This is a genomic window from Plantactinospora sp. DSM 117369 (assembly GCF_053764795.1).
On sequence record NZ_CM132446.1, the window covers coordinates 8,252,501 to 8,310,171 of the forward strand.

A 57,671-nucleotide genomic window follows, 5' to 3' on the forward strand; every position below is an offset into this window, starting at 1 on the left:
AGTTCAGTGACCGCACGGCGCCCGGCGCGCCGCCGTACGCCGATCAGCCCCCCGATCCTCGCGGTCGCGAGCCTCGGCGTGATGCGCGCGGTCAGAGGCGGCGGTTCGCCAGGCTGGGTAGCTCGGTGCGGATCTCGTGCAGCCGGTCGAGGTCGAGGTCGGTGACCACGATCCCGACCGTGTCGGGCGCCTGGCCGAGTACTGTCCCCCACGGATCGACCACCATGCTGCGACCGAAGCAGGTACGCCCCGGATCGTGGTCGCCGATCTGCCCGGCCGCCGCGACGTAGCACTGGTTCTCGATCGCCCGGGCGCGCAGCAGTACCTCCCAGTGGTCCCGACCTGTGTGCAGCATGAAAGCGGCGGGCACCACGAGCAGTTGCGCCCCTCCGGCGACCGCCAGTTGCCGGTACAGCTCCGGGAAGCGCAGGTCGTAGCAGATCGACAGGCCGACGCGTACCCCGTCGACGTCGACGGTGACCGGCTCGGAGCCGGCGGCGACGGTCTTGGATTCGAGGTAGGAGACCCGGCCGGGGATCTCCACGTCGTACAGGTGGATCTTGCGGTACGTCGCGGCGAGCGCACCGGAGCGGTCGAAGACCAGCGAGGTGTTGTAGGTGTGCTCCGGATCCGGACCCGTCTCGTGGAACGAGCCGGCGTGCAACCACATTCCGTGCTGCCGGGCCGCCTCGGCGAAGAATGCGGCGAACTCGCCGTCCACCGGTTCGGGAGCGGGCATTCCACGCGACGGGCCGAGGTAGTCGACGTACTCCGGAAGGACCGCCAAGTCCGCCCCGGCGGCCGCAGCCCGGCCGAGCAGCTCGCCGGCGGCGGTCAGGTTGGCCTTCCGGTCGTCGCGGGCGTTGAGCTGGCAGACGGCAACGCGCATGCGGAGAGCCTACGGGGGGACCCTCCCCGGTGACCAGGCTTACCCGGGTAGTCGGCGGACCGTCAGGCCGAGCGCTCCTCACGCTCGCGCCGGGCGCGGCGGCCGGTGAACTCGCGCGGCACGATCGTCGGGTTGACGTTCTCCAGCACGACACCCCGGGTGATCAGGACGCGGGCCGCGTTCGGGTTGCTGGGCACCTCGTACATCACGGAGAGCAGGACCTCTTCGAGGATGGCGCGCAGCCCCCGGGCACCGGTGCCACGGAGCATGGCCTGGTCGGCGATCGCCTCCAGCGCCGCCGGCTCGAACTCCAGCTCCACGCCGTCGAGCTCGAAGAGGCGTTGGTATTGCCGGACGAGCGCGTTGCGGGGCTCGGTGAGGATCCGGACCAGCGCCTCGCGGTTGAGGCTCCGGACGTTGGTAATCACCGGAAGCCGGCCGATGAACTCGGGGATCAGGCCGAACTTGAGCATGTCCTCCGGCATGACCCGGCCGAAGATGTCGTCGGTCGAGCGCTCGGAGACCGACCGGAGATGGGCGCCGAAGCCGAGGCCGCCCTGGCCGGTGCGGGCCTCGATGATCTGGTCCAGGCCGGCGAAGGCGCCACCGCAGATGAACAGCACGTTGGTGGTGTCGATCTGGATGAACTCCTGGTGCGGGTGCTTCCGGCCGCCCTGCGGTGGCACGTTCGCCACCGTGCCTTCCAGGATCTTGAGCAGCGCCTGCTGCACGCCCTCGCCGGAGACGTCCCGGGTGATCGACGGGTTCTCCGACTTACGGGCGATCTTGTCGACCTCGTCGATGTAGATGATCCCGGTCTCGGCCCGCTTGATGTCGTAGTCGGCGGCCTGGATCAGCTTGAGCAGGATGTTCTCGACGTCCTCGCCGACGTAGCCCGCCTCGGTCAACGCGGTCGCGTCGGCGATGGCGAACGGCACGTTCAGCATCCGGGCGAGGGTCTGGGCCAGGTGTGTCTTGCCACACCCGGTCGGACCGATCAGCAGGATGTTGGACTTCGACAGCTCCACCCCGTCGGCGGAGCCGGGTCCGCCGGCACCCTCCGCCTGGATCCGCTTGTAGTGGTTGTAGACCGCTACCGCGAGGGCCTTCTTGGCCTGGTCCTGACCGACGACGTACTGGTCGAGGAACTGGCAGATCTCCATCGGCTTGGGAAGCTCTTCCCACTTCACCTCGCCGGACTCGGCCAGCTCCTCCTCGATGATCTCGTTGCAGAGGTCTATGCACTCGTCACAGATGTAGACCCCAGGGCCTGCGATGAGCTTCTTGACCTGCTTCTGCGACTTGCCGCAGAAGGAGCACTTCAGTAGGTCGCCACCGTCACCGATCCGTGCCACCTACGTTCTCCCTGCGCTCATCGGCCAGCCTGTCTGAGCAGAGGCGCTGGCCTGCGGACGGTACGCCCCGTCGGTTGTGTTCGCCGGCCGGTCCGACCGGCCGTGGGCGGTGCAGAACCGACGTTACCCGCTGCACGGGGTTTCTCCGACCCCCAAAACGGGTGTGTCAGAGGCCGGCCACCGGGCAGCGGGTCGGCCGGCCTCTGACCCAGAATGATCAGCTCGAGGCGTTCGCCGCGAGCAGGCCCTTCTTTCGGCTGGTCAGGATGGTGTCGACCAGGCCGTATTCACGAGACTCCTCGGCAGTCATGAACTTGTCACGGTCGATATCACGACGGACTCGTTCAATCGGCTGGTTGGAGTGTCGGGAGAGCATCTCCTCGAGCTGGGTACGCATCCGGAGGATCTCCCGGGCCTGGATCTCGATGTCCGAGCCCTGCCCGTAGCCGCCCTCGGTGGCCGGCTGGTGGATGATGATCCGGGAGTTCGGCAGCGCCATGCGCTTCCCGGGCGTACCGGCGGCGAGCAGTACGGCCGCGGCGCTGGCCGCCTGCCCGAGGCAGACGGTCTGGATGTCCGGCCGGACGTACTGCATCGTGTCGTAGATCGCCGTCATGGCCGTGAACGAGCCACCGGGCGAGTTGATGTACATGATGATGTCGCGGTCCGGGTCGGTGCCCTCCAGCGTCAGCAGCTGGGCCATCACGTCGTTGGCCGACGCGTCGTCCACCTGGACGCCGAGGAAGATGATCCGGTCCTCAAAGAGCTTGTTGTAGGGGTTCGACTCCTTGACGCCGTACGAGGTGCGCTCGACGAAGGAGGGAAGGACGTACCGGTTGTGCACGGGCTGGAAGCCGCCACCGGCAAGCAGGGTCGGGTCAGTCATCTTTCCGCTCCTCAGCTCAGGGTCCCGGCGCCTTCCGGAACCTGCGCGGCTCCGGTGATCACCTTGTCGATGAAGCCGTAGTCCTTGGCCTCGGTGGCGGTGAACCAGCGGTCCCGGTCCGAGTCGGCCTCGATCTGGGCCTGCTCCTGGCCGGTGTGGAAGGCCACCCGCTCCTGGAACATCCGCTTGGTGTAGAGCATCTGCTCGGCCTGGATGGCGATGTCGGACGCCGTACCGCCCATGCCGCCGGACGGCTGGTGCATCATGATCCGCGCGTGCGGCAGGGCGTAGCGCTTACCCTTGGTGCCGGCGCAGAGCAGAAGCTGACCCATCGAGGCGGCCATGCCCATGGCGACCGTGGAGACGTCGTTGTCGATGAATTGCATGGTGTCGTAGATCGCCATGCCGGAGTAGACCGAGCCACCCGGCGAGTTGATCCACAGGTTGATGTCGCGGCTGGGGTCCTCCGCGGCAAGTAGCAGCAGCTGTGCGCAGATGCGGTTGGCGACCTGGTCGGTCACCTCGCTGCCAAGGAAGATGATCCGCTCCTTGAGCAGCCGGTTGTAGACCGAGTCGTCGAGGTTGCCACCAAGTGCGTCCGCACCGCGGGCTTCGGTCACCCGCAGGGGCATAGCTGAGAAGTCTGAACCAGTCATGGCAGCCCTTCGCTCTCCGTGCGTCTTACGCCCGACATTAACCGCTGACCGGGGTCGTAACGTCCCGGTCCGGGCACTGTTCGCTAACAGCGCAGTTGCCGACGGCGCGCTGACCGCCCGGGGCGTACCCGATGGGGTTCTGGCCGGTCGGGCCCGGAGCGTGGCGTCCGGGCCCGGCGGTCACGACCCCGCGCGGCTCAGTGCTCGTGGTCGTGGTCGTGCTGGTGGTCGTGCTCCTCGCCACTCGCGGCGCGCAGCTCTTCCATGCTGATCGGGTTCCCGGCCGAGTCGGTGATCTTGATCCGCTCCATCACCATGGCCAGGGCCTTGCCGCGCCGGACGTCGCCGTAGACCGCGCCGGCCGCGCCCGAGCGGACGAGCTGGTCGTAGTACTGCTGCGGGGCCATCCCGGCGCGCTGCGCCCGGTGCACGATCTCGTGCCCGAATTCGTCGTCGGAGACCTGCACCTGCTCGGCGTCAGCCAGGGTGTCCAGCAGAAGCTGGATCTTGACCCCCTCGGTGGCCGCGTCCTTCAGCTCGGCGTCGATCTGCTCCTCGGTCTTCTCCTCGGAGGTGAGATATTCCTCCAGGGAGGCGCCGATCCGCTCCAGCTGGTCGACCATGGCCTGCTTGCGGTGCTCGACCTCCTCGCGCACGACCCCCTCCGGGGCCGGTACGTCGGCGGCCGCCACCATCTGCTCCAGGGCGCGGTCCCGGGCAGCGTAGATCTGCTCGATCTTCTTCGACCGGCTGACCCGCTCGCGGATGTCGCCGCGCAGCTCGTCTAGGGTGTCAAACTCGCTGGCGAGCTGGGCAAAATCGTCGTCGAGCGGGGGGAGTTCCTTCTCCTTGACGGTGCGGACCGTCACGGAGACGTCGGCGTCCCGGCCGGCGAAGTCGCCGCCGACGAGCTGGGTCTGGAAGGTGGCCGCGGCACCGGCCGAGAGGCCGACCAGCACCTCGTCCAGCCCCGGCAGGAGCTGCTTGCTGCCGACCTCGTGTGAGATGTTGGTGGCCGAGCCGCCCGGCACCTCCTCGCCGTCGACGGTCGCCGCCAGGTCGATCTGCACGTAGTCGCCCTCCTGGGCGACCCGCTCGACCGTCTTGAGCGTGGCGAACCGCTCCCGCAGGCTGGCGACCTGGGCGTCGATCTCGCTCTCGTCGATCTGGAGCTCGTCGACGGTCACCTCGACGGTGGCGAGGTCGGGCAGCGTGATCTCGGGGCGGACGTCGACCTCGGCGGTGAACTTCAGCGCGTCACCGTCGTTGAACTCGGTAATCTCGACCTCGGGCCGGCCCAGCGTCTTCACGTCGTGCTCGCGGACCGCGGCGAGAATGTTCTCCGGAATGGCGTCCTGGACGGCCTCGTTGAGCACCGTGCCACGGCCGACCCGCTGGTCGATCACGGCCGCCGGCACCTTGCCGCGCCGGAAGCCCGGGACGTTGACCTGCGAGGCGATCTCCCGGTACGCCTTCTTGAGGCTCGGCTCGAGCTCGACGAACGGCACCTCGATGGCGAGCCGCACGCGCGTCGGGCTCAGAGTCTCGACGGTGCTCTTCACAGGCGTACTCCTTGACGGATCTCGATCTTTATTCTGGGCCGGTCTTCAGCCCATCGAGTGTAGGCGAGCCGGCGGAGGCGTCTGACGGCGCGGGGTGGCCAGGCTCACCCCGCAGCCGCGGGCGACAGTCGGGGTGGCGGGATTTGAACCCACGGCCCCTCGCTCCCAAAGCGAGTGCGCTACCAAGCTGCGCCACACCCCGTGGCGGTGAAGAGTGTATGCCGTCCGGTCAGGGCCGCGCCCGCCCGGTCTCCGCACCCGGGCGCCGTGTCGTCCCGAACCAGCTTGATCTTGGGGTACGTGCGGGGCCGGTGCTTCCGGTTTTGCACCTGCTGGGCTGGCGGGTGGAGGGGTGGTGGGTCCATGGCTGGCGGCGCCCGACGGTATGCCGGTATCCAGCGGGCGGGGCGACCCGTTAGGCTATCCGTCGCGTCCTGAGATGATCGGGGCGAACGCGGGCGTAGCTCAATGGCAGAGCTTCAGTCTTCCAAACTGACGGTGCGGGTTCGATTCCCGTCGCCCGCTCCAGTCCTTCCGGCCCAGGTCAGCGGCATGATCGCCTCGCCTGGGCCGTTTCGTTTCTAGCCCTTGTCGATCTTGCGTGCCATTCGCGTGCCAGTAGCGCGGGGCGTGCCGTCCGGGATGGCCTTTGGAGTCGCCTTCTTCGTCGCCTGCTTCTGGGTGGCCTTGGCGCCCTTGGTGGGCTTGGCCGGCGGGGTGGCGTTGGTGGTCTTGGTCGGCTTCTTGGGCTTGGGTTGTGCCTTGGCGATCCGGCGGTCCATGCCGGCGGCGATCTCCCGGTCACGCTCGCTGGTGGCGTGCTGGTAGATGAGCGCGGCCCGCATGCTGGCGTGGCCCATTCGGTGCATCAGCTCCCGGGTGCTGGCCCCGGTCGCCGCCGCCAGGTTGTTGCCGGTGTGCCGTAGGTCGTGGAAGTGGAAGCCCTCTGGCATGCCAGCCGTCCGCAGCGCCGCCGCCCAGTCGACCGCCCGCCGCCAGTTGCCGGAACGCAGCACCGCGCCCTTGTCCCCGGTGAACACCAGCGCGTCCGGCCCCTCCCCCACGTAGTCCCGCAGGTGCGCGGCGAGCGCGGATCGGGCCGCCGCCGGCAGCGACACCGTCCGGTTGCTGGCGCCGGACTTGGGTGCGCCGAACTCCATCCGGTTGCGCAGCGCGGCGAGCTTGCGCGGCACCCGGACCGTCCCGGTTGTCTCGTCGACATCGGAGCGGCGCAGCGCCGCCAGTTCGCCCCAGCGAAGGCCGGAGAACGCGGCGACGATCACCAGCGCGGAGAACCGGGCCGGCATCGCGTCGGCGAGCGCGAAGACCTGGGCGACGGTCGCCACCGGCCGCTCCGGCGTGTGATAGCGGTCATAGCCGGGGATGCGGCACGGGTTCTGCCGGATGATCTCGTCTTCCTTGACGGCGGTGTTGAGGATCGCTCGCAGTAGGGCGTACGCCTTCACCGCCTGCGGCTCGGAGGTGCCACCGGCGAGGAGCTTGCTACGCCAGCTCCGGATCGTCGCCGGCTTGACCGCGCCCAGGGCGAGGCCGCCGAGGTGCGGCCGGATGTGCAGCCGGAACAGGTCTTCGTAGTTCTCCCGGGTACGCGGCTGGAGCTTGCGCTCGGCGATCCACCGCTGTCCGTACGGGCCAAGTTCGACCTCACCGGCCTCAGGCGCGACCCAGTCGCCCTTGATGATCTCCGACTCGACGACGGTCAACCACTTGGCTGCCAGCCGTTCCGTCTCGAAGGTGTTCGGTGCCTTCCGCTCCAGACCGTCCGGCCCGATGTACCGAGCCTGGTACCGGCCCGACGGGAGCCGGCGCACGTTGCCGAAACGGCGCCGGCCGCTTTTGCTGCTCTTGCCTGCCATCAGGCGACCTCCCCCAGGTAGCGACGCAGGTCCGCCCGGGTCATCGGGACGACCCGGTTGCTCTCGATGTACGCGGTGACGGCCGACGCCTCGAAGCGCACCAGGCGACCGACCTTGACGAACGCGATCCGTCGCTCGGCGACCAGCCGGCGCACGAATCGCGGTGTTGCTCGGAGGCGAGCGGCGACCTCATCGGCGGTCAACAGCTCGTCATCCATCCGGTTCCTCCCTCGTGAGTCAGGCAGCAGGGGCGAGCGTCTGTGGCGTTGCCGAAAGACCGTGGGCCGCACGCTGGCGGGCCGCGTCGAGGTCTGTTCGCCAGCGAATCCGGGCCGAGACGGCGCGCAGGATCCGGTGTTCGAGCGGCAGCACGTCCGGGTCTTCGGGTCGGGCCAGCTCGAACCGGTACCGCTGCGGGTTGTCGGCCGTCGCCTGGTCCTGGCCGTGCTCGTCGTCGCCCTGGCCTTGGTCGGCCGGGTCGGTGTCGGCCATCCCTCCGGCGAGGATGGCGCGGATCCAGGCCCGGTTGTCGGCGCGGTGGTCGGCCAGGGTCTTGCCGGACCACTGCCGGGAGACCAGGACCCGCCGGCCGGTGAAGCCGAGCGTCGAGCGTTGGTGGACCTTGCCGGTGCACCGGCCGGGGGTCAAGCCTGCCTTGACCCCGTCAGGTTGCACGTCGTACAGCAGCCAGTTTGCGCACGTCGGCGAGCAGGGCAGGACGGAGAGTTCGGCGTGGAGTCGGTCGAAGTGCTCCTTCTGCGCCTCGGACCGGGGTCGGGCCTGGTCGGTCAGGTCCTTGGTGACGTACTTCGTCACGTAGCGGATCGACCGTTCCGCGTCGCGGGTGCCCTGCTCGATCCCGCGTGCGTCGATCCGGCCCAGCCGGGCCACGTATGCCGGCCGCGCGTCGGGTTCCTCCAGCTCGTCCAGGGCGTGCGACCAGGGCGTCAGTGGCTCGCGTGTCTTGGGGTCGACGTACGCCTGTTCCTCGACATCCCAGACCGGCGGTTTGTCGACGGTGTAGCGCGGTTCGTCGAAGGCGGGCCACCAGACCTGGTGGTAGGTCGCGGCGGCGATTTGCTTCAAGAGGCGTCGGGGCAGGGTGCCCCGGATCGCGAAGTGCGCGTGTGGCGCCAGGCGGCGTTGTAGCTCGACCGCTCCGGCGTACTGGACGTTCCAGCCGGCGGCCCGGCGGACGTTCTGCCACCACCGATCCAGGACCCGAGCGAAGTGGATCGAGTCCAGTGCCGCCCGCCGGTAGTCGTAACCGGCCGGATCGACCGGCGTGCCCAGGACGTCATCGTGCGGCCCGTGTCGCTGGCCGCACTCACACGGTGCGACGTAGGCGCCCCGGCGCAGGTGGGAGTGCACCGGCCCATGCGAGCCGAGCGTGAGTGTGACGAGCATCGACGGCCGGTAGGTCTTGCCCGCCCGTCCGGCATAGGCGCGGCCGACGGTGCGCGGGTCGACGGGAAGCCGGGGCAGGTCGGGTGAGTCCTGCCGCCGTTTCGTGGACCGCTTCCGGCGTGGCCGTTCGGTCCGCTCGCGTGGTGTGAGGTGCCCGCGTAGGTCCGTCGCGCCCAGGGCCTCATCGAGTTCGCTGATACCCGCGTCGAGGTCGGCCAGTTGCGCGGCCCGTTCGTCGGGGTGCATCGGCTGGTACTGGAGCGCTTCCCGCTCGAACTCCATGTGTGCCCGCACCCGGATCAGGGCGAGAACGTCCTCGCTCGGGTGCTCCGGGCGGATGGCGGGTTCGTCGGCGAGGTGCCAGCCTTCCCGGATCTGCTGAATCCGCAACCGCCGCCCACGCTCCGCACAGGGCTTGCACTTCGCCGCCAGGGTCGCCCCGCACGGCACCTCAACGACCTCGGTTACCCCGGTGTCCGTGTCGGTACGGCGTAGGGCGAGAGGACGGACGCATACGCCGTGCTGTTCGGCGAGTTGCCGCAGCGCGTCCTTGGCCAAGGGCTTGCGCATCCGGTCCGCCCGGGAGCCCGGCCGTGGTTCCTGCTGTGCAGCGGAGACAGCAGGAGTCCCCGAGGCGAGGCTGAGTTGAGTGACGGTCATTGGCCCACTCCTGCCGGAGTCCGCCCGTTGCGGGTCGTGAACGCCGCCGCCGGAACGGGGACGAGCGCGGGCCGGTCCGGCTCGCGAATCAGCCGCAAGAGTTCGGACGCGGTCCCGTTGGCGACACGCAGGACGGACCGGAGTTCGTCACGGGTGATCGGCCGGCCGGTCGCGGCCCGATGGTCGGCGGCGGCCTGCCGTGCGAGCTGTACCAGGTCGACGCCGGGCGCATGGCCCTCGTCCCGTTCGTCTTCTCGATCGTTGTTCTCGTCCTGGTCGCTGGCCTGGGCGGGTACGGGTCGGGGGCGATCTTCGTCCTCGGCGCTGACGGTGGATGGAACCGTCTCGGTGGCCGGGGACGGCTGCGAGGACGAGGCTGGGGCGGGTTTGGTGGTGAGGACGAGCTTGGACAGACCGAGGAACGCCAAGGCGGGGACGGCGGACAGCAACCACCCGGACAGGCCCGGCTTGGCCACCGCCAGTTGCGCCGACAGCGACAGGGCGACAGCGGCGATGAGGAGGAACATCGGGTAGCCGATTGAACCGCCCGTGCGACGCCGACGGCGGATGGTAAGGAGCGCGGCGAGGGGGATGAGTTCGGAGATCGCGGCGTTGGCCCAGCCGAACCAGTCCCCCGTACCGGTTGGCGAGTTCGCCATCGTCCAGTCGTGGACATGGGTAAACGACGCCGCCCCGGCCAGCCCGCCCACGACCAGGAGAATCGCGACCAGGACGAAGCCCTCTGCCCGTTCGCTACGACTCTTGCCGCTGGTCATTCCGACACCTCCGGCTGCTGGTCGCTGTCGCAGAGCCGCCGGTAGGTGCGGCCGAGGTCGCGGATATCGGTGTCGGTGAGGTAGGCGAACCGAACCCGGACTGGTTCCCGGACCCCGTCCAACGCGACGTAGCCGACGCCAGCCGCCGTCTCGGGGATCTGGTCACACAGCGCGCCCCGATCGCGGGCACCGTCGCCGAGGACCAGGTCGCATTGCTCGGGTTCGGTGAGCCGCAGCCCGATCCGGGTCGGGAACAGGTCCCGGAACGGCAGCACCTCCTTGCGCGGGTCCTGCAACGCCGCAACGACGTGGACCCCAACGGCCCGGCCCTGGCTGAGCAGGAGGGAGAGTGCGTCCTTGATGCGCTCCTTGACCTTCCGGTCGGAGATGTACGCCGTCAGTGACGCCAGCTCGTCGACGACGAGGACGATCAGCGGGTCGTCCGGGGTCGGGGTGTGCTGGCGGGCGACACCGCGCAGCCGGGCCGCCCGCAGCCGCATCCGTTTCACGGCCTCTTCCAGGACGCCGGCCATGCCGTCCGGGTCGTCGTAGGCGAACCGGGCGAACAACGGCAGCCCGGGCGCCAGCTCCATACCGCCCTTGGGATCGAACACCCACAACTCGACCAGCCCGGACCGGACCCCACCGGCCAGGGACGCGACCAGCGACCACAACACCGACCCCTTGCCGGAGTTCGTCGCCCCCGCAACCAGCACATGCGAGCCGGCCAGCCGCAGCCCATAGGCGTTTCCGTCCTCGCGCACCCCCAAGGGCAGGGCCGTGAAGTCCGGCACGTCGGGCACAGGCAGCGGCGCCACGGTGGCGGCGAGCGGATCACGACGTAGGAACCGCAGCACGACCCGATCAGGCCGCTTCGCGGTTCGGGCCTGGCCGTCACGGAGCCGGAACGCGTACGCCAGGCGTTGCGCCGTCCGCGCCCAGTCGTCCGGTAGCTGGCCGGGCAGCATCCGGACGGTGACCTCATCGACGTACCGGTCACACCGCACCTTGAGCAGCTGCGGCACGTACCGATCCCCGGCAAACGCCGTCGCGAGACCGCAGGTAGCCATGGTCGATGGCCAGCCACGCCGGTACACCCAGAGCCGCCGCCAGCGAGCTACCGCCGGATACCAACCGAACCGCAGCCACGATCGGGGATGCCACCGCCACCAGCCGACACAGGCAGCGGCGACGGCCAGGAGCACACCGGCCACGACCAGCCGGCCGTACCGGGCATGCACCCACAGCGCGGCGATCGCCGGACCGGTCAGCCACCAGTACCGGACCGCCACGACCGTCAGACGGACCAGGCCCCGGGCCAGCCACCAGAACACCAGCAGCCAGCCGGGTACGCGCCAGGCCGGGAGCCGTACGTTCATCGGGGCAACGGGGATCTTCTCCCCCGGGATGACGTTGATCAGCGGCATGACTGGTCACCGCCCTGCTTGGTGATCTGGCCGGCGGTCACCACAGCACACCCCGGACACGGCGCGGCCGGGCCAGCGTGGACCGACACGTCCGGCAGCACATCCGCAACAGGTCAAACCGGCGCGGCTTCACCCACCGACCGCAGCGCGGGCACCGGATCGCGTCGACCAGCAGGAGAGCCGGCGGCAACCCCAACGCCCGCCGTGCGACCGCCAGCAGGTCCCAGAGCAGATGCCGCAGGCCGGGAAGACGAAAGCCGGCCATCAGGAACACTCCCGCCTGAACTCGTTCGCCTTGACGCGAGCGGTCCGGGCCAGCTCGCGGACCTCGTCCGGGTCGCAGGCCGGATCCTCGGCGGCCACCCGCTCCAGCAGGCTGGCCTTACGGTCGTACCAATCCGCCCGCTCCGCTGGGGTGGTGGACGGGCCCGGCATGGTCCGCAGCAGCGCGGACAGGTCGGCGCAGAACGAGGACAGCCCTTCGTTCGCTGGTGCCTCGTCGACGGGTGTGGACAGGTTTTGGGCAGGGGGAACTACGGTGGGCACAAGGCCCTCCTTCGAGTTGAGGGATGGGTTGGGACGCGGGGCGGGCCGGGAATCTTGGCGGACGAACGGCCCGCCCCGCGTGCGGTGCTTCCGGCTCAGGCAGCGGCGGCGAGGCCGGCGGCCGGGACCATCTCGGTAGCGCGCAGGGAGTACGCCATCCGGGCCTTGCACTGGCCGGATCCCTTGCACCGCTGAGAGTCGACGTACGGGGTGAGGGTCAAGCCCTCGAACTGGATCGCCGGCGGGTAGCCCGGCACGGTCGACGCCGGCGGGACCGGCTGCTGCGCCGCTACGACCTTCACCTTGACCTCGGTCGATCGGCCGAATTTGCCCGCCTCGGGGTCCAGGTCGAGAACCCGCACAACCCAGACCCGTTCCCCGGTCTCCTTGTCCCGGGCCTGGTCGTCGCCCTGGCCGCGCCGGTCAAAGTCGACCTGGGGCGCGACGCCGAGGCACAACGCTCCGGCTGGGAAGACGTAGTCGAACGGGACGGGGACCTTCAGGGTCATCGGAACCACTGCGTAGCCTCCTAGCTCACCAGACGCCACCATGACATCCGGTTGAGCTACCAAGTTACGTCAGCCTGTAAATACAAGCAAGGAGAAATCGAGAAACCTTCGTCAGGCGGTGCGTCCTGTCAGGACAGCGGATAGGTGTCCTCGATCTCGTGCCGGCTTCCTGGCATGACAAGCACCGAGGTCAGGATCGGGTCCCCGGATGCCTGGTGCACGGTCAGGACGACGCTGAGGACCGGCTCGTCCTCTGGCACGTCCAGGGCCTTCGCCTCGTCCGGGCTCACCCGACGGGCGGTCATCCGTTCCGTGGCGTAGTCCGCCCGAAGGCCCTTTGCCTGGCTGACGTGCTCCAGCAGTCCACCGGGGATCGGATCGGCCTTGATGACACCGGTACCTACCGCGATGTCGACCGGCACGAACGTGGCGACCAGGTCCACCGGCCCGGATGGCGACACGGTCCGGCGTCGCCGCTCGTAGACCGGGGTGCCCTCTGGGATGGCCAGTTCAGCGGCGATCCGGGCCGAGGCAAGCACCGGGCCGACATGCAGGATCTCCACCTCGCCGGTCTCGTCCAGCTCGACCGCGTCCCGGGCGTACTCCGGCGACGTTCGACCCGACGGCGGACGGCCACGCACGAAACTGCCCTTGCCCTGCTGCGACTCGATCCACCCGTCCTGCTTCAAGATCCCGAGAGCCTTGAGCACCGTCGGCCGGGACACCTTGAACTCGGCACAGAGTTGGCTCTCCGACGGCAGCGCCGCCCCCGGCGGGTACGTGTCGTTCTCGATACGCTCCCGCAGCGTGTTCAACACCCGCAGGTACTTCGGCGTAGGAATCTCGTACGCCATCGTGGGCACCCCACCATCAATGATCACAGAATGTCAGGACAGGAGCGTAAAGCCTGGCAGCATGACGGCACAAGCCAAGGTCAACCGGCCGACCTCGAATCACCGCGAGGCGACAGCCATCCCGACCACGACGACGGAGCGTTGATCAGGTCTGGGCGGGACGCCCCGGGCCACCGCCGAGGGAGACAGCCGTACCGGCCGAAGACCCGCAACGCCGCCCGCCGCACCGAGCACGGCCCCGCGTCACCACACGCGAGACAGGTCTCATCGACGCTGGACGGCGTGTGCTGGTCAAGCCGAGCCTGAGCCGCACGCAGTTCGTCCCGAGCAGCGGCGGACAGGTAGACGCTCATCGCCCCGCCCCCGGCGGCGGAGTCCGGCGGACGGACAGCAGCGACGCACGAACCAGGATCCGCGCCCGGTCGGCGGACCGCCCGTCATGCGCGATCTTCACGCCCTCCAGCCAGACCCACTCACGCTGCTCCGGCCGATTCGTCACCAGACGCACGCCGGTCACCCACAGCGTGACCGGCCCATCGGTCGGCCGGAACCGATCAGCGGCATCGATCCGGATCACCTCGCCGAGCTGCACGAATACGTCAAACACCACGCCCCCTCGGCGACGCGGCCCGGCCGCCGGAGCGCCTGGGGCTAAGCGGAACGGGCCGGAGGCCGGCAAGCTGCACGAAGACCTCACGACGGCCAACCGCATCCCCGACACGGTCGATCGCGTACCCGGTCAACCAGCACCAGCCGTGATACGTCGGACGCTCCGACACTTGGATCACCCGCAGCACCAACGCCCGATCACCGGCAAACTGCACCGACGCCCGCCCATCCAGCAGCAACACGTCACCCGGCTTTGGCACCAGGACGCCGCTCGATGTCGGCATCAGCCCGCCATCCCTTCAGAGGATTGGAGGGGCGCCGAGGCGGGCGGGCATTCAGACGGCCACACGTCGACCGTGCAGCCTGGCGCCGGCACCCACCCCGACGCCCAGCTCACGAGACCGACACCCGACCAGACCCCGAACAGTCCAGGCACGACCGCCGCGCCAACGACCGCGACGACCTACCCGAAGACGCCACCGACCGCAGCGCCACCCGGCGAGTGACGTACTTCCAGCCGTTGCCAGCGCAGGAACGACAAGGGGTCAACAGGTTGTGTTCGATCATTGACACAGGTTGTGGCACAACCGGGTCAACAACCCGGAAAATCATTCCGGGGTCGCCAAGCCCAGGGGAGGCATCGTGCGCGGCATGCCCAGCACACTCACGATCGGCGAACGCGTCGCCTGGTACCGCCGCCGACGTGGACTATCTCAGGAAGTCCTCGCCGGACTGGTCGGCCGTACCGCCGACTGGCTCGGAAAGATCGAGAACAACCGCATCGAGCTGGACCGGCTCTCCGTCATCAAGAGCCTCGCCGATGTCCTCGACATCTCGCTCGGCGACCTTCTCGCCGAACCGTCCCTGCTCGACTGGACTACCGACAGCGGCACCGACACCGTGCCAGCGCTACGGGCCGCCCTGATGAACTACCGCGCCATCTCCCCGTTCGGCCACGCCAGCGACGGCCAGGAGCTGCCCAGCGTCGTCGACCTCAAGCAGGACGTGGGCGCCCTGTGGAGCGCCTACCAGGAGTCCCGATTCGGGTACGTCACCGGCCGCCTACCCGACCTGCTCCACCGCGCCCAGGCCGCCGCCGACGGCCTCGACGGCGACGACCAGGACCAGGCCCGCCGACTCCTCGGACTCACCTACCAACTCGCCGCGACCCAGCTCACCAAACTTGGCGAGACCGACCTCGCATGGATCGCCGCCGACCGCGGCCTTGCCGCCGTACGCCCGACCGGTGATCCGGTCGTCACCGGTTCCCTACTCCGGTCGGTCGGCCACGCGCTGCACTCCACCGGACGCTACCGGGAAGCCGTACGCCTCACCGAGGACGCCGCCGCCTACCTCGAAGGCCACCTACGCCAGCCAACACCAGCACCCGCGCTGCTGTCCGTCTACGGCACCCTGTTCCTGTCCGGCGCTATGGCCGCCGCCCGCGCCAACGACCCCGGCACCACCCGGACGTTCCTCGCCACCGCCGACGAGACCGCCACCCGACTCGGCACCGACGGCAACCACCTCTGGACCGCCTTCGGCCCCACCAACGTCGCCATCCACCGGGTCGCCACCGCCGCCGAACTCGGCGACGTCCAAGTCGCCGTCGACCTCGGCCCCCGCGTCGACACCACCGGCCTACCCATGGAACGCCGCGTACGCCACGCCTTGGAGGTAGCCCGCGCCTACAACTCCTGGAACCGCGCCGACGAGGCCCAGGCCGCTCTACTCGACGCCGAGCAGATGGCACCCGAACAGGTCCGCCATCACTTCCTCAGCCGACAACTCGCCCTCACCTGGATCCGCCGCCAACGCGGCAAGCCTTCCGTCGAGTTGGTCGGACTCGCCCGCCGCCTCAACGTGCTCGACTGATCAAGCCTGGCTACGCTGCCCCATGTGACGGGACCCGAGACGCCATCCATGGCAACCCCACGTGTCGCCGCAGGCGCCCTCTTCTTCGACGACGACGGCCGCGTGCTCCTCGTCAAACCGCACTACAAGAACCACTGGGACATCCCCGGCGGGTACGGCGAGCCCGGGGAATCACCGCGCGCCGCCTGCGTTCGCGAGATTCGCGAAGAACTCGGCCTAACCGTCGACATCGGGCCGATGCTCGTCGTTGATTGGGCGCCCGCCCCGAACGAAGGCGACAAGATCCTCTTCATCTTCGACGCAGGCCGCCTCGAAGAACGCATGCAGATCACCTTCCCCGACGGCGAACTCACCGAATGGCGCTTCGTCGCGGCTGACGACCTCGACGCTTATGGACCAGGCCGCCTCACCCGGCGCATCCGAACTGCGCTCGCCGCAAGGGTCCAGATGCGGCCGGCATATGCAGAACATGGAACTGCCTACTCCTAAAGGCAACCTCTCCTTTGCGTTCGGAGCCGGGCGTACTTTCTGTGCGACTTCAAGGCGGCCCTGAACGGGCCGCACGCGCCGCCACCAGGGCGCGCGGCCTCCGCTCCGCTGGCGCTCCGACTCCGGCCACGCCGAACGCCCGGCGGCTGGCGCGGAAGCGGGAAGCCCGAGCGGGCCGCCACAAAGACACGCAGCTCGTGGGATTGGTGTTCGGGGCCGGCAGCCGGCCGAGGCGCGTGGCCGGGCGCACACCACGCCGTGGGGCGAGTCACCGCCGGTCGTGGCGGGGGTGCGGCGCGAAGCGTGCACGGGTCGCCCCTCCAGCCTCGAGGGTGCTTCGCATTGCTGCGCGACGGCCCTTCGGGCCGCCCTTGACCCCGGAGCCTCTGCGACCCGTCGGGCAGGAGGGGCGGGCAGGCCGGGGCCTGCCCTTGCTTGGACGCGCCGCCCCCACCATGACCTTATCCCGTCGCACGTCCCGCCCAGTACAGCCGTACGAGCCTCCAGGCCAATCTTGACTTGGCGGACCGGGGTGTGGTCCCCAGGCTGCACGAGTGCGGGTCGATGGCAGATGGGATAGCAAGGGTTAGGAGGCTCTGCCCTTTCGGCGCGTAGGCTGCGATCGAGGTGTACGGAACCATGCATCGGCGGAGAGTTAGGGCCACTGGAGCCGCCCTGACCGTCGGCTGGACGCAAGGTCAGGAGCGTTTGCGGCGTCTGAGACGGTCCACCTGCCGATCGGCGCGAGCAAGGATCCGGCGTCGCATGTGTGCTTCAACCTTCCCCAGTAACATCTTATGGCGCTGCGAGATCCATCTCATTGGATAAGACACTGGCCAGATATAGCCCCAAGTAATCGACCAGAATTCACTACTTTGAGTGCGTCGCCCTACGATTCTCCTCGGAGGAAATGAGCCAACCTTCTGCCACTCAAAGCCCGACGCGTCGAGAAAGCGGACCTTCAGATCCATATTCTCGAGAAGGGAGAAATCCTCGTCGTCTCCTCTGGAGCCAGGGAGGGGTTGGGCACACCTCCAAGTTCCTAGTTCATGGCCGCCAGGTAGAATCACTTGTGGGTTCTTTGCTGAGGAGCCAATGAACCAGTCGGGATCAAGATGTCTGTGTTTGAATGAGACATAGACCTCGAAAATCGGGGCTTCGCTATAGTTATGTACTGCCCAGTCGATCCCAACGATGGATCCTCCATCGCGAACTTCGCCCCGGATCTCCCCTGCCACCAAGCGAGCTTGAGCCGCGTCCGCATCCGCTCGCTCCTCACGCCGAGCACGCATCTCATGCCGGAGCAGCAGGCCAGTGATGATGACGGCCAGCGAGGATACCCCAACACCGAGCAGGCTTCCCCATGCCTGCATCCAGTCCGTCACTTTGGGAATGTCGGCGGCAAGCACAGAGCAAGGATATGGCAACGGTGCCATCATCTGCCTGCGCGCCAATGGACGCTCGCTCAGCGTAGAGTTGCTGGAGGAGTGGAAACGTGGCCGAGGGTCGGCGAGCCGGGGTGTAGGACCGAAGGCACCCAGCGACGTGCCCATGCGTGCCGGGCAGCGGTCAACATGACGATCGGGGTGTACGAGACCGGACATCGGCGGACGGGAGCGCCAGCATGCACCCGGTGCCGAGGCGGGTAGAGGCCCTGTCTACGCCCTACGCCTGTCTCATTCCCTGTCTCATTCCCTGTCTAGTCCCAGTTGATGCTTGACGGTTCCGTCCCAGTTGATGCTTGACAGTTGATCTAGACATTGAGGGCGACCTTGCGGGGTCGTTGGGCTTTGATCTGGGTGATGGGGTGCTCGGTGGTGCGGCGGATGGTGCGGGTGCCGTCGTCGCAGTGGATGGCCAGCTCGGTGGTGGTCACGTCGATCGTGACGGTTTTGCGGGCGTGGATCCGGCCGAGGGCGATCTTCTGGCCGGCGACCATGACGCCGCCGCTGTTCGAGGCTCGGCGTTGGACCCGGACCGGCCTGGTGGAGGGTTGTGGTGGTGGTCCGGCGGGCCGGGCACTACGCAGCCGGGCGACCTGCGCGGGGGTGAGCGGGTTCGGTCGGGTGCGCAGCAGCTCGCGGGTCTCCAGGTCGAAGAACGACAGGGTGTGCGCGTCGACACGCACGCCGACCCGCCGCCCGGCGAGGATCTCGGCGGCCAGGACCAGGTGCTGGCCCAGGGAGACGCATCCGCTGTTACCCACGGTCCGATCGACCTCGACCGGCCCGGCCGGCTGGCCGGCCGGTGCTGGGGGTAGGGGTGGCGGGCCGGCGGGACGTCCACCGTCACGGGCCAGGACGGCCAGGTCAGCCACCGACAGATGGGAACGGCAGGATTTGAGGCGGGTGCCGGCGATCATGAGGTGGATGACATCGGTGTCGGCCCAGAACGTGACCGTGATCCCGGACCGGGTAGGGCCGAGCCAGAACTGTTTGCCGCAGACCTGCATGTTCCCGCTGGGCGGCACCACCCGGTCGAACTCGACCGCACCGCCAGCCCACCCCCGCTGACCTGGCGGTGTCACGGTCGGGGCCGGAGGCGGTGTGACGGCGGTCAGGTCGACCGGTGTCACCGGTGGTGGCTGGTGCGGATCCTCGACTGCCGCCGCCAGAGCCGGTGGCAGTTTCACCGGCAAGAGTCGCTGACCTTCACCCGTGTTCGCCGGGGTGAACCGGTCGGCGGGGAACGCCATGTCCAGGGACTGGTGCGGCCGGCGGGTGTTGTACTCGTCCCGGAAGGCGTCCACCGCGGCCTGCGCCGCCTCCAGGTCCGCGAACACCCCGGCGTCGTCGAGGAGTTCCCGACGCAGCGTCTGGTGGAACCGTTCGACCTTCCCGGTCGTGGTCGGTGAGGCCGGCTGTGTCAGGCGGTGCACGATCCCGTTCTCCCGGCAGATCCGGTCGAACAGCACCTCGCCGCCCTTGCCGAACCGGTCGGTGAACTGCTTCCCGTTGTCGGTCAACATCTCCTGCGGCACTCCGTATCGCAGCAGCCCTTGGGCCAGGGCCTCACACACTGCCCGCCCCGTTGCCCGCCGCACCACCGACGCGATCACACAGAACCGGGAATGGTCGTCCACCCCGGTGACGACCTTCGCCTCCGACCCGTCAGCCAGCAGCACACCGCCGACGATGTCCATCTGCCACAACTCCATCGGCGCCGCCCGCTGCCACCGTCGGTAGTCCTTACGCCCCCGACCCCGAGCCACCGGCTCGACCAGGCCATGCCGGGCCAGGATCCGATACACACTCATCCGCGACGGCGGATCCGGGCAACCAGCCCGCCCCAGCTCGAACACGATCCGTCGGGCACCCCAGCGCGGATGCGCCCGCCGCAGCTCACACACCGCCGCTTCCACCTCCGGCGACGCCTGATGCGGACACGACACCGGCCGCCGCGACCGATCCTCCAACCCCCCAAGACCGGCCTCGGCATACCGGCCCAACCAGGCGTGCACACTCTGCCGCGACACCCCGAACCTGGCCGCGACCTCGGTCACCCGCTCCCCGGCCAACACCGCGAGAACCGCCTGATACCGCTGCTCCACCACGGACAACCCAACCAGCGCCAATCCCGGCCCCCTGACCACGCGATGCCCGCAAACAACACGCGATCAACGAACCAAAACGGGATCATGTCAAGCATCAACTGGGACGCACGTGTAAAGCATCTACCGGGACAGGACACCCTGTCTCATTCCCACACTGCCGATTTGCTCTCTTTAGGATCAAGGCGGCCCGCAAGCGGGCCGCGCCGGCCCGGCCCCGGCCTGCTGGCGGCCTTCGGCCGGCATCGGCCGGGCCGGCCGGCCACGCTAGGGAGACAGGATCGGAAGACCTCGGGGCTCCGCCCCAAACCCCGGCCCTCCTCAGAGATGCGCTGCAGATCACCTCATCGGGCACAAGGGCTACCAGCCTCTTCGGACGGGGTCAAGGTCGTTCGTCCGGTAGGGCACTCCACCTTGGCCCCGTCCGGGGAGGCTGGACGGTCTACGACTGCCCGACGAGGAAATCCGCTTTCAAGCAGCTGGTAAACCAGGGCGATGCGGCAATGCATGCGGCTACTAGCTGGGCTGGCGTCTGTTCCGGCGAGCCGTGAGAACTCGGTCGATCACTATCACCGGGAGCATGCCGATTGCACCGACCACGGCGAGTGCCCACCAAGGCCAGTCGCTGAGGAAGAGCCCAGCCGCTGTCAAGATGGCGAAAGTCGACAGATAGGCGAGGTACATCGGCCAGCGCATGCCGCTCAGCCTAGATGGCAGGGGCAATCCCGTCGGCCATGAGCGGTCCGCATCTGGTCCGCAAGAGGCCGGTTGACGGCGGGAGAGCGGCGAGAGATGAGGAGAAGCAGAACCGCTGGTAGACCGCCATCCGCGCAGCTTGTCGGGCCGCCCGTTTTGATCTCGTAATGCGTCGGTCGTCGTCCGGGGATGCCACCGGACAATGCCGTGACGATCGCACGGGTTGCTGGGCACCGTCGAGCGTAGGGCGATCGCTGCCGCGCCGCTTCGCGGCTTGCCACCGGAGTACGTGGTCCAGGCGCACGGTGACCCGGCGCCACGGCAAACCGTCCCGGCCCGAAGGCCGGGACGGGAAGCCGTACGACGCCGGCCAGTCGCGCTGAGGTCGAGCGCGTGCCAGCCACGTGCCAGAAGCCGATGCCGTAGACGGTCATCAGCGGGCAGTACCGGTCATCGCCAACCCGCCGTTGACCAGGCACAACGGACAGATCAGGGCAGGCGGAAACGATCTTCCAAACTGACGGTGCGGGTTCGATTCCCGTCGCCCGCTCCAGCCGTTCCGGCCCAGGTCAGCGGCATCATCGCCGAGCCTGGTCGTTCTGGTTCCGGCTCAAATTGATCTTGCGGGCATTCGTGGGCCATTAGCCGACGCGAGCCGGTACGCCGGTCGGCCCGTCGTACGGGTCGGTGCCCTTCCGGCGCTTGCGAGTCGTCTTCTTCGGCTTCGGTTGCACCTTGGCGATCCACCGGTCCACGCCGGCCCCAATCGGGATGCAGCACGAGGCCACGGACGTCGCCAGGGTTGATCAGGATCACATCCACTGCTCTCCGTACAGCGGCGGGCGCACGGACCTGCCGCCGCCCGGGTGCGCTGCCCCGGCCGGAGCCACCACGCTCCGTCGCCGGTCTCGATGTCAGGCGGCTTCCGGACCTGCCGATAGCGGAAACTCGATCCAGAGGGTCGTGATGCCGATGACCGCCGAGGGCATGCCAGGAACGAAGCGCTTGACCCTCACGTGGCGTCATGCCGCATTGTCGGTGGCGTGGAAGAGCACCTGACCGTGGGACGCGTGGCCGAGTTGGCAGGCGTGAGCGTCCGCACCCTGCATCACTATGACGAGATTGGCCTCGTGCAGCCGTCCGCGCGGACCGCAGCCGGGTACCGGGCCTACTCCGCAGGTGACGTTGAGCGACTGCGGGAGGTGCTCGCCTACCGGCGGCTGGGTTTCGGATTGCGCGAGATTGCGGATCTGGTTGACGACCGGACCACCGACGCGGTCGCGCATCTGCACCGGCTGCGCGGCCTGCTGCTCGAACAGCGCGACCGCGCTGCTGCCATGGTGACGGCCATAGACAGGGAACTGGAGGCACGGGCAATGGGGATCAGGACGACGCCAGAGGAACAACTGAAGGTGTTCGGCGCGCAGTTGTACGAGGCCATCGGGTCCGCTTACCCAGCGACGCGACGCACCGAGCCGCGGATCGCCGCGCGTATCTGGGATGCGCTGGGCGACGCACGGACGGTACTGAACGTCGGTGCTGGCACCGGCTCCTACGAGCCTCCCGACCGCGATGTCACGGCGGTGGAACCGTCGGCGGTCATGCGGGCACAGCGTCCCGCGAGCGCGGCGCCGTGCGTGGCCGCCGCTGCGGAGAGCCTCCCGTTCGAGGACCAGTCCTTCGACGCCGCGATGGCCTTCAGCACCGTTCATCACTGGCACGACCCGATCGCCGGGCTGCGCGAGATGCGGCGCGTGGCCCGTCGCGTGGTGGTGTTCACCCACGATGCCAGTGACACCGGTTGGCGTCACCGGTTCTGGCTCACCCGCGACTACCTACCCGAGGTCGCCGGCCTGGTCGCCGGCCGGCCCTCGGTGGACCAACTGGCCCGCGCGATCGGGGCCCGCATGCAACCGGTGCTCATCCCGTGGGACTGCGCTGACGGCTTCTTCGAGGCCTACTGGCGCCGGCCCGAGGCGTACCTGGAGGAACATGTGCGCCGTGCGGTATCGGTATGGACCAGAGTCGGGCCGGAGGCCGAGCAACGGGCAATAGGCACACTCCACGAAGACCTTTCCTCAGGCCGGTGGGCCGAGCGCAACCGCGAGCTCGCCGCCCTCGACGCGGCAGAGCTTGGCCTCCGTCTCCTCGTAGCCTGAACCACCGTGCGCGAGAACGCCGCCAAGGAGCTGAGCCGCCGCGATCGGTAGACACTTCCCCGTGACGCTTGGCCTCCATGGCTCGCTCGACCTGGAGATCCTCGCCCCGTGCAGGTCGAACGTGGACCGGCCGGTCCGGCCCATCGGCCGCATTCGGATGCGGCGCGAAAATCCGGTGCACGCCCATGCCGCATTCCGCTCGCACCGCCGGTGCCGCGGTAACCGAGCGTGACCAGCAACCTGGCCGTCCTCGCCGTCGACAACCCCGGGGTGTGGACCGGCAAGGAAGCAGCCCGGCTGCTACGCCCTGACGACGCCGCCCGGATCCGCCGGGCGCCGGATGACCTCGCGCCTACACCCTCATTCCCGAGGAACCGCTCTGGCGGCACTACGACGGCACCTGGGGCCATGCCCGGCCGCGGCTCGGCACGCACGACGGCACGCCGCTTCGCGACCTGGCACCGGAGTACGTGCTTTGGGGCCGCCAGTTCCGGGTGAGTGAGACGTATCAGGGCCGTCCCGGCCGGGAAGGGCTATCTGTCGTGTTCGGACGTCAGGAAGTCGTGCTGCGCGGCCAGCAGGGCTCGTGCCTCGTCGGCCTTGCCGGCGTACTCGGTGTGGCCGGCGGTCAGCAGAAACCGCTCGCGCGGACCGGCGAGTGCGTTGTAGACCGCGAACTGCCCCGGAGGCGGCACCGCCGGATCGGCGAGCGCCAGCCCCACGTGGGTGGGTACGCGCAGGAACGTCGCGGCGGTGGCCGCGTCGAAGTAGCTCAGCACACCCCGGACCTCCGGATGGTCGCGGGCGTACCTCCGGACCGCCTCGCCGCTTCCGGTGCAGGGCAGGGTCAGCCGCAACGGGTGGTTGCCGAAGCTCGGCACCACCAGGCACGCGCTGCGGATCCGTTCGTCCCAGGGCACGGCGAGCGCGCCGATGCCGCCGCCGAAGCTGCCACCGAGGTAGTCGACCCGGGCTGCCGCCTGCGGTACGAGTCGGCACAGCGCGCTGACCGCGCACCAGACGTCGGCCGCGCAGCCGCCGTGCACGTAGGTGTCCCGCGCGGCGATGCCGTGCAGGACGTGTTCCCGGGCGGTGTCGGGGATGCCCGGTACGCGGCCGCGGGCCGGCATGCCGCGTGAGCACAGGTACAGCACCGCGGCCCGCTCGACCGGTATCGCGGCGTCGGGTGCCGCCCGGCCGCCGTACCCGTGTCCGACGACGAGTCCGCGTTCGACCCGCCCGTCGGCCGGCAGGCTGAGCCAGCCGCCGACCCGGATCCCGTCCAGCGAGGTGAACTCGACGTCGTGCAACGCACCGTCCGGCCCGCTCGGTCGTGCCACCGGTGCGGGATCGACGATGCGTGCCCGCTCGTACAGTCCGGTCCAGAACTCCGCGAAGTCGTCGGGCGGCGGTGGAGCGCCGACCTGGCGCAACATCGGCAGCGTGTACCCGTACGTCGGATCCAGGGCCACGGCGGTCAGTACCCGAGCCGGTCGAGGATCCGCGCCGCCACGTCGAGGGTCCGGCCCTCCGCCACGGTGGAGTAGCCACCGGTGGAGCTCCGCCAGGACTCCTCGTGCGCGACGACGCGGGCTCGCAGGACGCCGACGTCCGGCTCCCGCCCCGCCCGCGCCGCCTCGGCCAGCCAGCTGCCCCACAACTCCCAGCGGGGCAGGTAGTAGTCTCGGACGAGGCCCGCCCAGTGGCGCCCGGAGTAGTCGTGCAGCCCGCTCGACTGATGTCCCCAGACGGAGACGAGGCTGCGGGCGTCCCGTTCCATGACATCGGCCTCGGGCGGCGAGCCGCCCCAGGCGCGGGCGGCGGCGATCCAATGGCCGACCCGCGACTCCGTCCGCGTACCGGCGAGTTCGTCGAGGTCGAGCAGGTCCGTCCGGAACCGGGCGAGGTGATCCAGGATCCCGTCCGGGTCGCCGGCGGCGAAGGCGGCCACCATGCCGCGGATGTGCACCCGGCTGCCCTGCGCCACCACGTGGCCGACCAGATCGGCGACGTCCCGCTCGATCGGGTCCCGAACGGTGAGGCCCGCCGCCGCGCCCAGGAGCAGCCGTGCGGCGCGGGCCACCTGCGGCAGGGCGCCAAGCACCATCGGGTCGTTCTCGGCGTCGATGTTCGCCGACGGCCGTTGCGGCTCCTCGTCCGCCGCGACGAACTCGCCGGCAAGGCGCTGCGTCGCGAAGGGGGTGCCGGTGGACCACGGCCGGGCGATGACGGGTGACGGGATGGAGCGCGTACGTCCCGGCGCGTAGAGCGTGTCGGCCAGGATTCGCCACGCCTCGGCGACATCATCGTCCGGGCTCCCGTAGCGTTGCCAGGCGAACGAGCACAGCCAGTCGGATACCTGCGGCACACCCCAGGTGAGGTCTGTGGCGAGTTCGTAGAAGACGGTGTTGTTCTCGATTGCCTCGGGTGCCAGCCCGATCCCCAGCAGCCCGGACGGCCGCGCCTGCCGCAGCTCCTCGACGTCACGGCACAGACCGCGCAGGTCGCCGAAGAGCGCGAACCGGCCGCCGAAGTTGTGGACCGCGCACCAGACCCAGCGCCGCCCGAACATCCCGTCGCGGCGCCACATCGGTGCGTGCTCGCCCCACAGGTCGAGCAGGACGAGCCGCTCGGCGGGAACGTCGGAGAGGAAGGCGCGTACCCGGTCCGGCGTCCAGAACTCGCGGTGGTAGTGGAACGGCCACCCGGCGAGTACCCAGGTCGCCTCCGGATCACTGCGCGCCATCGCCTGGTAGACCGCCCGGCCCATGGACGCCAGGTAGTCGGGCTCGCCGCTCGGGGGTACGGATTCGGTGAACGGATCGACGGCGTAGTGGTGATCGGTGCCGAACAGCTCACGCTGGATGCTCATGAAGTCCGCGGTCAGCCGCGCGAACCGCTCGCTCTCCGGATCGAGAATCCGGGTACGCCAGCCCTGCCACTCGATCTCGCCGGCCGACGGGTCGGCGAGCTCCGGCGGTACGTGCCCGCCGAACATCGGGAAGACCGGCGTCATGCCCAGCGACCGCAGCCGCGCCAGGATCCGCTGGGCCAGCTCGACGTGCCGGCTGACCCACGCCGACGGCAGCGGCCCGCCGAACGAGTTGGTGTTTCCCATCCACGTCCATGGAAAGTGCGCCGCGCTACCGATCCATTCGTCGATCCGCGCCTGGTCGAGGCCGGCGCGGCGGAACATCTCCGCCAACACCGCCTCGTGGCCGACCTGCATGAGCGGGTGGGTGACGCCGTGCAACGCCATCCAGTCGATTTCCTGCTCCCACCGATCCCAGTCCCAGTACGCCGCCGAGTACCCGTAGGTCACCGCGTTGAGGTAGTACCGGATCGGGAACGGGGTGGTCAGCCGGGTCGGCGGCGCCTCCGGCCAGGAGGCCGGCGCTGGCTCCAGCCGCGGCTGGTCCCACGTCACCTGACGGCCGGCATGCGCCTTCAGGTACTGCGCGAAGGCGGACGCCGCGGCGACGGGGTCCGAGCCGCGCAGGGTCAGCACGCCGCTTCGACACCCGTACCCGCCGACCGCGGCGTCGTCGCCCGCGGGGACCTGCTCCACCCGTACCTCGCCGACGGTGCCGGCCAGGCGGGCCAGGAGGGCCAGGACTGCATCCACCGCTCACAGCTCCTCTACGGTACGGCTCAGCCGCGATCGCTCGGCGGCGAAGGCGACGAGGTGGCTCTCCAGGCTCTCCTCCAGGGAGCTCGGCGCCGCCCCCACGTCCTCACCGGCCATCCAGCGGCGGACCCGCTCGGTGAAGTCGCTCATCAGTCCGGAATCCCCGCCACCGTGTCCGGTGAAGGCCTCGGTGACCTCTTCCTCCACCGATGGCGAGCCGGTGCCGAGCCGCAGGGCCAGGTTGGTCCGGTGGGCGTCCAACTGAGGCGGCGCCTCGAGGAACGGCGTGACCGTGATCCGCCCCGCGCGCATGTCGGCGGTGATCTGCCCGTGGCTGCCCATCATCACGAGCGTCCGGGTGTTCTCGGCGGTGAACGCGGAGACCACCAGTGACGCCGTGACGCCGTTGCCGAACCGAAGTACCGCCGTCTGATGGTCGACGACATCGTTGTCCATCCGGTAGACGCACCGCCCGTAGTCGGTCAGCCGCAGCGCACGCCGGCGGCCGGCCACGCTCGTGTCGTTCGTGACGACGGTGACCGGGGGCCCGTGCACGGTGGCGAGCTGGTCGACGTAGAGGCGTTCGGCGTTGTAGGGGCAGGTGTCGGCGACGGCGCAGCCGTCCACGCAGCGCTCCGTCGACCCCTTCGGCGCGTTCTCCTCGCGGAAGTGGCGGCGTTCGCCGAACGAGGCGACGGCCACGCACGGCGCCCCGACGAGCCAGCGCAGGATGTCGATGTCGTGGCACGCCTTCGCCAGCAGCATCGGGCTGGACTGGTCGGCGCGATGCCAGTTGCCGCGTACGTAGCTGTGCGCGAAGTGCCAGTACGCGACGTTCTCGATGTGGGAGATGCCCTGTAGCTGCCCGATGCGGCCCTCGTCGAGGAGGCGGCGCAGGGTACGGAAGAACGGGGTGTAGCGGAGTACATGGGCGACGGTGACCGTGCCCGGGCCCCTGCGGGCCGCAGCCGTCAGCCGGTGCAGCTCGTCCAGGGTCGGCGCGATGGGCTTTTCGAGCAGGACGTGGTGCCCCAGTTCGAGGGCGCGGAGGGTGGGATCGACATGCTCCCGGTCCGGAGTCGCGACGATGACCGCGTCCCACGGCCCGCGCGTCGACAGCGCCTCCCGCCAGTCGGTGAACCGCTGGGCGGCCGGGATGCCGTGGGCGTCACCCAGGTGGTCCCGCCGCTCCAGGTCGGGGTCGGCGACCGCGACGACCCGAGCCGCCTCGGGGTGCTCCAGACACCATTGGGCGTACGCGTGCGCGCCGCGCCCTCCCGCACCGAGTACGAGCAGTCGCAATGGACCCGTTCCCGGTGGCACAGGGCCTGTCACGTCGATCATCCTTTCCGGGTTCACCGGTCTGCTCCCGAGGTCAGGCCGGCGACGATGTAGCGCTGGGCGATGAAGAAGATGACGATGACCGGTACGGTCACCGCGATGGAGCCGGCCAGGAGCACGGTCACCGGCACCTGGAAGTCGGTGAGTTGGGAGAGGCCGAGCGGCGCGGTCCACAATGAACGGTCCTGGACGAGGAAGAGCAGCGCGTAGAAGTACTCGTTCCACGCGATCATGAAGACGTAGATGGCGGTCGCCACGACGCCGGGCAGCGCGATCGGCAGCACGACCTTCCGCAGCATCATCGGCAGCGAGCACCCGTCGAGCAGTGCCGCCTCCTCGACGCTCTCCGGCAGGGCGATGAAGTAGTTGCGCATCATGTACAGCGCGACCGGGACGGTGGCGGCGACGTAGATGATGAGCAGCCCGACGAGCGACCTGGTCAACCCCAACCGGCTCAGGATGACGAACTTCGGCACCGCGAGCACGATGCCCGGGAACAGGTAGACGGCGAGGATGATCGCGCTGGTGAGGCGGCGGCCCCGGTACCGCAGGCGCGCCACGGCGTACGCCCCGAAGACACACGCGATGACCGACAGTACGACGGTGGCGAGGGCGACCAGCAGCGAGTTGACCGCGAACCGGCCGAGCCCGAATCCCCCGGCCGACTCGTCCTTCATCGCCGTGACATAACTCGACAGGTCGATCTCGGTCAGACCGGGAACGACGTCCAGCGGGTCCAGCAGCGCCGCGGAGTACGGGCGGAGCGAGAGCAGCACGCCGTAGAGCACCGGTCCCACGCTGCAGACGAGCGCGACGGTGATGACCGTCCAGCGCAGGATGTTGGCCGGACGCGAGGGCCGCATCGGTGAACTCACAACGTCTCCTTCCGCCGGGAGAGCAGTAGGTAGCCGGCGAGCAGGAGGCAGAGGATCAGTGACATCAGCAGCCCGTAGGCCGCCGCGCTGCCGATGTCGGCCCGGGTGATCAGCTCGGTGTATACCTTGATCGCCATGACCTGGGTGCCACCGGCGCCTTCGGTCAGCAGGTAGACGTCGTTGAAGCTCTGGAACGACCAGATGAATCGCATCAACAACAACAGCAGGACCACCCCTCGCAACTGGGGAAGGATGATGTGGCGCAGGTTCTGCCAGCCGGAGGCCCCGTCCAGCGCCGCGGCCTCCTCGATCTCGCCCGGCACGTTCTGCAGTCGCGCGGTGATGAAGAGGAAGGCGAGCGGGGCCGACTTCCAGATCTCGAAGCAGACGACCACGAGCAACGACACCGGCACCGGCAGTCCCGCCAGCTCCGCCGACGTGGTGCTGAGGAAGCCGATGGGATTCTGCCAGCCGAGGTACTCCTGACCGAACGCGTTGACGATGCCGTACTGCGGATTGAGCATCGTGCGCCAGATCATCGCCGCCGCGATCACCGGCAGCACGTACGGGATCAGCAGCAGCGCGCGGACCAACCCCCGGCCGCGGAAGGGGCGGCGCAGGGCGAGGGCGAGGACCAGGCCGACGCCGATCGACCCGATCGTGGTCAGGCCCGCGTAGGCCACCGTGGTCCAGAGCGCGCCCCAGAACGCGTCCGACCGCGCCGCGTCGACGAAGTTGTCGAGAGTCCATTCGATGGTGGACGGCGACAGTCGTGGGATGTCGATCAGCCTGGTGTCCGAGAACCCGAAGATGACGACCAGGACAAATGGGAGCAGGACGACCAGGGTGATCAGCACCAGCGACGGGCCGGTGAGGAGCTGGCCGTTCAGATTCTCCCGCTGGGAGCGGCTGAGCCGATCCCAGCGGGAAATCCGCGTGATCGGTGTGCTCACAGGTCGGCTTGGACTTTCTTGACCTGCTCAGCCATCGCCTTCGTCACCTGTGCGGGCGACTCCCCGCCGTAGAGGCGCTCAAGGAACTGCGCGAGCACTCCCTCCGAGGTGACCGCACCCGACAGCGGCGAGTCCTTCGTACCCATGCCCCAGAGACGCACGGCGTTCACACCGTCGCGGATCGAGGTGACCATCTCCGGGCCGTACAGCTCGGCGACCGAGCCCTTCCGCTCCGGCCCGATCCCCAGCTTGCTCCACGCGTCGAGGTAGGCGTTCGGATCGGCCGTGGTCCCGTTGCGCAGCGGGATCCGCCCCTCGGTCGCCGAGGCGAGCGTGTCCGCGTAGCCCTCTTCCAGCATGTACTTGATGTACATCTTCGCCTCGGCCGTGTGCGCGCCCCGGGGGATGCCGTAGCCGAGCGTCGCGCCGTACTGTGCCGGGTGGTTCCGGTCGAGCACCGTGATGAACCCCGAGTTCTTCGCGAGGAACGTCGGGTCGGTCTTGCACTGCGGGCAGGTCACCGGGTTCGCCTTGTCCAGGCCGGCCAGCTCGTCGAGGATGTGCGTCGAGAAGAGCAGCATCGCGGCCTTTCCGGCGAGGTAGGCCGCCCGCGCGCTGGTCACGTCGAAGTCTCCTTGCACGCTCGAGTCGCGCAGGACCTTGAAGAGTTCGGCCGCCCGGGTGCACTCCGCCGAGTCGATGGTGACCGCGCCGTCCTTCACGAGCTCGCAGCCCGCGCTCTGGAATATCGAGTAGACGCCTTCGGTCCCCGACGCGGTGCCGGCCTGGGTACCGAGGGCGATGCCGGTCACCCCGGTCGCCTTCATCGCGGTGGCGGCCTGCGCCAACTCCGCCAGGTTGGTGGGGACCTTGACCCCGGCGGCCTGGAAGAGGTCCTTGCGGAAGACGAGCAGGTGCACCCACCCGTCGCTCGGCACGGCACCGACCTCGCCGTCCAGGCTGAATGCGGTCACGGCGTTCTTGTTGAACGTGCCGGCGCCGAGGTCGTCGACGACCTCCTGGGCGGCCTCCGTGTCCAGCAGCCCCTGGGACCGCCAGGCGGCCGTCGTCGTGGCGCCGTGCAGCATGACATCGGGTACGTCCCCGGACGCGGCACCGGTCACCAGGGACTGCCGCTGATCGGCTTCGGCGAGCGGCACCACCTTCACCCCAATGCCGGTCTTCTCGGTGAACCTGGCCGCGACCTTCTCCTGCGCCGCGACCCGTTCCGGGGTCGTCTGCGGCGTCCAGAAGGTGATTTCCTTGGTCCCTTTCGACGCCGAATCGTCGGCCCCGCCGCAGGCGGCGAGCAGCGTGAGCGCGGCCACGGCGGCAACCGCCGCCGTATACCGGCGCTTGATCAGGTGGGCCATGTCTTCTCTCCTCGATATGCGTTGGGCGATCAGGACCGTTCGACGGCCCCACTCATGACGTGCCCTTCTCCAGCCGGACGGCGGCCGCACCCCGACGAGGTCGCCGAGCTTGTCGCTGGCGTTCATCCGGCGCTGGTCCCGCTCGTCGTAGGCCGCGGCGATGCCGGGCATACTCCGGATGATCCCGGCGACGCGGCGAACGTTCTCCGGCGTGTCGACCCTGCCGTACGGGGTGATGTCGGTGGTACGCGATGCGGCCACGATTACGATCTCGCTGGCCGGGTCGGTACGCCTGCCCAGGATGCCGGCCTCGCGGGCGGCGTCGCGGACCCGGACACCGGCGCCGGGTTCGCCGACAGTGTCGCGGCGAGCGGCGCCACCATCCTCGCCGCAGCCAGCCTGCCGGCGTACCGCCGTCTGATCGGATGCGCCATTCTCGGTCTCCTCACCCCCTCAAGATCGTGTGCGAGAGTCTGCGGAGACGCGAGGTAGAGTGTCAACAATCCGGCCCGGGATGCAAGACTTCAGCAACCAAAGTCCCCCTGGTGATGGAAATGGGATCCCGTTGGATGAACTCGACCGCCGAATCATCGGTGCCCTGCTAGCTCATCCGCGAGCCACCCACGCGCAGATCGGCGAGGCGGTCTTCACCTCGGAGGCGACTGTCTCGCGCCGGGTCCCGCGACTTCTGCGCAGCGGCACGGTACGGGTCATCGGGGTCATAGACAGCGAGGCGACCCGCCGGGCCCGATCGCTCTTCGTCCGGCTACGCTGCCGGCCCGGTACGGCACGGCGGTCGGCCGAGCACCTCGCCCGGTGGCAGGAAAGCGGTTCGGTCAAGCTGCTCACCGGCAGTGTCGAGTGCGTCGCCGAGGTCGCCTACACCTCCAACGAGCACCTGCTCCAGCTGATGCTCGACCAGCTCCCCGGCCTGGACGGCGTCCTCGCCGTCTGGAGCAACCAGGTGATCCGCCGGTTCTCCACCCCGCACGGCTGGAGCCCGAGCCTGCTGCCGGCGGACGTGGTCGACCGGCTACGGGCACAGCGGATGGACCAGTGGAGCGAGCAGCCGCCCGTCGGGTCGCCTCCCCCGCTGAGCCGGCTGGACGAGAGCATCGTCGCCAGCCTTGCCGTGGACGGCCGCCAGGGTTGGCAGCAACTGGCCGAGCGATGCGGCGCGAGCCCGGTCACCGTACGCCGGCGGACCGAGGCGATGATGACGGCCGGGTTCCTGCGCATGCGCACGGTCGTCGAGCCCAGCGTGGTCGGGCTCCCGGTGAACGCGTTCATCGCGCTCAGCGTCAACCCGACCCACCTCGGGCAGGCCGGTGAGCTGCTCGCCGCGCACCACGCCGTCCTCATGATCGCGGCGACGACCGGAGACCGGAACCTGTGCGGCGAGGTTGCCCTGGAGAGCGACAGCGCGCTCTACGCGTTCCTGTCCGGCACCGTCGGCCAGCTACCCGGGCTCCAGCACGCCGATGTCGCCGTCGTGCTGCAGTCCGTCAAGCGGGCGGGCGTAACACCGACCGCGCCCTCGTGACGCGCCGCACCGACCCTGTGCGGCTCGCAGCTCCGGCCGTGGCGGTGACCCGCGGGTTTGTCCGATCCCACCGTAGGTCGCCACGATCCAGCCGTCCGGCCCGTCAGGAACGGCCACCGCACTCACCGGGAGCCGCGTAGTGCCGGGAGGCGGCCACGTCCGGACCCCGCGTCGCCGGTGCGGGCGTGCCGCCGTACCCGCCGTGCGGCAGCACGGCCCCGGGATGCCCTGCTCCGCGCCATCCTCGCCGACCGGCTGCGTCGGGGGTGGTGGTGGGAGGCACCCCTGCCGTCAGCCCACGTCGATGCCGTGCAGCCGGCCGTCCTGGTCGCCGACGATGAGCATGTCGCCGATGACGACCGGCGGGCTGTAGCAGTACGCGGCGGTGGTCAACTGCAGCCGGGTCCGGACCGACCCGGTGGTGAGGTCGAGCGCGATCAGCAGCCCGGTGGTGGTCGGGGTCCACGCGACGTCGCGATGGATCGCCGCCCCGGTGCTGACCGGGCGGGCGCCGAGGCTGGCGGTCCACCGCGCCTGGCCGGTGGCCGGGTCCACCCGGGCGGCGGTGCGCTTCCCGTCGTCGAACATCACCACATCACCGTCGTCGAGCAGCAGCTTGGGGGCGTAGATGTAGGAGCCGGTCACCGACCAGCGCGGCTCGCCGGTGGCGGGGTCCAGAGCGAATGCGTCGGCCACAGTGGACACCAGGACCAGACCGTTCGGGAGTATCTCCAGGGTGTCTGCCCAGGGGCCGTAGATGAGGCGGCTGTAGGCGGTGGTGCGGGCGTTGGTGGAGAACGACCACAGCACGGTGCCGGTGTGGGCGTCGTGGGCGTAGACGTTGCCGTCCCCAGCGCCGGCGTAGACGCGGGTGCCCTCGCTGGCCGCGCGCCCGGCGAACATGCCCTGCCCGGTCACGGCCCACACCACGGCGCCCGTCTGCGCGTCGATGGCCTGCCGGGTCGCACCAGCGGCGAAGACCACCAGGGTACGGCCGGCCACCGTGGTCACCAGCGGGCTGCCGAGCACCGGGGCACCGGCGTCGTAGCTGAACCGGGGCCGGCCGGTGGCCGGGTCGAGGGCGTAGAGCCGGTGGTCGTCGGAGGGCAGGTAGACGGTTTCGCCGTCGGGGGAGAACGCCGGCCGGCCATGCACCGGGCCGATCCGGGTCCGCCAGCATTCGTTCAGTCCGCGTCCTGCGGGCCGGGCACCGATGACCGTGCCGTCGGTGGTCGCGGCGACCAGCAGATTGTCCCGGGCGGCCAGGCCGGCCTGTACCGGCGCGCCGAGTTGTTTCCGCCAGCGCAGCCGCCGGCCGGTATCGGGCAGGGCGAAGGTACGGGTCTGCTCGTACCAGGCGCCGTCGGGGTCGGTGACCCGCACGGTCATCCGGTGCTCGCCGGGCGGCAGCGTGGCGATGTCCAGGGCGCCGGTGAAGCGGCGGCCGACGGCGTCGGCCGACATCTCTTGCCACTGGCCGGCGTCCTTGAGCCCGTACGTGTGCTGCGGGTAGAGCTGGGCCTGCACGCTGGCCGGCTGGGCGTGCCGGGACAGCCGTACCGACACTCCCAGCGCGGCGCCTGCCGGGGCGAGCGAGATCGCTCGCGGCCGCTGCTCGGCTGCCATCCGCGGGCCCGCGAGCGGGATGTCCAGCACCGGCCGGGACTGGGCGTTGCCGTCGGCACCCCGCTGCACAGCGCTGACCCGAAGCACCGGGCCGTCGGGCTCGGCGGTGCGCTCCACCCAGTAGTAGATGGGCGTGCCGCGGGTGTCATCGACCGCGAGCTGCGTCACCCCGTTGAACCGCTGTACCTGCTCGGCGTGCACGTGCCCGGCGAACACCGCCCGCACGTTGTAGCGGTCGAATTCCGCCAGCAGGCGTTCCTGGTCGCTGACGTAGTAGTTGTCGCCGCCGAACGGGAAGTGGCAGAACAGCACGATCGGCACCCCGGGCGCGACCCGATCCAGATCCCGCTTGAGCCATCGGATGCCGGGCTCGCCGAACCCGCCCGGCTCCTGCAGCAGGTGGCTGGGGTCCAGCGCGACGAAGTGCATTCCGGCGAAGTCGAACGAGTACCGGCTCGGCCCGAACAGCGACCCGTACCGTTCACCGGCGGTGCTGTCCCACCGCCAGTCGTGGTTGCCGGGCACATGCCGGATCCGGGACCGCAACGTCGCCGGGATGGTGCTCAGATAGGTGTCGTACTCCGCCACCGAACCATGCTCGACGATGTCCCCGACGTGGCAGACGACCGGCGGGTTCGCGGCCGCGATCTGCTCGTACACCCACCTCACCCGCTCGGTCCGATCGGGGATGTCCACATCGATCTGGGTGTCACCGAGCAGCGCGAACCCGGACGATTCCAGCCGGCCGCGTCCGGGCGAGCCGGCCGCGGGCGAGCCGGCCGCAGCGCCGGTGGCCGCCGCGGCGACCGCACCGACACCCAGGCCGAGCAACCGGCGTCGGGCCACCGGGAAGTGGGCATGGTTGCGGGCGGGCAGCGATGGCATGGGCTCGTTCCTTCCGGCCGACTCCGTCTGAAGTGCCGGTGAGCCTGGCACGGGCCAAGCTTCGGCTCAACGGTTCTCCGGTGAATCGCCGGTTACCTCGCAGGAAATCGTCAAACCTGGCCGTACGGATGTCGACTCCTTGCATCCGCCCTGGTCACCGGCGTCACGCACCGTCCTCTTCCATGATCGGGGCGTGCATGAGCCAGCCGATCAGAGACGCCGCTGCCCCGCGCAGGACCGACTCGCCCGGCGGTCAGGTAGCGGGTCAGGGTTGCGGCTTCCCCGCGGTGTCCGGCTCTCGGATCGCCACGGGATGAAGGGATTGCCACCGTGCACCAGAGCGCCGGCTTATCGCTGAGCGGTCCCGCGCAGGTATGTCAGGGTGGCCAGGACCCGTAGATTGACGCTGCTCCGGTCGAGGTCGGTGGCGTTGGTCAGTCCGAGCTTTGCGGCGATGACGGTGAACTGCCGTTCTACCGTGCTGATTTTGGTGTTGAGTTCCTGGGCGATCCGGCGGTTGGATCGGCCCTCGGCGACCAGGCTGAGGATGCGCCGTTCGTGGGGGGTCAGGGTGTCCAGTGGGTCCGCGGTCCGGGGCCGGGCCATCAGCCGGCCGATGATGGACGGGTCGAGGACGACCTCGCCGCGGTCGACGGCCGTGAAGGCACGGACCAGTTCGTCCAGGTTGCCGAGCCGTTCCTTGCCGAGGTAGCCGATGGCACGGGGGATCGGTTCGATGGTCAGCAGCCGCTGGGCGTAGGCGGGTTCGAGGTATGCCGACAGCACCAGGAGGGCGATCTCGGGGTACCGCCGGCGGACGTGCTCGGCGACGCGCAGACCGTCGTCGTCGCGGGTCGGCGACAGCCGGATGTCCACCACGGCGATGTCGGGTGCGGTCTCGTCGATGACGGCGAGCGCCTCCGCCTCGGTGCGGGCCCGTCCGACGACGTCGATCCCGCGACCGTGCAGCGCGTCGGCGAGCAGGTCGAGGTAGAACCCCTGGTCCTCGACGATGAAAGCCCTCATGCCGGTCCACCCCCGGTTTGCGTGAAGACGACCCGGACGGTGGTACCGCGCCCGGCTGGACTGTCGACAGTGAGAGTGCCGCCGACGCCCACGACCCGATGATGCAGGCCGACGAGGCCGCTGCCGTTGCCGACGATGGCGCCGCCCCGCCCGTCGTCGGCGACCTCGACCACGAGCGCGCCGGCATCGTCGCGGATCGCCACCCGTGCCGTGCTCGCGTCGGCGTGCCGGTACACGTTGGTGAGTGCCTCACTGACGACGAAGTATGCGGTGATCTCCACGTGCTTGGCCCACCGCTGCGGGTCAACGACGACGGTGACCGGCAGCGGAATCCGGTCGACCAGGTGCTCGATGGCCGCAGCCAACCCGTGGTCGGTGAGAACTGCCGGGTAGATGCCCTGGACGAGGTCGCGCAGCGCGCCCAGCGCGTCGGTGAGTTCGCGGTGAGCGTCGATCACCGCATCGACGGCCGCCGTCGTGTCAGGCCCGCCAACGAGCCGGCGGGCGGCGTCCAGCCGCATGAGGACGCCGAAGAAGCGCTGCTGCGCGCCGTCGTGCAGGTCGCGCTGGATCCGCTGGCGCTCGTCGAACGCGGTCTGGGCGAGTTGCAGTCTGGAGTGCACGGTTTGGTCGAGGTGGGCCTGGGTCATCGCGTACAGCCGGGCGTTGTCGATCGCGAGCCCGGCGGCGACGACGGCGGCGGAGACTACGTCCCGCTGTTCGTCGAGCACCGCGTCGTGTTCGATGAGGGCGACGAGTCGGCCCCGGCGGTGCACCTCGGTGACGGCGCGGTCGGGTCCTGGCGTGGGCCGGTCGACGTGGTGTCCGGTGGTGTCGATGATGGTGTCGTCGTCGCGGACGTAGGCGACCGTCAGCGTCGGGTCGCCGAGGGTACGGCGCAGGGCGGATTCCGTGGTGGCCGGGCCGAGCGGGGTGCCCGGATCGGCGTCGAGTTCCTGCATCATGCCGACGACGCGTAGCCGGCCGATGCGCAGCCGGAGCCATCGGATCAGAGACATCGCGGGTACCAGGCCCAGGACGGTGGCCGGGAATACCAGGGCCAGGCCGATCTTCAACCGGTCGGGGCCGGGCAGGACGGTGGCGACGGCCTCGGCGATCTTGAGGGAGCTGACCGCTCCGATCCCGAGCCATACCCGCCCGGACGGCAGTCGCTGGGCCGCGCTCGCCTGTGACCAGCGGTACAGCACCAGCGAGACCGCGGCCACGCCCATCACGACGCCGGAGGCGCTGCCGATGGCCCCCCACGCCGTGGTGTGCTGCGGCAGATGCGGCGCCCACGGCGGCGCGGGGTCGTCCACGACGAATCGGATGGTCTGCGTGCCGATGGAAATCAGGTAGGCCGCGATCACGTAGACCCGGTCGACCAGACCGGGCAGTCGTCCGTTCGGCCAGCCGAGCAGGACGTGCCCGGCGATCGCCATCCAGGCGTACGCCAGGCAGAACCCGACCGCGAAGCGCCATCCGTCGACCGCCCGCAGGTATTGCAGGTAGTACACGGCACCGCCGAGCGTGATCAGGATCCCGATGCGGGGGCTCGGCAGCCGGATCCAGAGCACCACACCCGCGGCGATGATCACCGCCCCGACCCCGCGCGGCGAGACCTCCTCCCACCAGCGCGGGCTGCGTACCGACCACGACACGGCCATCGTCCAGGTGGCGACCCCGTAGGCGGCGGCCCCGCCGAGACCGGCGCCGATCCACCGGTGCCGCCACGGCGTGGTCTGCATTGATGTCCTCCGGATCATGGCCCTGCGGCCAACCTCACCGCCACCGCCCGCCGGGTGCAACCAAGGTTCCTGAGCTGGCTCGCCGGATGTTTCCGCACCGGGTACCGCAGATCGCCCGGACGACGCACCCACCACTGTCCACACACACTCGGTTATACGTCGAACACCCTAAGTCGAGGAGGGACCTATCATGCGTACACCCTTACGACGGGCGGCGCTGGCGGCGGTCGCGGCGGCGGCCGTCCTGCTGCCGGCCACGCCCGCCCAAGCGATCTTCAACGGACTACCGGCCGCCGAAGGCGAGTTTCCGTTCATGGCCGCCCTGCTGCGCGCGGACCAACCGGGAAACGCCTATGACACCAGATTCTGCGGCGGATCGCTGATCGAACGCGGCTGGATCCTCACCGCCGCGCACTGCCTCGAAGGCCTGACACCCCAGCAGATCACCGTGGTCATCGGGCGGACCCGCCTCACCAGCTCCGCCGGGGAGGTCCGCGCGGTCAGCAGCATCGTCCGCCACCCCCAGTACACCCAGACCTGGGACAACACCCCCGACTACGACATCGCGCTACTCAAGCTGTCGACGCCGTCGACCATCACCCCGATCCGCATGGCGTTCACGAACAACCGCAACACCTGGCTCCCCGGCAGCGGCGTCACGACCCTCGGCTGGGGTGCGACCACCTGGATCGGCGGCCCGGTGTCCGGCTCACCCGGCGGCTACCCCGACGTCCTACAGGCCCGCGGACTACTGATCGCCGACGACGCGGCGGCCCGGAACACCTTCCCGACCTACCGCGCCGAGACGATGCTCACCGCCGGCGTCGCCGGGGCAGGGATCAGCGGCATCTGCTCCGGCGACTCCGGCGGGCCGCTGATCGCGTTCGGGCAGGGAACCTCCCGGCTGGTCGGGGTCACGAGCTTCAGCAGGCGTCATCAGTGCGGGCTGGCGATCACCGGCAGCGGGTTCGCCCGCGTCGGGGAGGGACCCCTGTCCCGCTGGATCATCGAGCAGGTCCCCACGCTGGCCAGCGACGGCTGGATGAGCCGCAGCGGCGACTTCAACGGCGACGGCAAGGACGACATCGTCGCCTTCGTCCGCGGCATGGTCAAACCCGGCGACACCGGCAACTACTCGGTCTGGGTGGCGCTGAGCAACCCGTCCGGGACCGGGCCGTTCGGCACGCCGACGAGATGGGCGTCGTCGTTCGCCGACACCGACCAGTTCCCGCTGGTCGGGGACTTCAACGGCGATCGACGCGACGACATCGTCGTATTCACCCGCAGCACCACGCACGCCGCCAGGGTCGCGCTGAGCACCGGAACCGAGTTCACACCCTCGCAGGTCTGGCACACCTGGTTCACCCCGAACGACGAGATCCCGACCGTAGGCGACGTCAACGGCGACGGCAAGGACGACGTCGTCGCCTTCCCCCGCGGCTCTGCGGGCGACGCCTGGGTGGCGCTGAGCAACGGCTCGGCATTCGGCGCGGCCACGTTCTGGGGCAACGGCTACGCCAGGTTCAACGAGATCCCGGCCCTCGCCGACGTCAACGGCGACGGCCGCGCCGACGCGATCACCTTCACCCGCGGCAGCCAGGGTGACGTGTTCGTGGCGCTGAGCAACGCCACCCGCTTCGGGTCGCCGCAGCGCTGGCACGCCGACTTCTGCTTCGGGTCCGAGATCCCGGCCGTCGGCGACTTCAACGGCGACCGCAAGGCCGACATCGCCACCTTCACCCGCGGCGACCAGGCTGACGTGTTCGTGGCGTTGAGCAACGGCTCATCATTGAACCTTTTTCAACCTGAACCGCGCGGCGCTCGCGCACCGCGTCTGACCTTGCGGTCCACCGCACCGCAAGGGGAGGTTGAAACAGGTTCATTCATCGGCACCGCGGCGGTGTGGAACACCGACTTCGCCGCCTACAACGAAATCCCCGGCGTCGGCGACGTCAACGGCGACGGCATGGACGACATCACCACCTTCACCCGCGGCGACACTGCCGACGTGTACGTCTCCCGCAGCAACGGCCAGCGCTTCACCGACATCCACCTCAAGTGGCACGACTGGATGGTCGCCGGCGGCGAGGTGCCCGCGGGCGGCAGCACCTGGTAGACGCCCAGGCGAGGGTTACGTCTACTAGCGACGATCAAGAGTAAGGATGCCGAGAGTCCTCCCGGCCTGGGTACGACCCCGGCCGGGAGGACTACCCATGCGATCTTCTCCATTGAACCTTTTCAACCTGAACCGCGCGGCGCTCACGTACCGCGTCCGACCTTGCGGCTCGTCCGACCACAAAGGGGAGGTTGGAAAAGGCTCATTGTCACCCCGCGGAGCCGAGCCGCCTGATCGTCACGCACGCGCAACCGCCCGCCACTGACGCTGTCGACTGCGCTACGCTCGCCATATCGACCAGCACCTATGAGCTGCGTGCTGTCGGACAGGGGGCGCCATGCGTACGAGAACCGCTGTCGCGACCTCATTGGCGCTTGTGATGGCGTCCGCGGTGCCCGCCCGAGCCGCCGCTCCCACTCCGTCGCCACCGCCGGCCGCCCCGATGGTCATCGACATCGACACCGTGAGCGGGTCAGGCTGTCCACCAGGAACGGTGCTGGTCACCGTGGCCCCGGACAACACCCGGTTCTCGCTGATCTACAACTCGTACTTCGTCCAGGTGGGCGTGGGTGCCGGACCCATCGATTTCCGGAAGAACTGCCAGGCCGTCCTCGCCGTGCAGCCGCCCGCCGGATTCACTCTGGCGATCTCCAGGGTCGACCACATGGGATACGCCTTCCTGGCCGACGGCGCGACCGGCATCCATCAGGCAAGCCACCATCTGAAGGGAGAACCACGGCCGGCGCTGATCTCCCACCCGCTCACCGGGCCGATGGACGACCTGTGGCAGGCGACCGACGAGGTGCTCATCGAACCGGTCTATTTCCCGTGCGGCACCACACCCAGCATCGTCCTCGACACCACGCTACGGGTCAGTGCCGGCACCTCAGACCCGCAGACCACCACGAGCTTCGTCTCCTTGGACGCGGTCGACATCAGCTATAGCAGCAGCTACCTCCTCGACTGGGCAACCTGCTGATCCGGCATCGACCGTGAAAGGCGACGTCGTCGTAGGCGGGCCGGTGAAGCCGATGTGCTGGCCGGTCGGCTGCGTGGAGGGGATCGCATGTGCCGTTCGCCGGACGGCGCGGCGGTGGACCAGTGAACCTTTTCAACCTGGACCGCGCGGCGCTTACGCACCGCGTCCGGCCTTGCGGTCCGTCGGACCGCAAGGGGAGGTTGAAAAACGCCACGAGGACGCCCCGCGCCGAGCGGTGGTCGGGGCCGGGGTCGAGATCGGCACCTACCGGTACGGTCAACCAGTAGGCTGGCCCGTGATCCTGCCGCCCCTATCCCGCCGCGGCAGGGCTCCGGCCGCTCACGCTAACCCGGTCGCACCGTCCGCCGAGGGTGACGTCGTCCGGATCCCCCCGACGCGCCGGTGATCCTGTCCGGCGGCATCGACGAGGCACTGGCGCCTATCGGACCACCATCGACTGGGGCGGGGGGCACGTTCGCGAGCGGCTGATCCGGCTGCTGGCGACACACGGGCGCCGGCAGGAGGCGGCTCAGGTCGCCCGGGAGATGCCCGCCGAGGCTGCGACACCTGCCAGGACACTGAGACGACCCGGTCGTACGCGGCGGCGGTCGTCGGGACCACTTGATCAGGTGCACGGCCATTGCCGTCGATCGTGCGCTCGGCCTCGGCGCGCCGGTCACCCGGTGTCGAGGTCAGCCTCGGCGTAGTTCCCTACGGACATGCCGGGTACAGGATGTGTGGGGTCCCGGGCTAGGGCGCACGACGCCCGGGGCCGCTTTGGTGCGCGACGAGCTAGGGTTTAAATGCGGCCATTCCCCTCAGAAGGAGCGCCCGACCATGATCCTCCCGAAGATTCGGGACCCTCGCTTCATCACCCTTCGCCGCGGTGGGAGCCTCACTGATTCGGATCATCATCTTCTCGCTCTTTGGGCGGCGTCGTGCGCGGAACACGTCCTACACCTGTTCGAGTCGGTTCAGCCTGCGGACCCACGGCCGCGTGAAGCGATCGAGCACGCCCGCGCCTGGGTGCGTGGTGAGGTCAAGATGATGCAGGCTCGCGCGGCGGGCGGCCATGCAATGGCCGCGGCCAGAGACCTGCGTGGGGCGGCTCGGCATGCTGCGTACGCTGCCGGCCAGGCGGGGGTCGTCGCCCACGTCGCCGCGCACGAACTCGGTGCGGCCGCCTACGCGATCAAGGCCGCACGCGCTGCCGCCCCGCCGGGCGAGAGCGATGCCGCAGGACGGCTTGAGTGCCGATGGCAGCGTGACCAACTCCCGGACGCGATTCGCGAGCTCGTGCTCGATGACCAGCGGTTGCGGAACGACATCTGCTGGTCGGTGTTCGACTGCTGAGCGGGCGTGGGGGCCGCCAGCCCACGATGCTGCGGCGTGGACGTCGCTCGGCGGCGAGCCCAGCAACCGCGCCGCGACTCGCAGGGCAGCGCCAACCTCACCGGGACCGCCACCGAACCGCAGAAGGAACACGTCGAAGCTCACGCACCGCAGTATGCGCACAGCGCCCCACGCGACCGTCAACACCGCTGATCTGCGCCTCGGGGAAGCGGGGTGCGGCAGCACGCGGTACCCGGCAGGGCCGGCAGGAGCGTGCTGTCTGACGCGTCCGTCAGTGCCAGCAACACCGGCCTGACGAGAACGGCCGCACACCAGGTCGCCGGTCTGCTCCGGCGCCGGCAGACGCAGCGTCCGGACGAGGTCGAACAGCCCGCCACTGTCAGGACGCCCCGGCGGTACGGGCGGAGTACGGACAGTGCCGTGCCAGCGATCATTCTTACCGTTCCCACCAAGCCGCCCGGAAACCGGGCTTGCGCTGCCGGAACGACAGGGGAACGTGATGAGGACGGGGTTTGCGGATCGATTGCCGCGTTCGACAGCCAACCGGCTTCGCGTGGGAGTGGCGACGGTGATGGGCGCGGTGCTGGTGTCGCTCGGTTCGATCGTGCTGTGGCCGATGTCGCCCGCTTCCGCCGACGTCGGGACGAGCGCGGTGACCCTGTGCGATGTGGATCTGGAGTACGGCGAATCGGGAAGCTGTGTCGAGCGGTTGCAGCGGCGACTCAACGAGTTGGGCCTCAACTGCGGCAACCAACTCGCGGTCGACGGGGCGTTCGGTGCGGCGACGCGGATGCGGGTGTTCGCGTTTCAGGGACGCAACCGGCTGACCATGACCGGGGAGGTCGGGTCGGCAACCCGCTCGAAGCTCGCCAACCCGGACGAGGGGCTCGCCGTAGCCTGCGACTCGACGGTGGAGAGCCAGATCCGCGCCGTCTTCCCGGAATCGATCGCGAACAAGGCGGTCCGGGTCGCCCGGTGCGAGTCGGGGCTCAACCCGATCGCCGTCGGCCTCAACACCAACGGGACCAAGGATGTCGGGGTGTTTCAGTTCAACACCGGCGGAACTCTGCAGGAGTACCTGCCGGGAAGCACCGTGGCGGTGCAGATCGACAGGGCGCTGAGTTCGGCGGACAACATCCATGCCGCCTACGACCTGTACCGGGCTCGGGGTTGGCAGCCGTGGACCTGCGGCGACGCCTGACTTCACCTCCCCGATCTTCTGTCGAAAGTGACAGGACGCCAGGGGCCGCGAGTCTCGCCGACCCCGCGATGAAAAGGAGATCCCCACCGTGCAGAGAAAACATCTGAGACCCAGAATCACGACGTCGATCGTGGCCTTCCTCGTCGCGGCCTCCAGTGCCGTCTTCGTGGCCGCGCCTCCGGCGTCCGCCGACGGTCTGAGCAACCCGAGCGGCACGCTCACCGTCTCCTGCCCGGGCGCCGAAGCCTTCATCCAGGTCGACTGGAAAGGCGCGAACATGGTGACCATCCGGTGGCGTGTCGACGACACCGGCACGGCGGCCAACTTCTCTCCGGTGCTGCGGATCCAGGCCCACGACTCCGACCACACCGCGGCGCCCTTCGTCTTCCCCGGCGACAACGCCTACTACATCCTCAAGTCCGGTAACGGCACCCACGAGGTCGGCCTCAAGTCCGACTGGAACCCCAGCAACCTCGCCGACATCAATCACCTTGCGGTGAGGGTCCAGAACGGGACGACCGAGCAGGGGACCGCCTGCTTCCAGGAGAGGAACATCTTCAACTGGACCAGGATTGCCTATCGGAAAGCCGTCGACAAGCAGGGTGCCGACTACCTCTTGGGTGGTACGGGTCCGGACTATGACTGCTCGGGGCTCGTGCTCACCTCTTACAACCAGGTCGGGAACTTCCCCGACTTCGACACGAGCAGTGTCCGTACCGCAGAGCAGATCTACAACTGGGCTCGGACACACACCTCTCCCGCGAAGAAGTACGCCAAGCAGGTTCCGGCCGCGGACCTGAAGATCGGGGATCTGCTCTTCTACACGAACACCGCCGACAACGGCCGCTTCATCACACACGTCGCCTTCTGGGCCGGGGACAACACCCTCTACGACGCCCACAGCCCCGGGGTTCCCGTCGGTTTCCACGCCAACACCTCGTGGTGGAGCAGCCGCTTGGTCGCCGCCTACCGCATCCTCGGCGTTTCGGACGTCGCCAGCGGGTGACGTAGTTCCTCCGCCAGATCGGCGGAGCACCGGGACACCGATCCCGGCGTCCTGTTCCAGCCAGGACGCCGGGATCGGCGCACGTCTTCCTGTGCTGGTCAGCGGCACATAGGATGGGCCGGTGCCGCGAAGATCGCAGTGCAACGATCTGACCACCCAGTGTGGGTACGAGTGACGGCGACAAGCTTCGGCGGGCTGCTTCGCGCTCATCGCCGCCGTACCGGAGTGACGCAACGGCAACTCGCCGACCGGGCGGGCATGAGCGCGGGCGCGATCCGCGATCTGGAACAGGGCAGGACGAGAAGCCCGAAGCGGGACTCGGTCCAGGCCATCGCCACCGCACTCGGGTTGAGCGGACCCGACGTCGAGCAACTGCACGCCGCTGCCGAGGCCCATCGCGCACGGCGCGCCGGAGCCGGTCCGGTCCGTGCCGGCCCGCTGCGCATCCGTGTGCTCGGTCCGATCGAGGTCTGGCACGGGGATGTCCAGGCATCCCTCGGCTCCGACCTACAGCGCACGCTGCTCGCGCGGCTCGCACTCGGCGCCGGCGCGGCGGTCGCCCAGGACGAACTCATCGAACTTCTGTGGCAGCACGGTGAAGTCCAGAACCCCGTGAACCTGCTGCACACGCACGTCGCCAGGTTGCGGCGGCTGCTTGACTCCGACGCGCGGACCGACAGCGTACTCGTCGGCGGTCAGACCGGGTACCGGCTCGCGGTCACCGCCGATCAGCTAGACCTGCTGGCGTTCCGCGATCTCACCGCGCGGGCGGCGTACGACGCGCCGGAGGCGGCGTTGACCCGGCTCGCCGAGGCCGTCGCGCTGTGGCGCGGCGAGATCGACGCGGAGCGGGTGGCGTCGAGCCCGCTCTACACCGCCATAGCCACCGAGTACGCCGGCACCGTCCAGGCGTTCGCCACTCTGGCGCGTGATCTCGGCAAGCCGGAACGGGCGCTGAGACCGGTGCTGAAGCTTGCGAATCGGCGCGAGCTGGACGAGCCGCTGCACGTCGAGCTGATCCTGACCCTGGCCGCGAGCGGGCGGCAGGCAGAGGCGCTCGCGGCGTACGACCGGATCCGGTCCGCACTCGCCGACCAGCTCGGCATCGATCCTGGCGAGCGGCTGCGCTCCGCCCAGCTCGCGGTGCTCCGGCAGCGGGAGCGGCAGGCCCGACGGACAACGGGGCGGATCGCGGTCCAGCAGGCGCCCGCCCCGCCGCCGGACTTCGTCGGCAGGGCGGACGAAATGGCCGTGATCGAGGCTGCGCTCGCCAGAACGGGCCAGCGGGCCGGACCGCCCTCGTCCCGGATCGTCCTGATCGACGGCATCGCCGGAGTCGGTAAGACAGCGCTCGCGCTCGCCGCCGCGCACCGGTTGCGCACGAGGTATCCCGACGGTCAGCTCTACGCCGATCTGCGCGGCACCTCCGCGACCGCGCCGGACCCGATGCGGGTGCTCGGCCGGTTTCTCCGCGCGCTCGGCGTGCCGAGCAGGCGGATCGGGACCGACGAGACCGAGGCGGCCGCGTTGTTCCGCAGCGAGCTCGCCGACCGGCGGATGCTGGTACTGCTGGACAACGCACATGACGCCGACCAGGTCCGGCCGCTGCTGCCGGGTGCGGGCGGCAGCGACTTGATCGTGACCAGCCGGCGCAGGATGCTCGACCTCGCCGGGGCGAGCGTCGTCCACCTCGAACCGCTCAACCCGGCGGAGTCGATCACCCTGATCGCCGCGACCGCGGGGTCCCACCGGATCGACGCCGATCCCGACGCGGCCGGTGCGCTCGCCGAGGCCTGCGCGCGGCTGCCGCTCGCGCTGCGCATCGCGAGCGCGCGACTGGGCACCCGGCAGGCGTGGACCATCGGCGACCTGACTCGCCGGCTGCACGACGACAACCGCAGACTCACCGAGTTGTCCACTGGTGAGTCGAGCGTGCTCACCAGTTTCCAGCTCAGCTACGCCGACCTGAGCGCTGCGGCCCGGCGCGCGTTCCGGTTGTGCAGCCTGCACCCCGGCGACGACTTCGGCGCCGACAGCGCCGCGGTCCTGCTGGCGATGCCGGCGGCCGAGGCCGACCGCGTACTGGAGGACCTGCTCGAGGCGAACATGCTGATGCAGTACGCGACGGACCGCTACCGGTTCCACGACCTGCTGGGCCTGTACGCCCGCCGGCTGCTCACCGAGGACGCCGAGGGCGAAACCGCGCGCTCCCGGCTGTACACCTGGTACGCCGACGCGGTGACGGCCGCGATGGAGTGGGTGTACCCACAGCTCGTCCGGCTCGACACGCATCCGGAGCGGGACACGTTCTTCGCCACCGAGGCCGACGCGCTCGCCTGGCTGGACGTCGAGCTGCCCGCGTTGGTCGCCGTCGTCAGGCACACGGCGGGATCCGCCGACCGTGCGCTGTCCTGGCGGATCACCGACCAGCTCCGTGGGTACTTCCTGATCCGCCGGCACATCGACGGCTGGCTGCCCGCGGCGGAGGCAGGTCTGGACGCGGCCGCCCGCGCCGGCGACGACGTCGCGCGGACCGCGATGTTGATCAGCCGTGGCCAGGCGCTGTGGTCGGTCGGCCGGGACGAGGAGGCGCTGTCCGACTGCCTCGCCGGCGAGCAGCTCGCGATGACCACCGGCTGGACGACGGCCGCAGCGTACCTCTCCCATCAGATCGGGTGGCTCTATCTGGAGCAGGGCAAGCTCGCCGGCGCGGAGCAGTGGCTGCACCGCGCGCTTGAGTTGACCGAGGACGACCACCTCGGCCACGTGCGGGCGGTCGCGCTCAACGGACTCGGGGTGATGCGGATGTGCCAGGGCGAGCTGTGGGACGCCGCCGAACTGCTCAACGCGGCACTGAAGATCAACGAGGTGACCGGCCGGGAGACGTCCGCGCTGGCCAATCGGGGCAACCTGGCGAGCGCGCTCCGTCAGCTCGGTGCGGAGGCGCGCGCCTCCGAACTGCTCACCGACGTGCTCGCGGCGTACCGGGAGGGATCGAACCAGCGCGGCGAGCTGTCCACTTTAGACGAGTTGAGCCAGCTGTACCGGGAGCGCGGAGACGCCGCCACCGCGCTGGAGGTGGCCAGCCGGGCGCACGACATGGCGGTCGCGGTCCACGACAGGAAGGCCACTGCGCAGACCTCGGCCACTGTGGCGGAGGCATACCTCGCGCTCGGCAACACCAGAGCGGCCGCCCAGTGGTTCGAGCACTGCGTGACGATCGCGCACCACGCCTACCCGTTCGTGGAGGCACGGGCACTGGTCGGCCTCGCCACCGCCCGGCTCTCGGCAGCTGACCCTACCTCGGCGAGCTACGCTGCCCAGCAGGCCGTGGCGATCGCCGGCTCCTGCGGTTTCCGGCTGCTCGAAAGGCGGGCGTTGGCGGCACTGCACGCCTCGACCCGGTCAACGCACCAGGCGGCGGCCGGCGTGCAGTGGTGAACCCCGCGGGGTGGAGTTCCTTTGTGGCGGGTGCCCTGCTAATAGTGTCCACGTGACCGACCAACCTCCATATCCGTCGCAGCAGCCCCAGTACCCGTCGCAGCAGCCCGAGCCGTCATACCAGCAGATTCGGCAATATCCCCCGCCGTCTGCGGAGTACGAGACGGCACAGCCGGCCTACCCGGTGCCGGTCGCCCCGGATGGACGACCGCTGGCCGGTCTGGGTCAGCGGCTCGGCGCCCGAATCATCGATTCGATCATCGTCATGGTGGCCCTGCTGGTGGTGGCCGGGATCATCATCGGTGGCGGCGTCGCGCTTCTCTCCGCCGCCATCGGCGAGGACTCGCCGATCCTGCCGATCACGGCGATTGTCGGCATCATCGCGATTGTCGTCGGCCTCCAGTACGTATACGAGATCGAGATCCCGCTGCGCTGGAACGGACAGACCCTGGGCAAGCGAATGCTGAAGGTCGCGGTCACGCCGCTGGAGGCGGGTACTCCGCTCCGCCGCGGACAACTGACCTACCGGTACCTGGTGATGCTGGGTTTCAACCTGCTGTCGAACTGCTACATCGGGCTCTTGGACCCGCTGTGGTGCCTCTGGGACAAGCCTTACCGGCAGTGCCTGCACGACAAGCCAGCGAAGACGGTGGTCGTCAAGGTCGATCCGGCCGCGCAACCCCCGCGGTACTGAGCCCGATTCCCCCGCCGCCCCGTCCGGAGGCGCGGCCAAGCCGACAGGTCCACTGCCGCGCAATCCGGCTACCGGCCTCGCCACTCCTCCGCGAGCAGTCCGTAGATCACGTTGTCCGCCCAGACGCCCTTCGTCCAGTAGTCCCGGCGCAGATGTGCCTCCTTCACCATGCCGACCCGCTCGCACAGCCGGGCCGACGCCTCGTTCAACGCGTTGAGTTGGGCGATCACCCGGTGCATCCCGCAGTGCTCGAAGGCGACACCGAGGAACGCGCGTACCGCCTCGGTGGCGAAGCCACGGCCGGAGGCCGACGGGTGGAAGGCCCAGCCCAGCTCGCCCCGGGACAGCGTCTCGTCCGCCGGCCACAGGATCAGGTCGCCGACGACCTCGCCCTGGTGCTCCACCACCACCGCCAGGCGGGAGTCGATTCCCGTGAGGCTCAGGTAGTGGATCCGCTTGCCGACCATCTCGGCCGTGAACTCCCGCGTCCACGGCTCCCAGGGGATGTAGCGGGCGACCATCGGGTCGCTGTAGTACGTGTAGAGCGCGTCGACGTCGTCGGCTCGGTACTGGCGGAGCAGCAGTCGCTCGGTACGGATCGGCAGTGCCAGGTCAGACATGTCCCCCAGTATCAAACCGACGGCTGCCGACAGTAGCATCGCCGGGCACGACGAAGCCACTGACCCGCTCGTCGGGAGCGGCGGGCGGCGCCGCCGGGCGACCGGGCCCGGCTCGGGCTGGACCTGACGGTCTTCATCGAACTGAAGGTCGGGCAGCACCCCGGGAGACCGCCGCCCCGGATCGAGTCGGTGTTGACCGGCATCCCCGAGGTCGTCGCCTGTCACGTCATCTCCGGCTCCGCCGACTTCCTGGTCGAGGTGGCGGTGGCCAACCTCGCCGCGTACGAGCGGCTGCTGATCGACCAGATCCTGGCCATCCCGGCGGTCGTGGACACCCGCAGCACCTTCGCCATCCGCACGGTGAAGACCCGTGGACCTCTGCCGCTGACCCAGTTGCGCTGACCCGTCCGGCTGTTTTCCGGCCGGCCCGGCCGTCTCGGCCGGCGAATTCGGGGGACAATTTCCGGGTCGCGCAGGCCGCGCGCCCCGGTGGCGGACCGGGACGGCGACGGGGCGGCAGTCGCGAAATAGGCTGCTGGGTGCGGGTACGGTGCGGCATCCTGCTGTCACGGCGTCACGGAACGTGGCCCGGGTCAGGAGGTACGGCCGGCGATGGCGGTGGAGCTGCTGCTCTTCGGCGACGTGCGGGCCCGGGTCGACGGGCGGCAGGTCGATCTCGGGCACGCGCGGCAGCGGTGCGTACTGGCGGCGCTGCTGGTCGACGCCAACCGGATCGTGCCGGCCGACCGGCTGCTGGACCGGGTGTGGGGCGAGCAGCGGCCCCGGCACGCCCGCAACGCCCTGTCCGGGTACGTGTCCCGGTTGCGTACCCTGCTCGGCGGCAGCGGCGGGCTCGCGATCGGCCGCCGGTCCGACGGGTACCTGTTGACTGTCGACCCGGACGCGGTCGACCTGCACCGGTTCCACCGGCTGCTCGCCCGGGCCCGCGCCCTCACCCGGCCCGAGGGCCGCACCAGCGGCGGAACGCCGGCGGCGCGCACCGGCGGGGAAACCGCGGTGGCGCTGTTCGAAGAGGCGCTGTCGCTGTGCCGGGGCGAGCCCTTCGGCAGCCTCGACACGCCCTGGCTGGCCGGGATCCGTACCGCGCTCGCGGCCGAGCGGCTGGCCGCCGAACTCGACCTGGCCGATCTCGCCCTGGCCGCCGGCCGGCATGCCGAACTCCTCGGCGGGCTGGCCGCCCGCGCCGCCGCGTACCCGTTCGACGAGCGGATCGCCGGGCAGGTGATGACCGCGCTGTACCGCTGTGGCCGGCAGGCCGACGCGCTCCGGCACTACCAGGACGTCCGGTCCCGGCTGGCCGAGGAGCTGGGCATGGATCCGGCGCCGGCGCTGCAACGGCTCCACCAGCGGATCCTGACCAGCGACCCGGCGCTGGAGAGCCCGCCGGTGCCGGCACCGGAGCCGGCCGGCACCGCCGCCACCGGAGCACCGTCCGTGCCGCGGCAACTGCCGGCGCCACCGGCCGCGTTCACCGGCCGGGAGTACGAGCTGACCGAGCTGGACGGGCTCGTCGACCCGGGCCCGGGCCTCGGCGCCACGGCCGTGGTCTCCGGCTCGGCCGGGGTGGGCAAGAGCGCGCTCGCGGTGCACTGGGCGCACCGCAGCGCCGACCGCTTCCCCGACGGGCAGCTCTACGTCAACCTGCGCGGTTTCGACCCGGACGGCGTGGTGGTGGACCCGGCGGAGGCGGTGCGCGGCTTCCTCGACGCGTTCGGCGTCGCCGCCCGGCGGATACCGGTCGGGCTCGCCGCGCAGACCGCGCTCTACCGCAGCCTGGTCGCCGGCCGGCGGATGCTGGTCGTCCTCGACAACGCCCGCGACGCCGCGCAGGTACGCCCGCTGCTGCCCGGCGCACCCGGCTGCGCCACCGTGGTGACCAGCCGGAACCGGCTCGCCGGCCTGGTCGCGATCGACGGCGCCCGACCGGTCACCGTCGACCTGTTCCGCCCGGCCGAGGCCCGCCGCTTCCTGGCCCGGCGGCTCGGCGCCGACCGGGTGGCCGACGATCCGGCCGCAGTGGACGAGATCGTGGCCCGGTGTGCGCGCCTGCCGCTGGCACTGGCCGTGGTGGCCGCCCGTGCCGCCGCCTTCCAGGGCTTCCGCCTCGCCGACCTCTCCGCCGAGCTGCGGACCGCCGGCGGCAGCCTCGACCCGTTCGACGGCGGCGAACCGGCGGCGGACGTCCGGGCGGTCTTCTCCTGGTCGTACCGGGCGCTGCACCCCACCGCCGCACGGCTGTTCCGGCTGGTCGGGCTGCACCCCGGAGCGGAGCTGACCGCGCCGGCCGTGGCCAGCCTCGCCGGCCTGCCGGTGGTGGCGGCACGCCGGTCGCTGACCGAACTGGCCCAGGCGCACCTGCTCGACGAACGGTCGCCGGGCCGGTACGCCAGGCACGACCTGCTGCGGGCGTACGCCGCCGAGCGGGCCGAGCTGGAGGAGGCCGCCACCGACCGGCGTACGGCGGCGAACCGGCTGCTCGACCACTACCTGCACACCGCGTACGCGGCCGACCGGCTGCTGTATCCGCACCGGGATCCGATCGTGCTGGCCGAGCCGGTGCCGGGTGCCGGGCCCGAGTCCTTCACCGACCAGGCCGGGGCGAGAGCGTGGCTGCGCGCCGAGCACCGGACCCTGCACGCCCTCGTCGACTGGGCGGGCCGGACCGGGTTCGACCGGCACTGCTGGGAGCTGGCCTGGAGCCTGACCAGCTTCTTCAACCTCAGCGGGTACTGGCACGACCAGGTCGCCGTGCAGCGTACCGCGCTGGAGGCGGCGGGCCGGATCGGCGACGAGGCGGCGCAGGCGCACGTACACCGCAATCTGGGCCGGGCCCAGACCCAGCTCGGCCGCCTCGACCAGGCCCGGACCCACCTCGCCGAGGCGGCGCGGCTGTTCGTCGCGGTCGGCGACCGCGCCAACCAGGCGCAGACGCAGGTGAACATCGCGCGGATCCTGGAACAGCAGGGTCGTGACCTGGCCGCGCTGCACCACGACCAGCGCTCGCTCGACCTCTATCGCGAGGCCGGTCACCTGACCGGACAGGCCCGGTCGCTGAACAACATCGCCTGCATGCTGACCCGGCTCGGCGAGTACGACCAGGCCCGGGAGCTGTGCCGGCAGGCACTCCGGCTCAACGAGGAGATCGGCAACCGGCACGGGGCGGCCACGAACTGGCAGAGCCTCGGCTATCTCGAATGCGCCGCCGGGGCGTTCGGGGCGGCCGTCGCCGGTTGCCGGCGCGCGCTCGACCTCTTCGCCGAGGTCGGCGACCGGGCCGGCGCCGCCGAGACGCTGACCTGCCTCGGCGAGGCGCTGCACGGCGGCGGCGAGATTCCCGCCGCCGTGCAGGCGTGGGAACGTGCCCTGGTGCTGTACGACGAGATGGGCCATCCGGACACCGACCGGGTCCGCCGGTTCCTGCTCGGGGCGCGGGAGGCCGGCCGGGTCCAGGGCGTGCTCCCCACGGGTACCGCCGTCCGTGCCGCCGGCCGGCCGGACGCCACCGGGCCGGGCCGGTATCCGGGAAGCTGACGGCGGCCGGCCGGCGCCCGTGGCTGCCGGCCGGCCGTACTGGATCGGACGCCGCTCCTACTGGATCGGGAGCCGCTGCGCCTGGATCGGGAGCCGCTGCGCCTGCTGCCCGGACCGGACCGCTTCGCGGGCCGCCGCGCTGGACGGCGACGGCCCGCTCGGGTCAGGAGGCGCAGATCGCCTGGCTGACGATGAAGTCCCAGTCCTGGCTGACCGGAGTGTTCTCCACCGCGAACGCCTCGACGTCGTCGAGCGCGTTGGACGGGTAGATCACCTGGAGCGACACCCCACCGGGCGCGGTGTCGGAGATCGCCGCACCCGCACCGTGCACCCGGGTACCGCTCGGGCACCGCGCGAACGCGATCTTCTCCGACTCCGAGTCGCTCTGCGCCGAGGCGGTGGTGACCACCTGGTAGCCGGCCGGCCGGTTCACGCAGACCGCGTACGCGTCCACGGTCCAGTTGCCGGCGTAACCGTCCGCGTCCTCGTGCGCGGTCGCCCGGAAGATGTCGCCGCTGGCCGAGGCCCGGGACACCTGGAGTGCCACGTCACGCCCCGGGTTGACGATCCGGGCGCCGCCGCCGAGGGCCCGCCTGCTGCCGCAGACCGCCCGCGCCTCCAACTCGACCGGGGACGAGGTCGCCGAGTTCTGGGTACCCACGACGCCGTAGCCGGAGAGCCCGGACGGGCTGGCGCAGATGGCGTACGCCTGCACCCACCAGTCGCCGGTCATCGCGGCCGTGGTCTCCGAGCCGGTCACCACGTAGCTGTCCCGGGCACCGTCGGTGCGGTGCTCCGGGAAGAGCTGCACCAGGGTCACCTTGGCGCTGTCCACGGCGGCCACCGCGAAGGCCCATCCTCCGCCGCCGATCACCCACTTGCCGGCCGGGCACTGGGCCCGGGCGGTGTGGGTCTGCTGCGAGTCGATCGCCGACAGCGGCGACGTCACCTTCTCGATGCCGGTCACCGCCGCGGCCGGGCCGGCGCCGGCAAGCTGGATCCCGACCTGGGCGGCCGCCACCATCGCGGCGGTACCGGCCAGGGCGAACCAGCGGTTCGTGCGAGTCATCGCCTTTTCCCCTCTCGTTCCGGGTCCACGGTCGGCCCGGGCAACTGCCGACAACGGTGGCCGGCGAGGTTTCGGCAACTCTTCGGTGACGATGAAATAGCAGGTCACCGGCCTGCATCGGAGCTGAGCCGGCGGACCGGGGGCCAACCCGATCGTCCCGGGGCAGCGTGAAGCCGATCTGAAGCCGCCAACCGCCAGACTCAGCGGGCGGAGGTAGCGGGTCGGCCGCGAAACCGGGCACGGGCGGAGCCGGTCGGCGGCGAACCCGGCACGGGCGGAGCCGGCCGGCGGCGCAACCGGAGCGCTCCCCGGCCGGAGGGGCGAACCGGAGAACGTCCGGCGGCAAGGAGGCCAGGGCATGAATATCTCGTCGGTAGGTACCGCCCGGGCCGAGGCGCCGCGCTGGCAGGCCGTCCGGCACCGCTGGCCGAGCCTGCTCGGACTGGCGGTCGCCGTACCGCAACTGGTGCTCGGCGCGGATCACGAGTCGGTGGCCATCGTGGTCGGTGTGGCCACGCTCTGCTACCTCGGCGCCGCCGCGTTCGACCGACCGTGGGTGGCCTGGGCGGGAATTCCGGGCGGGAGCCTGGTGATCGCGGTCAGCAAGATCACCGGACTGGCCTGGTGGGCCGGTCTCGGCGTCGCGGCGGTCGCGCTGGTCCTCGTCGGCCTGCTCGGCCGGGCACCCCGTCCCGCGTTCACCGCGCAGGTCGGGGCCCTGATCGGGTACGGCGGCCTCGCCGTGGCCACGCTCGCCGTCGCGCCCCGCGCCGGACTGGTACTGGCCGGCCTGCTACTGGCGAGCCACGGAGTGTGGGACCTCGTCCACTACCGGCGCAACCAGGTCGTGCCCCGGTCGCTGGCGGAGTTCTGCATGCTGCTGGACGTGCCGTTGGGACTCGGAGTTGTCGTCCTCGCCTTCCTCGACTGATCGGGCCCCGGGCGGCGGTCGGGCCCGGCAACTCCCCGGCAGCAGAGTCAGGAATCCTGGTCAGCCGCTGCCACGGCGGCCATCCGATGGCGGATCCGGGGATGCTTCAGCACGATGTCGACGGCCTCGGCCACCGTCTGCCACTGCGGCCGGCCGTCCACCGGCAGCCGGTGCCAGCCCCACTCCCGCGCCGCCGCCCGGTACTCGTCGGCCATCGCCGCCTGGAACCGCAGGTACGACTCCGGCCCGGTCCGGCCGGTCACCGAGAGGTCGGCGCCGGGCTCGATTCGTCCGGTCTGCGACACCCGCCACCGGTACGCCAGCTCCGGATCGGCGTCGAGCAGGATGCCGATCTCCGGTTGCAGGTACGCGTCCCCGTAGGACGCCCGGACCGCGTCGACCAGGGTGTCCAGCGCGCCGGGTGGCATCGGCGGGTCGGGCATCCGCTGGGCGAGCCGCAGGGTACGGACGACGTTCTTCAGCGGAAACCCGTCCGACACGCAGACGGCGCCGCGCAGCAGGGCCGGCTGGATCAGCTCGGCCCGCAGCAGGTAGTGCCCGGCGAACTCGATGAGCGCGGAGACGACGATGCCGGGCTGCCGCACCCCGGGCGGGCCGCCGGGCAGGCCCTCGCCCAGCTTCGCGATGCCGGACGAGGCGAAGGCGGCCGCGACCGCCTCCTCGGCGGGGCGGCCGTGCACGGTGCTGCCCGCGTAGAACAGCCGCCACGCCTCCAGCGCCAGCAGTTCCAGGCTGGACCGGGGATAGCCGGCCGGCAGGCCGGTGCGGGACAGCGCGGCGTTCAGCCCGGGATCCACCACCTCCAGGCCGGCGTCGGCGAGTGTGCGGCGGAGTTGGCCGGCCAGGGTGGTTTTTCCGCAGCCGTCGATGCCCATCAACGCGATGGAGACCCCGTCGGACGTCACGGCCGCTTGCACCCCCGTGGCTCGGGCCGGCACCGGTGGCGCACCGGCCGGTCGCGCGGAGCCGTCGGGGCCGGGGCGGGTCGACACAGACCACCGTGCCGTCCACCGGCCCGAGCGGCCGCCGCCTGTCCGGCAGCCTACCGCGAGTGGGGTCAGGGTCAGCGAGACCAGCGTCGCCACCAGGTCACATCGATATTCAACTACCCGGCCGGCGGCAGGAAGCCGGCGTACCACGTCGGGCTGACGCGGTGACGACCGCCTCGGCTACCAGCCGCGCAGCCGGGGCCAGATCTCCGTGACGGCGCCGGTGGCCGGGTCGAGCACCAGGTACTCGTCGTGCTGGGCGGCGGTCGCGCAGGCGTGGATCGGCAGGATCCGCACCCGGGTACCGACCGGAAGGTCGGGCAGCGCGGCGGGGCTGCCCGGGCGGAGGGTCAGGATGCCGTGTTCCTGGCTGGCGTCGGTCATCAGCAGGTCCGGATAGAGCGGCCCGTCGAGCCGGGCGACCAGGCCGTAACCCTGGTCGACGGGCTGTGCCGAGGTGCCCCGGTCGCGCGAGGTGGCCATCCAGCCGCCGTCGGTGACGATCCAGCCCTTCTCCGGCTGGTGGCCGATGACCGTGGCCACCACGGACATCGCGAGGTCGTCGACGGTGCAGACGCCGATCCCGGCCATCACCAGGTCGAAGAAGACGAAGTTGCCGGCCCGGACCTCGGTGACCCCGGTGAGGTCCGCCGCGAAGTGCGCCGTCGGGGTCGAGCCGACGCTCACCACCGGCGCGGCGAAGCCGGCGGCCCGGAGCCCGGCGGCGGCCCGAACGGCGGCGGCCCGTTCGTTCTCCGCCGCCGCGACCAGTTCCGCCCGGGACCGGCTGTGGTAGGAGCCGCCCGCGTGCAGCAGCACGCCCCGGGCCTCGGCTCCGCCCCGCTCCAGCGTCTCGGCGATCCGCACCGCCGTCGGGTCGTCCGGGCGTAGCCCGGCCCGGTGCCCGTCGCAGTCGATCTCGATCAGCGCCGGGACGCGTACCCCGGTCCGGGTCGAGACGGCGGCCACCGCCTCGGCCTGGGCGACGCTGTCCAGCAGCACCTGGAGGTACACCCCGGCGCGGTGCAGCGCCACCACCCGGTCCAGCTTCTGCGGGGCGAGCCCGACGGCGTACAGGATGTCGGTGTAGCCCTGCGCGGCGAAGACCTCCGCCTCGCGCAGCGTCGACACGGTGATCGGCCCCGGCTCGCCGTCGAAGAGCAGCCGGGCGACCGCCAGCGACTTCGCCGTCTTGACGTGCGGGCGCAGCGGGGTGCCCAACCCGGCCAGCCGGGAGCGGAGCCGCGCGATGTTCCGGCCCACCCGCTCCGGGTCGACCACCAGGAACGGGGTCTCGGGCTGGCCCTCGGCGGGCCGGGCCTCGCCGGCCGGCGCCGGACGGGTGTCACTGGTCAGGGGCACGACGACTCTCCTCCGCGTTGCGCGGCCAAGTCTAGGCGGACCGCCCTGGTCCGGGCCGGACCCGCCCGCGTCCGGGTGCCCCGCCCGCACCCGCCCCGGGCAACCTCGGGTCAGCGGGTCGCCGCCAACCCGTCCGTCCGGAGCGTTCCCGGCCTGAATCGGCTGATCGCCCCGACCCACGAGCGGCTCCCGGACACCCGCCGGCCTGTTCCGGCTGTCATCGCCGCTCCTTCGTTCGCCGGATCGGTCCGCCGTCCGGTCGTCGGTCCGCCGTCCGGTCGTCGGTCCGCCGTCCGGTCGTCGGTCCGGTGGCGCCCGGTGCCCGGCACGTAACGGGCACGGGCTCCGGTCGGCGCTCCTGCCGCCGGCCACGCCCGGGAACGGAGTCGGATGCGTGACAGGGCGGCTGGTCCGGACCAACGACCGGGCGGTGAACCGGCCGGCGCCACCCCCCGTTGAGCGAGCCGACCACCAGTCGTTCCGTCCGCTCCGGACGCCCCCGCCGCCCGGTCGTGGCCCGAACCAATGTGGACACGGAAAAGGTATCGAGGCGTTAT

General features: G+C 70.3%; 45 protein-coding genes and 2 tRNA genes. 15 read left to right on the forward strand and 32 right to left on the reverse strand.

Annotation, left to right across the window (positions count from 1 at the left end; all coding sequences use genetic code 11):
• Positions 1 to 91: 91 nt before the first annotated feature.
• The 6 genes from ACSMXO_RS35180 to ACSMXO_RS35205 all read right to left on the reverse strand — a co-directional run bounded on the left by ACSMXO_RS35180 (position 92) and on the right by ACSMXO_RS35205 (position 5,550).
• The gene (locus ACSMXO_RS35180) at positions 92 to 889 is read right to left on the reverse strand and encodes a carbon-nitrogen hydrolase family protein (RefSeq protein ID WP_455415333.1); all 798 of its coding nucleotides are present in this window, start codon (positions 887 to 889) and stop codon (positions 92 to 94) included.
• Between the two features lie 62 nt (positions 890 to 951).
• Complete coding sequence (gene clpX / locus ACSMXO_RS35185; protein ID WP_130462450.1) at positions 952 to 2,244, reverse strand: ATP-dependent Clp protease ATP-binding subunit ClpX; 1,293 nt, start codon at positions 2,242 to 2,244, stop codon at positions 952 to 954.
• 217 nt (positions 2,245 to 2,461) lie between these two features.
• Complete coding sequence (locus ACSMXO_RS35190; protein WP_101367584.1) at positions 2,462 to 3,130, reverse strand: ATP-dependent Clp protease proteolytic subunit; 669 nt, start codon at positions 3,128 to 3,130, stop codon at positions 2,462 to 2,464.
• An 11-nt stretch (positions 3,131 to 3,141) separates the two neighbouring features.
• A complete protein-coding gene (locus tag ACSMXO_RS35195; RefSeq protein ID WP_318403364.1) occupies positions 3,142 to 3,786 on the reverse strand; it encodes an ATP-dependent Clp protease proteolytic subunit in 645 nt (214 codons plus the stop codon).
• A gap of 197 nt (positions 3,787 to 3,983) precedes the next feature.
• The gene (gene tig, locus ACSMXO_RS35200; RefSeq protein WP_346259905.1) at positions 3,984 to 5,348 is read right to left on the reverse strand and encodes a trigger factor; all 1,365 of its coding nucleotides are present in this window, start codon (positions 5,346 to 5,348) and stop codon (positions 3,984 to 3,986) included.
• Between the two features lie 128 nt (positions 5,349 to 5,476).
• Positions 5,477 to 5,550 (reverse strand) — tRNA-Pro (locus ACSMXO_RS35205).
• Positions 5,551 to 5,802: 252 nt separating this feature from the next.
• On the opposite strand from ACSMXO_RS35205, the gene ACSMXO_RS35210 reads away from it, so the two are divergent.
• Positions 5,803 to 5,876 (forward strand) — tRNA-Gly (locus ACSMXO_RS35210).
• Between the two features lie 53 nt (positions 5,877 to 5,929).
• Here the strand turns inward: ACSMXO_RS35210 and ACSMXO_RS35215 are convergent.
• From ACSMXO_RS35215 to ACSMXO_RS35260, 10 genes are all read right to left on the reverse strand, one after another.
• Entirely contained in the window at positions 5,930 to 7,225 is a 1,296-nt protein-coding gene (locus tag ACSMXO_RS35215) for a tyrosine-type recombinase/integrase (protein ID WP_455415334.1), read from the reverse strand.
• Positions 7,225 to 7,443: a helix-turn-helix domain-containing protein gene (locus tag ACSMXO_RS35220; protein WP_455415335.1), complete on the reverse strand. Its 219-nt coding sequence runs from the start codon at positions 7,441 to 7,443 to the stop codon at positions 7,225 to 7,227. Before ACSMXO_RS35220 ends, ACSMXO_RS35215 begins: the two co-directional genes overlap by 1 nt.
• Before the next feature lie 19 nt (positions 7,444 to 7,462).
• A complete protein-coding gene (locus tag ACSMXO_RS35225) occupies positions 7,463 to 9,292 on the reverse strand; it encodes a replication initiator (protein WP_455415336.1) in 1,830 nt (609 codons plus the stop codon).
• Positions 9,289 to 10,068: a DUF2637 domain-containing protein gene (locus tag ACSMXO_RS35230; protein WP_455415337.1), complete on the reverse strand. Its 780-nt coding sequence runs from the start codon at positions 10,066 to 10,068 to the stop codon at positions 9,289 to 9,291. Before ACSMXO_RS35230 ends, ACSMXO_RS35225 begins: the two co-directional genes overlap by 4 nt.
• Positions 10,065 to 11,495, reverse strand: a complete 1,431-nt coding sequence (locus ACSMXO_RS35235) for an FtsK/SpoIIIE domain-containing protein (protein ID WP_455415338.1) — start codon at positions 11,493 to 11,495, stop codon at positions 10,065 to 10,067. Before ACSMXO_RS35235 ends, ACSMXO_RS35230 begins: the two co-directional genes overlap by 4 nt.
• Before the next feature lie 37 nt (positions 11,496 to 11,532).
• A complete protein-coding gene (locus tag ACSMXO_RS35240) occupies positions 11,533 to 11,760 on the reverse strand; it encodes a hypothetical protein (RefSeq protein ID WP_455415339.1) in 228 nt (75 codons plus the stop codon).
• Complete coding sequence (locus ACSMXO_RS35245) at positions 11,760 to 12,041, reverse strand: hypothetical protein (protein WP_455415340.1); 282 nt, start codon at positions 12,039 to 12,041, stop codon at positions 11,760 to 11,762. Before ACSMXO_RS35245 ends, ACSMXO_RS35240 begins: the two co-directional genes overlap by 1 nt.
• A gap of 95 nt (positions 12,042 to 12,136) precedes the next feature.
• Complete coding sequence (locus tag ACSMXO_RS35250) at positions 12,137 to 12,550, reverse strand: hypothetical protein (protein ID WP_455415341.1); 414 nt, start codon at positions 12,548 to 12,550, stop codon at positions 12,137 to 12,139.
• Positions 12,551 to 12,678: 128 nt separating this feature from the next.
• Entirely contained in the window at positions 12,679 to 13,404 is a 726-nt protein-coding gene (locus ACSMXO_RS35255) for a GntR family transcriptional regulator (RefSeq protein ID WP_455415342.1), read from the reverse strand.
• A gap of 349 nt (positions 13,405 to 13,753) precedes the next feature.
• On the reverse strand, positions 13,754 to 13,996 hold the full coding sequence (locus tag ACSMXO_RS35260; protein ID WP_455415343.1) for a hypothetical protein: 243 nt from the start codon (positions 13,994 to 13,996) through the stop codon (positions 13,754 to 13,756).
• Positions 13,997 to 14,664: 668 nt separating this feature from the next.
• Between ACSMXO_RS35260 and ACSMXO_RS35265 the strand changes: the two genes are divergently transcribed.
• Entirely contained in the window at positions 14,665 to 15,888 is a 1,224-nt protein-coding gene (locus ACSMXO_RS35265) for a helix-turn-helix domain-containing protein (RefSeq protein ID WP_455415344.1), read from the forward strand.
• A gap of 24 nt (positions 15,889 to 15,912) precedes the next feature.
• A complete protein-coding gene (locus ACSMXO_RS35270; protein WP_455415345.1) occupies positions 15,913 to 16,377 on the forward strand; it encodes an NUDIX domain-containing protein in 465 nt (154 codons plus the stop codon).
• Between the two features lie 698 nt (positions 16,378 to 17,075).
• Here the strand turns inward: ACSMXO_RS35270 and ACSMXO_RS35275 are convergent.
• The 3 genes from ACSMXO_RS35275 to ACSMXO_RS35285 all read right to left on the reverse strand — a co-directional run bounded on the left by ACSMXO_RS35275 (position 17,076) and on the right by ACSMXO_RS35285 (position 21,445).
• A complete protein-coding gene (locus tag ACSMXO_RS35275) occupies positions 17,076 to 17,786 on the reverse strand; it encodes a hypothetical protein (RefSeq protein WP_455415346.1) in 711 nt (236 codons plus the stop codon).
• A gap of 344 nt (positions 17,787 to 18,130) precedes the next feature.
• Positions 18,131 to 19,936 carry an IS481 family transposase gene (locus tag ACSMXO_RS35280; RefSeq protein WP_455419383.1) on the reverse strand — a complete coding sequence of 602 codons (1,806 nt, stop codon included), beginning with the start codon at positions 19,934 to 19,936 and terminating at the stop codon, positions 18,131 to 18,133.
• 1,176 nt (positions 19,937 to 21,112) lie between these two features.
• The gene (locus ACSMXO_RS35285; RefSeq protein WP_455415347.1) at positions 21,113 to 21,445 is read right to left on the reverse strand and encodes a hypothetical protein; all 333 of its coding nucleotides are present in this window, start codon (positions 21,443 to 21,445) and stop codon (positions 21,113 to 21,115) included.
• Positions 21,446 to 21,666: 221 nt separating this feature from the next.
• Between ACSMXO_RS35285 and ACSMXO_RS35290 the strand changes: the two genes are divergently transcribed.
• Entirely contained in the window at positions 21,667 to 22,782 is a 1,116-nt protein-coding gene (locus tag ACSMXO_RS35290; RefSeq protein WP_455415348.1) for a MerR family transcriptional regulator, read from the forward strand.
• A gap of 533 nt (positions 22,783 to 23,315) precedes the next feature.
• Here ACSMXO_RS35290 and ACSMXO_RS35295 read toward each other — a convergent pair.
• From ACSMXO_RS35295 to ACSMXO_RS35320, 6 genes are read right to left on the reverse strand one after another with little or no spacing between them, the layout of a single operon-like run.
• Positions 23,316 to 24,254: an acetylxylan esterase gene (locus tag ACSMXO_RS35295; RefSeq protein WP_455415349.1), complete on the reverse strand. Its 939-nt coding sequence runs from the start codon at positions 24,252 to 24,254 to the stop codon at positions 23,316 to 23,318.
• 5 nt (positions 24,255 to 24,259) lie between these two features.
• Complete coding sequence (locus ACSMXO_RS35300) at positions 24,260 to 26,407, reverse strand: alpha-N-acetylglucosaminidase TIM-barrel domain-containing protein (RefSeq protein WP_455415350.1); 2,148 nt, start codon at positions 26,405 to 26,407, stop codon at positions 24,260 to 24,262.
• A 3-nt stretch (positions 26,408 to 26,410) separates the two neighbouring features.
• Positions 26,411 to 27,745 (reverse strand): Gfo/Idh/MocA family protein, encoded by a 1,335-nt coding sequence (locus ACSMXO_RS35305; protein WP_455415351.1) that lies wholly within the window; start codon positions 27,743 to 27,745, stop codon positions 26,411 to 26,413.
• A 20-nt stretch (positions 27,746 to 27,765) separates the two neighbouring features.
• Positions 27,766 to 28,626 (reverse strand): carbohydrate ABC transporter permease, encoded by an 861-nt coding sequence (locus tag ACSMXO_RS35310; protein WP_455415352.1) that lies wholly within the window; start codon positions 28,624 to 28,626, stop codon positions 27,766 to 27,768.
• A complete protein-coding gene (locus ACSMXO_RS35315) occupies positions 28,623 to 29,579 on the reverse strand; it encodes a carbohydrate ABC transporter permease (protein WP_455415353.1) in 957 nt (318 codons plus the stop codon). The genes ACSMXO_RS35310 and ACSMXO_RS35315 overlap by 4 nt, the downstream gene beginning before the upstream one ends.
• Positions 29,576 to 31,213 carry an ABC transporter substrate-binding protein gene (locus ACSMXO_RS35320; RefSeq protein WP_455415354.1) on the reverse strand — a complete coding sequence of 546 codons (1,638 nt, stop codon included), beginning with the start codon at positions 31,211 to 31,213 and terminating at the stop codon, positions 29,576 to 29,578. The genes ACSMXO_RS35315 and ACSMXO_RS35320 overlap by 4 nt, the downstream gene beginning before the upstream one ends.
• A 304-nt stretch (positions 31,214 to 31,517) precedes the next feature.
• Between ACSMXO_RS35320 and ACSMXO_RS35325 the strand changes: the two genes are divergently transcribed.
• The gene (locus tag ACSMXO_RS35325; protein ID WP_455415355.1) at positions 31,518 to 32,495 is read left to right on the forward strand and encodes an Lrp/AsnC family transcriptional regulator; all 978 of its coding nucleotides are present in this window, start codon (positions 31,518 to 31,520) and stop codon (positions 32,493 to 32,495) included.
• 291 nt (positions 32,496 to 32,786) lie between these two features.
• Here ACSMXO_RS35325 and ACSMXO_RS35330 read toward each other — a convergent pair whose 3' ends face one another.
• From ACSMXO_RS35330 to ACSMXO_RS35340, 3 genes are all read right to left on the reverse strand, one after another.
• On the reverse strand, positions 32,787 to 35,006 hold the full coding sequence (locus ACSMXO_RS35330; protein WP_455415356.1) for an outer membrane protein assembly factor BamB family protein: 2,220 nt from the start codon (positions 35,004 to 35,006) through the stop codon (positions 32,787 to 32,789).
• Positions 35,007 to 35,354: 348 nt separating this feature from the next.
• Positions 35,355 to 36,032: a response regulator gene (locus ACSMXO_RS35335; protein ID WP_455415357.1), complete on the reverse strand. Its 678-nt coding sequence runs from the start codon at positions 36,030 to 36,032 to the stop codon at positions 35,355 to 35,357.
• A complete protein-coding gene (locus tag ACSMXO_RS35340; RefSeq protein WP_455415358.1) occupies positions 36,029 to 37,780 on the reverse strand; it encodes a sensor histidine kinase in 1,752 nt (583 codons plus the stop codon). The genes ACSMXO_RS35335 and ACSMXO_RS35340 overlap by 4 nt, the downstream gene beginning before the upstream one ends.
• A gap of 190 nt (positions 37,781 to 37,970) precedes the next feature.
• On the opposite strand from ACSMXO_RS35340, the gene ACSMXO_RS35345 reads away from it, so the two are divergent.
• The 7 genes from ACSMXO_RS35345 to ACSMXO_RS35375 all read left to right on the forward strand — a co-directional run bounded on the left by ACSMXO_RS35345 (position 37,971) and on the right by ACSMXO_RS35375 (position 48,570).
• Positions 37,971 to 39,896, forward strand: a complete 1,926-nt coding sequence (locus ACSMXO_RS35345) for a trypsin-like serine protease (RefSeq protein ID WP_455415359.1) — start codon at positions 37,971 to 37,973, stop codon at positions 39,894 to 39,896.
• A 391-nt stretch (positions 39,897 to 40,287) separates the two neighbouring features.
• Complete coding sequence (locus tag ACSMXO_RS35350; RefSeq protein ID WP_455415360.1) at positions 40,288 to 40,875, forward strand: DUF4360 domain-containing protein; 588 nt, start codon at positions 40,288 to 40,290, stop codon at positions 40,873 to 40,875.
• A gap of 837 nt (positions 40,876 to 41,712) precedes the next feature.
• The gene (locus ACSMXO_RS35355; protein ID WP_346259932.1) at positions 41,713 to 42,228 is read left to right on the forward strand and encodes a putative immunity protein; all 516 of its coding nucleotides are present in this window, start codon (positions 41,713 to 41,715) and stop codon (positions 42,226 to 42,228) included.
• Between the two features lie 553 nt (positions 42,229 to 42,781).
• Entirely contained in the window at positions 42,782 to 43,429 is a 648-nt protein-coding gene (locus tag ACSMXO_RS35360; RefSeq protein ID WP_455415361.1) for a peptidoglycan-binding protein, read from the forward strand.
• 130 nt (positions 43,430 to 43,559) lie between these two features.
• The gene (locus ACSMXO_RS35365) at positions 43,560 to 44,435 is read left to right on the forward strand and encodes a C40 family peptidase (protein ID WP_455415362.1); all 876 of its coding nucleotides are present in this window, start codon (positions 43,560 to 43,562) and stop codon (positions 44,433 to 44,435) included.
• Between the two features lie 171 nt (positions 44,436 to 44,606).
• A complete protein-coding gene (locus ACSMXO_RS35370; protein ID WP_455415363.1) occupies positions 44,607 to 47,876 on the forward strand; it encodes a BTAD domain-containing putative transcriptional regulator in 3,270 nt (1,089 codons plus the stop codon).
• Positions 47,877 to 48,060: 184 nt separating this feature from the next.
• Positions 48,061 to 48,570: an RDD family protein gene (locus ACSMXO_RS35375; protein WP_455415364.1), complete on the forward strand. Its 510-nt coding sequence runs from the start codon at positions 48,061 to 48,063 to the stop codon at positions 48,568 to 48,570.
• A gap of 68 nt (positions 48,571 to 48,638) precedes the next feature.
• On the opposite strand, the gene ACSMXO_RS35380 is transcribed toward ACSMXO_RS35375, so the two are convergent.
• On the reverse strand, positions 48,639 to 49,190 hold the full coding sequence (locus ACSMXO_RS35380; protein WP_346259937.1) for a GNAT family N-acetyltransferase: 552 nt from the start codon (positions 49,188 to 49,190) through the stop codon (positions 48,639 to 48,641).
• Between the two features lie 141 nt (positions 49,191 to 49,331).
• Between ACSMXO_RS35380 and ACSMXO_RS35385 the strand changes: the two genes are divergently transcribed.
• Positions 49,332 to 49,592: an Lrp/AsnC ligand binding domain-containing protein gene (locus ACSMXO_RS35385; RefSeq protein WP_455419384.1), complete on the forward strand. Its 261-nt coding sequence runs from the start codon at positions 49,332 to 49,334 to the stop codon at positions 49,590 to 49,592.
• Positions 49,593 to 49,802: 210 nt separating this feature from the next.
• A complete protein-coding gene (locus ACSMXO_RS35390) occupies positions 49,803 to 52,742 on the forward strand; it encodes an AfsR/SARP family transcriptional regulator (protein WP_455415365.1) in 2,940 nt (979 codons plus the stop codon).
• 163 nt (positions 52,743 to 52,905) lie between these two features.
• Here ACSMXO_RS35390 and ACSMXO_RS35395 read toward each other — a convergent pair whose 3' ends face one another.
• Entirely contained in the window at positions 52,906 to 53,811 is a 906-nt protein-coding gene (locus tag ACSMXO_RS35395) for a hypothetical protein (RefSeq protein WP_455415366.1), read from the reverse strand.
• Positions 53,812 to 54,169: 358 nt separating this feature from the next.
• On the opposite strand from ACSMXO_RS35395, the gene ACSMXO_RS35400 reads away from it, so the two are divergent.
• On the forward strand, positions 54,170 to 54,742 hold the full coding sequence (locus ACSMXO_RS35400) for a hypothetical protein (protein WP_455415367.1): 573 nt from the start codon (positions 54,170 to 54,172) through the stop codon (positions 54,740 to 54,742).
• Between the two features lie 47 nt (positions 54,743 to 54,789).
• Here the strand turns inward: ACSMXO_RS35400 and ACSMXO_RS35405 are convergent, their stop codons facing one another.
• Both ACSMXO_RS35405 and ACSMXO_RS35410 read right to left on the reverse strand, forming a co-directional pair.
• Entirely contained in the window at positions 54,790 to 55,668 is an 879-nt protein-coding gene (locus ACSMXO_RS35405) for a hypothetical protein (protein WP_455415368.1), read from the reverse strand.
• Positions 55,669 to 55,932: 264 nt separating this feature from the next.
• Positions 55,933 to 57,114: an alanine racemase gene (locus ACSMXO_RS35410; RefSeq protein WP_455415369.1), complete on the reverse strand. Its 1,182-nt coding sequence runs from the start codon at positions 57,112 to 57,114 to the stop codon at positions 55,933 to 55,935.
• Between the last annotated feature and the right edge of the window lie 557 nt (positions 57,115 to 57,671).

Bases quoted from the DNA above. Each gene is read 5' to 3' on its own strand.
- ACSMXO_RS35190 (WP_101367584.1), bottom strand. From the start codon at position 3,130: ATGACTGACCCGACCCTGCTTGCCGGTGGCGGCTTCCAGCCCGTGCAC.
- ACSMXO_RS35345 (WP_455415359.1), top strand. From the start codon at position 37,971: ATGCGTACACCCTTACGACGGGCGGCGCTGGCGGCGGTCGCGGCGGCG.
- ACSMXO_RS35250 (WP_455415341.1), bottom strand. From the start codon at position 12,550: ATGACCCTGAAGGTCCCCGTCCCGTTCGACTACGTCTTCCCAGCCGGA.
- ACSMXO_RS35255 (WP_455415342.1), bottom strand. From the start codon at position 13,404: ATGGCGTACGAGATTCCTACGCCGAAGTACCTGCGGGTGTTGAACACG.
- ACSMXO_RS35195 (WP_318403364.1), bottom strand. From the start codon at position 3,786: ATGACTGGTTCAGACTTCTCAGCTATGCCCCTGCGGGTGACCGAAGCC.
- ACSMXO_RS35330 (WP_455415356.1), bottom strand. From the start codon at position 35,006: ATGCCATCGCTGCCCGCCCGCAACCATGCCCACTTCCCGGTGGCCCGA.
- ACSMXO_RS35220 (WP_455415335.1), bottom strand. From the start codon at position 7,443: ATGGATGACGAGCTGTTGACCGCCGATGAGGTCGCCGCTCGCCTCCGA.
- ACSMXO_RS35240 (WP_455415339.1), bottom strand. From the start codon at position 11,760: ATGGCCGGCTTTCGTCTTCCCGGCCTGCGGCATCTGCTCTGGGACCTG.
- ACSMXO_RS35225 (WP_455415336.1), bottom strand. From the start codon at position 9,292: ATGACCGTCACTCAACTCAGCCTCGCCTCGGGGACTCCTGCTGTCTCC.
- ACSMXO_RS35355 (WP_346259932.1), top strand. From the start codon at position 41,713: ATGATCCTCCCGAAGATTCGGGACCCTCGCTTCATCACCCTTCGCCGC.
- ACSMXO_RS35390 (WP_455415365.1), top strand. From the start codon at position 49,803: ATGGCGGTGGAGCTGCTGCTCTTCGGCGACGTGCGGGCCCGGGTCGAC.
- ACSMXO_RS35400 (WP_455415367.1), top strand. From the start codon at position 54,170: ATGAATATCTCGTCGGTAGGTACCGCCCGGGCCGAGGCGCCGCGCTGG.
- ACSMXO_RS35235 (WP_455415338.1), bottom strand. From the start codon at position 11,495: ATGCCGCTGATCAACGTCATCCCGGGGGAGAAGATCCCCGTTGCCCCG.
- ACSMXO_RS35215 (WP_455415334.1), bottom strand. From the start codon at position 7,225: ATGGCAGGCAAGAGCAGCAAAAGCGGCCGGCGCCGTTTCGGCAACGTG.
- ACSMXO_RS35180 (WP_455415333.1), bottom strand. From the start codon at position 889: ATGCGCGTTGCCGTCTGCCAGCTCAACGCCCGCGACGACCGGAAGGCC.
- ACSMXO_RS35265 (WP_455415344.1), top strand. From the start codon at position 14,665: ATGCCCAGCACACTCACGATCGGCGAACGCGTCGCCTGGTACCGCCGC.
- ACSMXO_RS35395 (WP_455415366.1), bottom strand. From the start codon at position 53,811: ATGACTCGCACGAACCGCTGGTTCGCCCTGGCCGGTACCGCCGCGATG.
- ACSMXO_RS35335 (WP_455415357.1), bottom strand. From the start codon at position 36,032: ATGAGGGCTTTCATCGTCGAGGACCAGGGGTTCTACCTCGACCTGCTC.
- ACSMXO_RS35340 (WP_455415358.1), bottom strand. From the start codon at position 37,780: ATGCAGACCACGCCGTGGCGGCACCGGTGGATCGGCGCCGGTCTCGGC.
- ACSMXO_RS35230 (WP_455415337.1), bottom strand. From the start codon at position 10,068: ATGACCAGCGGCAAGAGTCGTAGCGAACGGGCAGAGGGCTTCGTCCTG.
- ACSMXO_RS35380 (WP_346259937.1), bottom strand. From the start codon at position 49,190: ATGTCTGACCTGGCACTGCCGATCCGTACCGAGCGACTGCTGCTCCGC.